59 protein-coding genes and 1 pseudogene (1 of these 60 running past the window's edge) are annotated in these 54,055 nt (G+C 63.7%); 29 read left to right on the top strand and 31 right to left on the bottom strand.

Annotated features, from left to right (window positions below; genetic code table 11):
- Positions 1-46 precede the first annotated feature (46 nt).
- Entirely contained in the window at positions 47-853 is an 807-nt protein-coding gene (locus AC07UC_RS04525; protein ID WP_056573971.1) for an undecaprenyl-diphosphate phosphatase, read from the top strand.
- 101 nt (positions 854-954) lie between these two features.
- On the opposite strand, the gene AC07UC_RS04530 is transcribed toward AC07UC_RS04525, so the two are convergent.
- Together AC07UC_RS04530 and rsmI are read right to left on the bottom strand one after the other, a co-directional pair.
- Entirely contained in the window at positions 955-1,332 is a 378-nt protein-coding gene (locus AC07UC_RS04530) for a YraN family protein (protein ID WP_172347700.1), read from the bottom strand.
- On the bottom strand, positions 1,325-2,227 hold the full coding sequence (gene rsmI / locus AC07UC_RS04535; protein WP_494904320.1) for a 16S rRNA (cytidine(1402)-2'-O)-methyltransferase: 903 nt from the start codon (positions 2,225-2,227) through the stop codon (positions 1,325-1,327). The genes AC07UC_RS04530 and rsmI overlap by 8 nt, the downstream gene beginning before the upstream one ends.
- 166 nt (positions 2,228-2,393) lie before the next feature.
- Between rsmI and AC07UC_RS04540 the strand changes: the two genes are divergently transcribed.
- Both AC07UC_RS04540 and AC07UC_RS04545 read left to right on the top strand, forming a co-directional pair.
- Complete coding sequence (locus AC07UC_RS04540; RefSeq protein WP_494904322.1) at positions 2,394-2,579, top strand: hypothetical protein; 186 nt, start codon at positions 2,394-2,396, stop codon at positions 2,577-2,579.
- A gap of 7 nt (positions 2,580-2,586) precedes the next feature.
- Entirely contained in the window at positions 2,587-2,775 is a 189-nt protein-coding gene (locus tag AC07UC_RS04545) for a hypothetical protein (protein ID WP_202325181.1), read from the top strand.
- Here AC07UC_RS04545 and AC07UC_RS04550 read toward each other — a convergent pair whose 3' ends face one another.
- The 6 genes from AC07UC_RS04550 to rph all read right to left on the bottom strand — a co-directional run bounded on the left by AC07UC_RS04550 (position 2,776) and on the right by rph (position 6,686).
- Positions 2,776-3,243, bottom strand: a complete 468-nt coding sequence (locus tag AC07UC_RS04550) for a hypothetical protein (protein WP_494904324.1) — start codon at positions 3,241-3,243, stop codon at positions 2,776-2,778.
- Complete coding sequence (locus tag AC07UC_RS04555; protein WP_494904326.1) at positions 3,222-3,641, bottom strand: HEPN domain-containing protein; 420 nt, start codon at positions 3,639-3,641, stop codon at positions 3,222-3,224. The genes AC07UC_RS04550 and AC07UC_RS04555 overlap by 22 nt, the downstream gene beginning before the upstream one ends.
- Before the next feature lie 65 nt (positions 3,642-3,706).
- Positions 3,707-4,885: a radical SAM family heme chaperone HemW gene (gene hemW, locus AC07UC_RS04560; protein WP_494904328.1), complete on the bottom strand. Its 1,179-nt coding sequence runs from the start codon at positions 4,883-4,885 to the stop codon at positions 3,707-3,709.
- Positions 4,882-5,544, bottom strand: coding sequence for an RdgB/HAM1 family non-canonical purine NTP pyrophosphatase (gene rdgB, locus AC07UC_RS04565; RefSeq protein ID WP_494904330.1), 663 nt, complete (start codon positions 5,542-5,544; stop codon positions 4,882-4,884). Before rdgB ends, hemW begins: the two co-directional genes overlap by 4 nt.
- Entirely contained in the window at positions 5,544-5,954 is a 411-nt protein-coding gene (locus AC07UC_RS04570; RefSeq protein WP_494904332.1) for a VOC family protein, read from the bottom strand. The genes rdgB and AC07UC_RS04570 overlap by 1 nt, the downstream gene beginning before the upstream one ends.
- Before the next feature lie 15 nt (positions 5,955-5,969).
- Entirely contained in the window at positions 5,970-6,686 is a 717-nt protein-coding gene (rph, locus tag AC07UC_RS04575; RefSeq protein ID WP_140770998.1) for a ribonuclease PH, read from the bottom strand.
- A gap of 179 nt (positions 6,687-6,865) precedes the next feature.
- Here rph and hrcA point away from each other — a divergent pair, with 179 nt between their 5' ends.
- The 6 genes and pseudogenes from hrcA to AC07UC_RS04605 all read left to right on the top strand — a co-directional run bounded on the left by hrcA (position 6,866) and on the right by AC07UC_RS04605 (position 12,358).
- Positions 6,866-7,948 (top strand): heat-inducible transcriptional repressor HrcA, encoded by a 1,083-nt coding sequence (gene hrcA / locus AC07UC_RS04580; protein ID WP_140770999.1) that lies wholly within the window; start codon positions 6,866-6,868, stop codon positions 7,946-7,948.
- 39 nt (positions 7,949-7,987) lie between these two features.
- Positions 7,988-8,185, top strand: a complete 198-nt coding sequence (locus AC07UC_RS04585) for a hypothetical protein (protein ID WP_013892036.1) — start codon at positions 7,988-7,990, stop codon at positions 8,183-8,185.
- Positions 8,186-8,283: 98 nt separating this feature from the next.
- A complete protein-coding gene (locus AC07UC_RS04590; protein WP_202325186.1) occupies positions 8,284-9,651 on the top strand; it encodes a PQQ-dependent sugar dehydrogenase in 1,368 nt (455 codons plus the stop codon).
- 135 nt (positions 9,652-9,786) lie between these two features.
- Positions 9,787-10,404: a LysE family translocator gene (locus AC07UC_RS04595; protein ID WP_494904336.1), complete on the top strand. Its 618-nt coding sequence runs from the start codon at positions 9,787-9,789 to the stop codon at positions 10,402-10,404.
- 179 nt (positions 10,405-10,583) lie between these two features.
- Positions 10,584-11,564: a cysteine synthase A gene (cysK, locus tag AC07UC_RS04600; RefSeq protein ID WP_140771005.1), complete on the top strand. Its 981-nt coding sequence runs from the start codon at positions 10,584-10,586 to the stop codon at positions 11,562-11,564.
- 169 nt (positions 11,565-11,733) lie between these two features.
- Positions 11,734-12,358 (top strand): annotated as a pseudogene (locus AC07UC_RS04605) (glutathione S-transferase family protein).
- 104 nt (positions 12,359-12,462) lie between these two features.
- Here the strand turns inward: AC07UC_RS04605 and AC07UC_RS04610 are convergent.
- From AC07UC_RS04610 to AC07UC_RS04630, 5 genes are all read right to left on the bottom strand, one after another.
- A complete protein-coding gene (locus AC07UC_RS04610) occupies positions 12,463-13,707 on the bottom strand; it encodes an RNA polymerase sigma factor (protein WP_202325189.1) in 1,245 nt (414 codons plus the stop codon).
- A gap of 7 nt (positions 13,708-13,714) precedes the next feature.
- Positions 13,715-14,083 (bottom strand): YciI family protein, encoded by a 369-nt coding sequence (locus tag AC07UC_RS04615; protein WP_140771022.1) that lies wholly within the window; start codon positions 14,081-14,083, stop codon positions 13,715-13,717.
- A 347-nt stretch (positions 14,084-14,430) separates the two neighbouring features.
- Entirely contained in the window at positions 14,431-16,143 is a 1,713-nt protein-coding gene (locus AC07UC_RS04620; RefSeq protein ID WP_494904339.1) for a saccharopine dehydrogenase family protein, read from the bottom strand.
- A gap of 80 nt (positions 16,144-16,223) precedes the next feature.
- Positions 16,224-16,667: a thiol-disulfide oxidoreductase DCC family protein gene (locus AC07UC_RS04625; RefSeq protein WP_494908893.1), complete on the bottom strand. Its 444-nt coding sequence runs from the start codon at positions 16,665-16,667 to the stop codon at positions 16,224-16,226.
- A 209-nt stretch (positions 16,668-16,876) separates the two neighbouring features.
- Positions 16,877-17,017, bottom strand: a complete 141-nt coding sequence (locus AC07UC_RS04630) for a hypothetical protein (protein ID WP_013892047.1) — start codon at positions 17,015-17,017, stop codon at positions 16,877-16,879.
- Positions 17,018-17,375: 358 nt separating this feature from the next.
- On the opposite strand from AC07UC_RS04630, the gene ku reads away from it, so the two are divergent.
- The gene (ku, locus tag AC07UC_RS04635; RefSeq protein WP_494904342.1) at positions 17,376-18,245 is read left to right on the top strand and encodes a non-homologous end joining protein Ku; all 870 of its coding nucleotides are present in this window, start codon (positions 17,376-17,378) and stop codon (positions 18,243-18,245) included.
- Positions 18,246-18,253: 8 nt separating this feature from the next.
- Positions 18,254-20,752 carry a DNA ligase D gene (gene ligD, locus AC07UC_RS04640; RefSeq protein WP_494904344.1) on the top strand — a complete coding sequence of 833 codons (2,499 nt, stop codon included), beginning with the start codon at positions 18,254-18,256 and terminating at the stop codon, positions 20,750-20,752.
- Positions 20,753-20,762: 10 nt separating this feature from the next.
- Here ligD and AC07UC_RS04645 read toward each other — a convergent pair whose 3' ends face one another.
- Positions 20,763-21,437, bottom strand: a complete 675-nt coding sequence (locus tag AC07UC_RS04645; RefSeq protein WP_494904346.1) for an ArsR/SmtB family transcription factor — start codon at positions 21,435-21,437, stop codon at positions 20,763-20,765.
- A gap of 172 nt (positions 21,438-21,609) precedes the next feature.
- On the opposite strand from AC07UC_RS04645, the gene AC07UC_RS04650 reads away from it, so the two are divergent.
- Together AC07UC_RS04650 and AC07UC_RS04655 are read left to right on the top strand one after the other, a co-directional pair.
- Positions 21,610-21,942, top strand: coding sequence for an NIPSNAP family protein (locus AC07UC_RS04650; RefSeq protein ID WP_140771034.1), 333 nt, complete (start codon positions 21,610-21,612; stop codon positions 21,940-21,942).
- Positions 21,939-22,283 (top strand): antibiotic biosynthesis monooxygenase family protein, encoded by a 345-nt coding sequence (locus tag AC07UC_RS04655; protein ID WP_056574020.1) that lies wholly within the window; start codon positions 21,939-21,941, stop codon positions 22,281-22,283. Before AC07UC_RS04650 ends, AC07UC_RS04655 begins: the two co-directional genes overlap by 4 nt.
- A gap of 20 nt (positions 22,284-22,303) precedes the next feature.
- Here the strand turns inward: AC07UC_RS04655 and mbfA are convergent, their stop codons facing one another.
- Positions 22,304-23,287: an iron exporter MbfA gene (gene mbfA / locus AC07UC_RS04660; RefSeq protein ID WP_140771036.1), complete on the bottom strand. Its 984-nt coding sequence runs from the start codon at positions 23,285-23,287 to the stop codon at positions 22,304-22,306.
- A gap of 176 nt (positions 23,288-23,463) precedes the next feature.
- Here mbfA and AC07UC_RS04665 point away from each other — a divergent pair, with 176 nt between their 5' ends.
- Both AC07UC_RS04665 and AC07UC_RS04670 read left to right on the top strand, forming a co-directional pair.
- Positions 23,464-23,784 carry a hypothetical protein gene (locus tag AC07UC_RS04665; protein ID WP_056576330.1) on the top strand — a complete coding sequence of 107 codons (321 nt, stop codon included), beginning with the start codon at positions 23,464-23,466 and terminating at the stop codon, positions 23,782-23,784.
- A 310-nt stretch (positions 23,785-24,094) separates the two neighbouring features.
- Positions 24,095-25,072: a threonine/serine dehydratase family protein gene (locus AC07UC_RS04670; RefSeq protein ID WP_494904350.1), complete on the top strand. Its 978-nt coding sequence runs from the start codon at positions 24,095-24,097 to the stop codon at positions 25,070-25,072.
- 421 nt (positions 25,073-25,493) lie between these two features.
- On the opposite strand, the gene AC07UC_RS04675 is transcribed toward AC07UC_RS04670, so the two are convergent.
- Genes AC07UC_RS04675 through AC07UC_RS04690 form a run of 4 tightly spaced genes read right to left on the bottom strand, consistent with a single transcriptional unit; the run spans position 25,494 to position 29,207 of the window.
- Positions 25,494-26,630: an ABC transporter permease gene (locus AC07UC_RS04675; RefSeq protein ID WP_140771042.1), complete on the bottom strand. Its 1,137-nt coding sequence runs from the start codon at positions 26,628-26,630 to the stop codon at positions 25,494-25,496.
- Positions 26,627-27,547: an ABC transporter ATP-binding protein gene (locus AC07UC_RS04680; RefSeq protein WP_494904352.1), complete on the bottom strand. Its 921-nt coding sequence runs from the start codon at positions 27,545-27,547 to the stop codon at positions 26,627-26,629. Before AC07UC_RS04680 ends, AC07UC_RS04675 begins: the two co-directional genes overlap by 4 nt.
- The gene (locus AC07UC_RS04685; protein WP_202325198.1) at positions 27,544-28,497 is read right to left on the bottom strand and encodes an HlyD family secretion protein; all 954 of its coding nucleotides are present in this window, start codon (positions 28,495-28,497) and stop codon (positions 27,544-27,546) included. The genes AC07UC_RS04680 and AC07UC_RS04685 overlap by 4 nt, the downstream gene beginning before the upstream one ends.
- Entirely contained in the window at positions 28,494-29,207 is a 714-nt protein-coding gene (locus tag AC07UC_RS04690; RefSeq protein WP_494904354.1) for a DUF1956 domain-containing protein, read from the bottom strand. Before AC07UC_RS04690 ends, AC07UC_RS04685 begins: the two co-directional genes overlap by 4 nt.
- 90 nt (positions 29,208-29,297) lie before the next feature.
- On the opposite strand from AC07UC_RS04690, the gene AC07UC_RS04695 reads away from it, so the two are divergent.
- Genes AC07UC_RS04695 through AC07UC_RS04705 form a run of 3 tightly spaced genes read left to right on the top strand, consistent with a single transcriptional unit; the run spans position 29,298 to position 31,574 of the window.
- Positions 29,298-29,771 (top strand): CYTH domain-containing protein, encoded by a 474-nt coding sequence (locus AC07UC_RS04695; RefSeq protein WP_494904356.1) that lies wholly within the window; start codon positions 29,298-29,300, stop codon positions 29,769-29,771.
- Positions 29,768-30,712, top strand: coding sequence for a CHAD domain-containing protein (locus AC07UC_RS04700; protein ID WP_494904358.1), 945 nt, complete (start codon positions 29,768-29,770; stop codon positions 30,710-30,712). Before AC07UC_RS04695 ends, AC07UC_RS04700 begins: the two co-directional genes overlap by 4 nt.
- Positions 30,713-30,767: 55 nt before the next feature.
- Positions 30,768-31,574, top strand: a complete 807-nt coding sequence (locus tag AC07UC_RS04705; protein WP_494904360.1) for a C40 family peptidase — start codon at positions 30,768-30,770, stop codon at positions 31,572-31,574.
- A 19-nt stretch (positions 31,575-31,593) separates the two neighbouring features.
- On the opposite strand, the gene AC07UC_RS04710 is transcribed toward AC07UC_RS04705, so the two are convergent.
- Positions 31,594-32,394: a helix-turn-helix domain-containing protein gene (locus tag AC07UC_RS04710; RefSeq protein ID WP_494904362.1), complete on the bottom strand. Its 801-nt coding sequence runs from the start codon at positions 32,392-32,394 to the stop codon at positions 31,594-31,596.
- A gap of 114 nt (positions 32,395-32,508) precedes the next feature.
- Here AC07UC_RS04710 and AC07UC_RS04715 point away from each other — a divergent pair, with 114 nt between their 5' ends.
- The 4 genes from AC07UC_RS04715 (at position 32,509) to AC07UC_RS04730 (ending at position 36,904) form a co-directional block, all read left to right on the top strand.
- Positions 32,509-33,384 carry an SMP-30/gluconolactonase/LRE family protein gene (locus tag AC07UC_RS04715; RefSeq protein ID WP_494904363.1) on the top strand — a complete coding sequence of 292 codons (876 nt, stop codon included), beginning with the start codon at positions 32,509-32,511 and terminating at the stop codon, positions 33,382-33,384.
- Positions 33,385-33,619: 235 nt separating this feature from the next.
- Positions 33,620-35,689 (top strand): caspase family protein, encoded by a 2,070-nt coding sequence (locus AC07UC_RS04720; protein WP_494904364.1) that lies wholly within the window; start codon positions 33,620-33,622, stop codon positions 35,687-35,689.
- Positions 35,690-35,918: 229 nt separating this feature from the next.
- Positions 35,919-36,299, top strand: a complete 381-nt coding sequence (locus tag AC07UC_RS04725) for a nuclear transport factor 2 family protein (RefSeq protein ID WP_494904365.1) — start codon at positions 35,919-35,921, stop codon at positions 36,297-36,299.
- A complete protein-coding gene (locus AC07UC_RS04730; RefSeq protein WP_494904367.1) occupies positions 36,278-36,904 on the top strand; it encodes a DNA-3-methyladenine glycosylase in 627 nt (208 codons plus the stop codon). Before AC07UC_RS04725 ends, AC07UC_RS04730 begins: the two co-directional genes overlap by 22 nt.
- 108 nt (positions 36,905-37,012) lie before the next feature.
- Here the strand turns inward: AC07UC_RS04730 and AC07UC_RS04735 are convergent, their stop codons facing one another.
- The 3 genes from AC07UC_RS04735 to AC07UC_RS04745 all read right to left on the bottom strand — a co-directional run bounded on the left by AC07UC_RS04735 (position 37,013) and on the right by AC07UC_RS04745 (position 38,646).
- A complete protein-coding gene (locus AC07UC_RS04735; protein ID WP_202325205.1) occupies positions 37,013-37,288 on the bottom strand; it encodes a helix-turn-helix domain-containing protein in 276 nt (91 codons plus the stop codon).
- A gap of 290 nt (positions 37,289-37,578) precedes the next feature.
- Positions 37,579-38,280 (bottom strand): phosphatase PAP2 family protein, encoded by a 702-nt coding sequence (locus tag AC07UC_RS04740; RefSeq protein WP_494904368.1) that lies wholly within the window; start codon positions 38,278-38,280, stop codon positions 37,579-37,581.
- A gap of 27 nt (positions 38,281-38,307) precedes the next feature.
- A complete protein-coding gene (locus tag AC07UC_RS04745; protein ID WP_140771065.1) occupies positions 38,308-38,646 on the bottom strand; it encodes a hypothetical protein in 339 nt (112 codons plus the stop codon).
- Between the two features lie 171 nt (positions 38,647-38,817).
- Between AC07UC_RS04745 and AC07UC_RS04750 the strand changes: the two genes are divergently transcribed.
- Positions 38,818-40,209, top strand: coding sequence for a sensor histidine kinase (locus AC07UC_RS04750; protein ID WP_494904370.1), 1,392 nt, complete (start codon positions 38,818-38,820; stop codon positions 40,207-40,209).
- On the top strand, positions 40,206-40,868 hold the full coding sequence (locus AC07UC_RS04755) for a response regulator (RefSeq protein ID WP_140771069.1): 663 nt from the start codon (positions 40,206-40,208) through the stop codon (positions 40,866-40,868). The genes AC07UC_RS04750 and AC07UC_RS04755 overlap by 4 nt, the downstream gene beginning before the upstream one ends.
- A gap of 186 nt (positions 40,869-41,054) precedes the next feature.
- On the opposite strand, the gene AC07UC_RS04760 is transcribed toward AC07UC_RS04755, so the two are convergent.
- On the bottom strand, positions 41,055-41,711 hold the full coding sequence (locus tag AC07UC_RS04760) for a hypothetical protein (RefSeq protein WP_202325208.1): 657 nt from the start codon (positions 41,709-41,711) through the stop codon (positions 41,055-41,057).
- 271 nt (positions 41,712-41,982) lie between these two features.
- On the opposite strand from AC07UC_RS04760, the gene AC07UC_RS04765 reads away from it, so the two are divergent.
- Positions 41,983-43,986: a PhoX family protein gene (locus AC07UC_RS04765; RefSeq protein ID WP_202325209.1), complete on the top strand. Its 2,004-nt coding sequence runs from the start codon at positions 41,983-41,985 to the stop codon at positions 43,984-43,986.
- 68 nt (positions 43,987-44,054) lie between these two features.
- Here AC07UC_RS04765 and AC07UC_RS04770 read toward each other — a convergent pair whose 3' ends face one another.
- Complete coding sequence (locus AC07UC_RS04770; protein ID WP_494904372.1) at positions 44,055-44,996, bottom strand: IS110 family RNA-guided transposase; 942 nt, start codon at positions 44,994-44,996, stop codon at positions 44,055-44,057.
- 362 nt (positions 44,997-45,358) lie between these two features.
- Between AC07UC_RS04770 and AC07UC_RS04775 the strand changes: the two genes are divergently transcribed.
- Positions 45,359-45,583, top strand: a complete 225-nt coding sequence (locus AC07UC_RS04775; RefSeq protein ID WP_172347739.1) for a hypothetical protein — start codon at positions 45,359-45,361, stop codon at positions 45,581-45,583.
- A gap of 21 nt (positions 45,584-45,604) precedes the next feature.
- Here AC07UC_RS04775 and AC07UC_RS04780 read toward each other — a convergent pair whose 3' ends face one another.
- From AC07UC_RS04780 to AC07UC_RS04790, 3 genes are all read right to left on the bottom strand, one after another.
- A complete protein-coding gene (locus tag AC07UC_RS04780) occupies positions 45,605-46,285 on the bottom strand; it encodes a GNAT family N-acetyltransferase (protein WP_202325210.1) in 681 nt (226 codons plus the stop codon).
- Positions 46,282-46,770 carry a MarR family winged helix-turn-helix transcriptional regulator gene (locus tag AC07UC_RS04785; RefSeq protein WP_140771079.1) on the bottom strand — a complete coding sequence of 163 codons (489 nt, stop codon included), beginning with the start codon at positions 46,768-46,770 and terminating at the stop codon, positions 46,282-46,284. The genes AC07UC_RS04780 and AC07UC_RS04785 overlap by 4 nt, the downstream gene beginning before the upstream one ends.
- Before the next feature lie 88 nt (positions 46,771-46,858).
- Positions 46,859-48,046: a flavin-containing monooxygenase gene (locus AC07UC_RS04790; RefSeq protein WP_202325212.1), complete on the bottom strand. Its 1,188-nt coding sequence runs from the start codon at positions 48,044-48,046 to the stop codon at positions 46,859-46,861.
- Between the two features lie 434 nt (positions 48,047-48,480).
- Here AC07UC_RS04790 and AC07UC_RS04795 point away from each other — a divergent pair, with 434 nt between their 5' ends.
- Positions 48,481-49,518, top strand: a complete 1,038-nt coding sequence (locus tag AC07UC_RS04795) for a phosphatidylglycerol lysyltransferase domain-containing protein (RefSeq protein ID WP_494904375.1) — start codon at positions 48,481-48,483, stop codon at positions 49,516-49,518.
- A gap of 122 nt (positions 49,519-49,640) precedes the next feature.
- Here the strand turns inward: AC07UC_RS04795 and AC07UC_RS04800 are convergent, their stop codons facing one another.
- From AC07UC_RS04800 to AC07UC_RS04810, 3 genes are all read right to left on the bottom strand, one after another.
- Complete coding sequence (locus tag AC07UC_RS04800) at positions 49,641-50,420, bottom strand: ABC transporter permease (RefSeq protein ID WP_140771084.1); 780 nt, start codon at positions 50,418-50,420, stop codon at positions 49,641-49,643.
- Positions 50,417-51,343, bottom strand: coding sequence for an ABC transporter ATP-binding protein (locus AC07UC_RS04805; RefSeq protein ID WP_140771086.1), 927 nt, complete (start codon positions 51,341-51,343; stop codon positions 50,417-50,419). The genes AC07UC_RS04800 and AC07UC_RS04805 overlap by 4 nt, the downstream gene beginning before the upstream one ends.
- Positions 51,344-51,515: 172 nt before the next feature.
- Positions 51,516-52,472, bottom strand: a complete 957-nt coding sequence (locus AC07UC_RS04810; protein ID WP_494904377.1) for a quinone oxidoreductase family protein — start codon at positions 52,470-52,472, stop codon at positions 51,516-51,518.
- A 60-nt stretch (positions 52,473-52,532) separates the two neighbouring features.
- Here AC07UC_RS04810 and AC07UC_RS04815 point away from each other — a divergent pair, with 60 nt between their 5' ends.
- Together AC07UC_RS04815 and AC07UC_RS04820 are read left to right on the top strand one after the other, a co-directional pair.
- A complete protein-coding gene (locus AC07UC_RS04815; RefSeq protein ID WP_494904379.1) occupies positions 52,533-53,021 on the top strand; it encodes a MarR family winged helix-turn-helix transcriptional regulator in 489 nt (162 codons plus the stop codon).
- 116 nt (positions 53,022-53,137) lie between these two features.
- Positions 53,138-54,055, top strand: partial view of a cytochrome ubiquinol oxidase subunit I gene (locus AC07UC_RS04820; RefSeq protein WP_140771092.1) — the 5' portion only. The gene runs 444 nt beyond the window's last position; the window shows 918 of its 1,362 coding nt (coding positions 1-918); it begins with the start codon at positions 53,138-53,140; its stop codon lies beyond the right edge, outside the window.

Below are 54,055 nucleotides of genomic sequence, written 5' to 3' on the forward strand. Positions count from 1 at the left end.
ACAAGCAAGCCGTTCTGTTAGCCGTCGCGCAAAAGCCGAGGTAGCCATGGAAAGCCAGACCTTCGTCGAAGCCCTGCTGCTCGGCCTGCTGGAGGGGCTGACCGAGTTCATACCGGTCTCCTCGACCGGCCATATCCTGCTCGCCGGCCATTTCCTGGGCTTCCATTCGACCGGCAAGGCCTTCGAGATCCTGATCCAGCTCGGTGCGATCCTGGCGATCCTCAGCGTCTACTTCCGCCGCCTGTGGCAGATGCTGCTCGACCTGCCGCATGACAGGCTGACGAGGCATTTCGTCATCGGCATCCTGATCGCCTTCCTGCCGGCGGCGATCATCGGCGCGCTGGCGCACGACTTCATCAAGACGGTGCTGTTCGAATCGCCGAGGCTGATCTGCATCATGCTGATCATCGGCGGCGTCATCCTGCTGGTGGTGGACCGCATGAACCTGAAGCCGGTCTATCGCGACGTCGAGCGGTTCCCGACCAGGCTTTACCTGCAGATCGGGCTTTTTCAGTGCCTGTCGCTGATCCCCGGCACCTCGCGCTCGGGCTCTACCATCGTCGGCGCGTTGCTTCTGGGCGTGGACAAGCGGGCGGCGGCGGAGTTTTCCTTCTTCCTCGCCATTCCGACCATGGTCGGCGCCTTCGCCTTCGACCTGTTCAAGAACCGCAACGTGCTGACCTCGGCCGACCTGCCGATCATCGCCATCGGTTTCGTCGCCGCCTTCGTCACCGCACTGTTCGTGGTGCGCTTCCTGCTCGATTACGTCTCGCGCAACGGCTATTCGCTGTTTGGCTGGTGGCGGCTGGTGGTGGGGATTGTCGGGTTGCTGGCATTGATGGTTTGGGGGTGAGGAGTGTTCCGCGCAGCGGACGGAAAGCCAATTTGCTTGGCTTTCCGAACGACGAACGCCCTGAGCCAGCGAAGGGCGAGCAACGCCGGTCAAGTGCTCCCCTAACTCCGCCCATAAAACGCGTTCTCGACATGCACCGGCCAGTGCCATGGCAGCACCGCGACCATGTCGAAGCGCATCGACAGCCTGCCGTAATCCGCCTGGCGCGACAGCCAGATGTCGGCGGCCGCCTCGATGCGGCGTTCCGACTCGTGGCTGATCGCCTCCATGGCTTCCATCAGCGTGCGCCGCGCCTTGACCTCGACGAACAGCACCAGGTCGCCGCGCCGCGCGATCAGGTCGATCTCGCCGAAACGGGTGCGGTGGCGGCGCGCGAGAATCCGGTAGCCCTTCAGCATCAGCGCGGCCGCCGCCAGCCATTCGCCGCGATGGCCGCGCCGATAGGCCTTTTGGCGGCTGGCGCTCGGCCGCTCAGCCACCGTCGCCTTCCCTGAGCTCCAGCAGCCGACGGTAGAGGGCCTGCTTCTGGCCTCCGGTCATCTTCGCGGCTTCCGCCGCCGCCTTGGAAGCCGGCATTTCGGCGGCAAGCGACAACAGCAGGCGGTCGATATCCGCCGGCTCGTCCGCCTTGGCCTCGGCGGGACCGACGCAGACGACGACCTCGCCCTTCGGCGTGTCGGCCGCGGCATAGTGGTCGGCCAGCACCCGCAGCGTGCCGATACGCATTTCCTCGAAGGTCTTGGTCAATTCCCTGCCAATGGCAGCCTTTCGCTCGCCGCCCAACGCCTCGACCATGGCGCCCAGCGACTCGGCCAGCCGGCGTGGCGATTCAAAGAAGATCAGCGTTGCCGGTACGGCCTTCAGCGCTTCCAGCCGCGCCAGCCGCTGGCCTGATTTCACGGGCAGAAATCCGGCGAACAGGAAGGCGTCCGACGGCAGGCCGGACGCTGTCAGCGCGGCAAGCGGTGCCGACGGACCAGGGATCGGTACGACACGAATGCCGTGGTCGATTGCCTCGCCGACCAGCCGGTAGCCGGGATCGGAGACGAGCGGCGTGCCGGCATCGGAAATCAGCGCCACGCTCTGGCCGGCCTGAAGGGCCGCGATCAGCTTCGGCCCGGCCTCGCCGGCATTGTGCTCATGATAGGCCGTGGTGCGGCGGCGGATGCCGTAGCGGTCGAGCAATACGCGCGACACCCGCGTGTCCTCGCAGGCGACGATGTCGGCGGCGGCCAGCGTCTCCAGCGCGCGCAGCGTGATGTCGGCGAGATTGCCGATCGGCGTCGCCACCAGATAGAGCGCCGGCTCGAGCGGACGGGCCACGATCTCGGTCTGCCCGACCACATAGCTGCGTTTGCCCGTCTCGTCAGTCACCGATGCCGTCTCCGTTCAGCCCTGTTTGGCTGCCAATCCTGTTTGGCACGGGTGGTGCCGGCTTGCAAAACTCACGCCGATGTAAGGTAACCGCCATTCCTTCGCCACAGTAGGGAACGAAACCGGGTTTGGCAGATTTAGGCCCTGATTCCCAAGGGAGGACAGGATGGACAGCCTGAAGATACAGGACGCGTTCGCGCCCTACTATGCCGGCCGCAACATCGCCTCCCTGCCCAGGGACAAGCGCCTGCCTGCCGAGAACGACGCCAGCCTGACCAAGCGGGCAGCCAAGGCCTTGCCCACCAATGTCAGGCTTTCCGACAACAAACCAGACAGCACGACGGAGCACTGACCGAACGATGCCCAATCGCTTCGATATCTTCATCACCCGTCTTGAAACGAAAAGCGCCAGGGAAGGCGTGCCCCCGCATCCGATGAACGACCAGCACAGCGTTCGCCGGCAAAAGGCTGACGCCAAACCGGCCCGCAACGGAGAGGCGCATGCCGAGAAGGATCGCGGCAAGCGCCGTTTCAAGCACGACGCATAGCTATGCGGCAAGCGCCTTAGCTCTACGAATGGCTTCTGCATTTGGCTGGGGAGGAGCTTTGGAAGGTTTGACTTCCCTGTCGACCTTGTAGATGAAGCCATCCTCAACGTCTACGTCGCCAAGATGTACACTTCTTAGGCGGATCGGTGGCACATATTTACTTGTGGTCGACTTTGGATATGTGAATACGTATATCCTATTGATAAAGTGGTTTGTTGTATTTGCAGCTGTTATCTGGTCAAGCGAGATCGAAGATTTAATTGCAGAGCTGATTCTATCAACAAACTTGTTCACCGCGGCTGGACCATAGGTCTGAACATCTGGAGATGCTACAAATAGCTGCCAATCAGCTGAATCTCCTAAGTGAAGCCAAGCAGCAATTGAAATCGGAAGCCCGGCGCTTTCCAGGGCCTCTGTCAATTCCCTACCGCCGTCGATATCGGGGGCTACCAATGACGTTTTAACCATGAGAGTACTCCCGTACTTCTTCGGGCCACGGCGTGTACCATGTCCGTGGCCTCGACTTGTGACCAGGCTTTATACCTCGAATTGATATTCCACGCTCTTACAGTCGCCCAATTCGTCCGAAACGCCGGATGTGCCTGCTCTTGGGCTACAAGCTGAGCATCAAGTTGAGCAAGCCTCACCAATCTGATTAGGTCATGGCCATCCCTGTAAAAATCTTCGACGAACTTCTTTTCGGGAACGTCGTTTGCGCGAAAAAGAGTCGATATCTTCGCCTTCAAAGCGCATTCAACCGCGATTCCTGCAACATGGTAGGCCACATCATAGTGACCGTTCACGAGCAGGGTCGAGGCGCTACGTTCAAACTCTCGCGATCGTGTTTTCCACTCGTCTCGTGTCATTTCGGTGCCCCCAATGGGAGCTTAGTAAGGAATCAAATCTTTTCAATCATTGATGTCGAATGTATCTACCGCGCAAGATCCGCCACCACGGCGTCGAGCACGATCATGCCGGCCGGCGTGGCGCGCAGGCGCGCATTGCCGATCGGCGCCACCAGCCCCTCGCCCTGCAGCATGGACAGCCGCGCGCTCGACAGGCCGCGCCCGGAAAACGCCTCGTAGCGCGAGAGATCGATGCCTTCGGCGAGTCTCAGCCCCATCAGCAGGAATTCGTCGGCCTCTTCCGAGCGGGTCAGGATCTCGCCGCCGGTAACGCCATGGCCCTTGGCCTCGACAAGATTGGCCCAGGTTTCCGGCATCCGCTCGGCTATGGTCACCGTGCGGCGGCCATTCTCGACGAAGCGGCCATGCGCGCCGGGACCGACCCCGACATATTCGCCATAGCGCCAGTAGGTCAGGTTGTGCCGGCTCTCGGCGCCCGGCCTGGCATGGTTGGAAATCTCGTAGGCCGGCAGGCCATGCGCGGACGTAATCTCCTGCGTCAGCGCATAGAGGTCGGCGGCGTGGTCATTGTCGGGAATGACGAATTTCTTCGCCGCATGCAGCGCATGGAAGGGCGTGCCTTCCTCGATGGTCAGCTGGTAGAGCGACAGATGGTCGGCGGCATGGCCGATCGCCTGTTCGAGCTCGGATGCCCAGGCCTCCGGCGTCTGGCCGGGCCGGGCGTAGATCAGGTCGAAGGACAGCCTTGGGAATATTTCCCGCGCGAGGCCGATGGCGTGCAGCGCTTCATCGACATTGTGCAGCCGGCCGAGGAAGCGCAGATCCTTGTCGTTCAGCGCCTGCACGCCGAGCGAGACGCGGTTGACGCCCGCCGACCGATAGCCGCGAAAACGTTCGGCTTCGACGGAGGATGGGTTGGCCTCCAGCGTCACCTCGATGCCATCAGGCACCGTCCAGTTCTTGGCCACGGCGTCCAGAACCCTGGCCACCGTTTCCGGCTTCATCAGCGACGGCGTGCCGCCGCCGAGAAAGATGCTGGTCACCTCGCGCGGCCCGGTGCGCTGGCGCATCGTCGCCAGTTCCGCCTCGAAGGCGGCGGCAAAGCGCTCCTGGTCGACCGGCTGGTGGCGGACATGGCTGTTGAAGTCGCAATAGGGGCATTTGGCCGCGCAGAACGGCCAATGGATGTAGACGCCGAAGCCAGGCGCCCGGTCGAGCGGCATGGTCATGCCGGATCCAGTCATGCCGAGCCCAATCCCGGCAAATTCAATCGCGCCTGGGCGAATTTCTGGAAAGCGCGGGCACGGTGCGACAGCGCCGTCGCCTGGCCCGGCTTCCAACCGTGTTTTTCCTCGGCGCTCATCTCGCCGAAGGTTTTTTCGAAGCCATCGGGCAAGAACACCGGATCATAGCCGAAGCCAAGCTCGCCGCGTGGCGGCCAGACCAGCGTGCCTTCGGCCTCGCCGCGGTAATATTCGGCCTCGCCATCGGGAAAGGCGAGGCAAATGACGGCGACAAAGCGGCCCTTGCGCTGTTCCGGCAGGGCAGCGCCGACTTCCTGCAGCGCCACTTCGGTGCGCTGCATGGCCATGGCGAAATCGCGCGAACCGTCGGGGGTTTCGGCCCAGTTGGCGGTGTAGACGCCGGGCGCGCCGTCGAGCGCGTCGACGCAGAGGCCCGAATCGTCCGACAGCGCCGGCAGGCCGGTCGCCTCCGCGGCGGCCAGCGCCTTGATGTAGGCATTCTCCTCGAAAGTGGTGCCGGTCTCGTCCGGCTCCGGCAGGCCATAGTCCTTCGCCGACTTCGCTTCGAAGCCGAACGGCCCCATCAGATCGGCGAATTCGCGCAGCTTGCCGGCATTGTGGCTGGCGACGACGATCTTCTTTCCATCAAGAGAATGCATCAAAGGCCCCAGATTCTTGGCTCGGCAAACTCGATCGAATTGCCCGAGGGGTCGCGTATATAGAGCGAACGGCCGCCTTGCGGCCATTCGAATTCGCTTTCGATGGCAATTCTTTTTGCCTCCAGATGGGCTTTCCAGGCCACGATCTCCGCAGCGGTCGCCGCGAAGCAGAGATGACCTTCGCCGACCGCGCCATGCGGCGGCACTTTCAGCCGGGCGTCCGGCGCCGGAGGTATTCTGGTCGCCTCGGCGTTGAAGACCAGCAGCACGCCCGGCCCGCAGCGGAAGAAAAGATGTCTGCCGTCCACCTTGCCGAGCAGGTCGAGGCCGAGCACGCCGACATAGAATTCTTCCGCCGCCGCCAGATCGGTGACGTACAGGGCTGATTCAAGGATGGCGGAAGGGGTCACCAGAAAATCGATGGCTTACGCCACCGCCATCTGCTGCAGGCTGACCAGGCGCTGGATGCCTTTCTTGGCCAGGCCCATCAATTCCGCGAACTGCCCTTCCGAGAAAGGCTCGCCCTCGGCGGTGCCCTGGATCTCGACAATGCCGCCCTTGCCGGTCATGACGAAGTTGGCGTCGGTGCCGGCCGAGGAATCCTCGAGATAGTCAAGATCGATGACCGGCTGGCCGTCATGGATGCCGCAGGAAATTGCCGCGACATGGTCCTTCAACACCTTGGCGACGCTGGCCATCTGCCGGGCCTCCATCCAGCGCAGGCAATCATGGAGCGCCACCCAGCCGCCGGTGATCGAGGCGGTGCGGGTGCCGCCATCGGCCTGGATGACGTCGCAGTCGACGGTGATCTGCTGTTCGCCCAGCGCCTGCAAATCGACCACGGCGCGCAGCGAACGGCCGATGAGGCGCTGGATTTCCAGCGTGCGGCCGCCCTGCTTGCCGGCCGAAGCCTCGCGGCGCATGCGCTCGCCGGTCGAGCGCGGCAGCATGCCGTATTCGGCCGTCACCCAGCCCTTGCCGGAATTGCGCATCCAGCCCGGCACCTTCTCCTCGAGGCTCGCCGTGCACAGGACATGGGTGTCGCCGAACTTCACCAGGCACGAGCCTTCGGCGTGCTTGGAGACGCCGCGCTCGAAGGAGATGGCGCGCATTTCGTCGAATTGGCGTTTGGAGGGGCGCATTCGGGCTTCTTTCCAGTCATTTTTCGGAATCGTGGCCGGCTTTTAGACGCATGGGGGGCAGCGCGCAAAGGAAAACGGACCGGTGATCTGATCCAGACACCCGGGATGATCCGACACAGACACCGGGTTGCGCCCACCGTGCCGAAGTCTATATCCTGAACAAGGAGGTTTTTGGCCGAATGACCAAGGCAATCGATCCGGGTTCGCAACCGCTTGCACTGCAATCACTCGACATGCGCTCACGAGACATCTTCCGGCGCATTGTCGATTCCTATCTCAGGGATGGCGAGCCGGTGGGCTCGCGCAGCCTGTCGCGCATCCTGCCCTCCTCGCTGTCGCCGGCCACCATCCGCAATGTGATGAGCGACCTCGAGCACCTCGGGCTGATCTATGCGCCGCACATCTCGGCCGGCCGGCTGCCGACGCAGGCCGGACTGCGTTTCTTCGTCGACGCCTTCATGGAGCTTGGCGACCTTTCCGACGAGGAGCGCCGCACCATCGAGGCACAGGTGCGAGCCTCCGGCTCGGGCGCGACGCTGGAGCACATGCTGACCGAGGCCAGCCAGATGCTGTCGGGCATGTCGCGCGGCGCCGGCCTGGTGCTCGCCGCCAAGAACGAGGTGGCGCTGAAGCATATCGAATTCATTCAGCTGGAACCGACCAAGGCGCTTGCCGTGCTGGTGTCGCAGAATGGCGATGTCGAGAACCGCGTCGTCGAGCTGCCCGCCGGCATCACCCTCTCGCAGCTGCACGAGGCCTCGAATTTCCTCAACGCGCATATCCGCGGCCGCACGCTGGCCGAGGCGCGGACCGAGATCGCCCGCATCAAGGAAGAGACGCGAGCCGCGCTCGACACGCTGTCGCAGGACCTTGTCGAGAAGGGGCTTGCGGTGTGGGCAGGCGCCGAAAGCGGCCTGCCGGCGCGGCTGATCGTGCGCGGCCGCGCCAACCTGCTCGAAAACGTCACCGCCCAGGCCGATATCGAGCTGCTGCGGCATCTGTTCGAGGACATGGAGACGCAGGACGGGCTGATCCAGCTGCTCGATCTCGCCGAACAGGGATCGGGCGTGCGCATCTTCATCGGCTCGGAAAACAAGCTGTTCTCGCTGTCCGGCTCGTCGCTGGTGGTCGCGCCCTATCGCGACAAGGATGCCCGCGTCGTCGGCGCGCTCGGCGTCATCGGCCCGACCCGGCTGAATTACGCCCGCATCGTGCCGATGGTCGATTATACCGCGCAGCTGATATCGCGCATGTTAAGGTAGCGCCCCGGACAGAAGAGACGGGCAGCAAGGAGAAAAAGAATGGCGCTCGAAGAATTCAAGGCCCGGATCAGCCTGCTGCTCGAGGAGATGGTCAATCAGCCGGAAGACCAGCACGAAATCCAGGAACAGCTGCGCGAAAAACTGCGCGAGATGCGCGCCATGGGCCTGCCGCTGCCGGCGGATCTCGTCGCGCTGGAAAAACGCCTCGACGACGATTTTTACGCTGCCGGGACATAGACCGGAAACCGGTCTTTCGCTTCCTCGACGCATCGTATGAGGCGGAACCTCTGGACAGACCTACCGTTGGTTTCCTTCGCGACCAGATGGAGGACAAGATGATCCGATCGGCCGGCCTGGTGCTTCCAGCGCTCTTTCTCGCAACAGCAGCATTCGCGCAGCAGGCGGACCAACCGGTGCTGAAAGGCCCAGCCGCCTTCGGCGACTGGCGCGCCGACAAGCCAGGCGTGCGTCGCCTGATCAAGCCGGAAGACCTGCCGAAGCCCTATGTCACCAAATCCGCCTCGAACAGCGCCGGGCTCGCCGACATGCCGGCAGGCGCGAAGCCGCAACTGCCGCCGGGGTTCTCGGCCGAGCTGATCGCGTCCGGCATCGACAATCCGCGCGTCGTGCGCATCGCGCCGAACGGCGACCTGTTCGTCGCCGACAGCGAAGCCAACCAGATCCGTGTCTACCGCCTGTCCAAGGACAGTGCCAAGCCCGTCGAGGACGCCATCTTTGCCCGCAATCTCAACCAGCCCTATGGCATCGCCTTCTATCCGCCGGGCAATGACCCGCAATGGGTCTATGTCGCCAACAGCGACAGGATCGTGCGCTTTGCCTACCGCAATGGCGAGCTGAAGGCCGCCGGCGAGCCGCAAACCATCGTCGACAGGATTCCCTCCAACCATCACTGGACGCGCGACATCGTCTTTTCGCCTGACGGCAAGGCGCTCTATCTGTCGGTCGGCTCGGGTTCGAACATCGCCGAGGACATGGGCAAGGCGCCGGATGGCGGCCTCGAAGCGTGGGTGACGTCGAAGCCACTTGGCGCGACATGGGGTTCCGAGGACGGCCGCGCCGACGTGCTGGCCTTCGACCCGGACGGCAAGAACGGCCGCATCGTCGCCACCGGCCTGCGCAACTGTTCGGGCATGACCGTGCAGCCGGCGACCGGGGCGCTGTGGTGCGTCGTCAACGAGCGCGATGCGCTCGGCGACAATGTGCCGTTCGAGTACGCAACATCCGTCAAGGACGGCGCCTTCTACGGCTGGCCCTGGTACTATATCGGCGACAATGAGGATCCGCGCCACAAGGGAGCGCGGCCCGATCTCGCCGGCAAGGCCACAATTCCCGATGTGCTGATGCAGGCGCATTCGGCGCCGCTCAACATCGCTTTCTACGACCGCCAGGATCTTCCGGCCGGCACCGGTTTTCCCCAGGACTACAGGGGCGACGCCTTCGTGGCCCTGCACGGGTCGTGGAACCGCGGCAACAGGACCGGCTACAAGGTCGTGCGATTGCTGTTCGAGGACGGCAAGCCGACCGGCGAATACGAGGATTTCATGACCGGCTTCGTGGTCTCCAATGGCGAGGTGTGGGGCCGGCCGGTGGGCGTGGCGGTGGCGAGCGACGGTGCACTGATCGTCACCGAGGACGGCAACGGCACCATCTGGCGCGTGACCTATGGCGGTGCCCGCTCCTGAGGGATTTTGCCCGGCTGGCGCAGGCCCCCTCGCAGGGTGAAGGCCGCGATGTCTGGTGCAATGGATTCCGACCCCCAGGGAATTCAACCGTGGCCCGCGCCATGCGATAAGGCTCTCCGATCCGAGACCGAAACCATGACCCTCACCGGCTTCCTCACCTACAGCGCCGCCCTTGGCATCGCCGCCGCCATCCCCGGCCCCGGCATCACCGCGCTTGTCGCGCGTGCGCTCGGCTCCGGCTTCCGCTCGTCGCTGGCGATGTTCTTCGGCCTGATGGTTGGCGACCTGACCTATCTTACCGCAGTGGTGCTTGGCCTCGCCTTTGTCGCGCAGACCTTCGGCATGGTGTTCCTGGCGATCAAATGGGCCGGCGTCGCCTATCTGGCGTTTCTGGGCTGGCGCTTCTGGACCGCCGGCATCACGCCCGAAACGGTTGAGGCCAGGAAGGGCAAGGGCGGACTGGTTTCGAGCTTTATCGCCGGCCTCACCGTCACGCTCGGCAATCCCAAGACGATGATCTTCTACCTCGCCATCACGCCGACCATCGTCGACCTGAAGACCATCACATTGGCGGACTACGGCATTCTCGCCGCGCTGACGGTCATCGTCCTGTTCGTCGTGCTGGTCCCTTACCTGGCGCTCGCCGCCAAGGCGCGCTGGTTCCTGAAATCGCCGCGCGCCCTGAAGGTGCTGAACCGTACCGCCGCCGGCTTCATGGTCGGCGCCGCGGCAGCGATCGCCGCCCGCCAGTAGCACCCTTTCAGCCAAAACATTCCGGTGTCAGGCTTTTCCGCGAAATGCTTTTCCGGGACGACGGCGTTTTAGACACAGGCCCCACTCGGATATTTCCGGCCGACAGCTTATGTTGCGCGGCTGAAAGCCCTATCTTGCCGGCTGCAATGCCACTTGCCTGAAATCCTGGGAGCGAAACCATGAACAAGCCCGTCACCTCCGCCCGCGCCCCCGGCCGCGGCCGCATCTACAGTTCCATCACCGACACGATCGGCGACACGCCCCTGGTACGGCTCGACAAGTTCGCCAAGGAGAAGGGGATCGTCGCGAACCTCGTGGCCAAGCTCGAATTCTTCAACCCGATCGCCTCGGTCAAGGACCGCATCGGCGTGGCGATGATCGAGGCGCTGGAGGCGGCAGGCAAGATTTCACCCGGCAAGACGACGCTGATCGAACCAACGTCGGGCAACACCGGCATCGCACTCGCTTTCGCCGCCGCCGCCAAGGGCTACAAGCTGATCCTGACCATGCCGGAGACAATGTCGATCGAGCGCCGCAAGATGCTGGCGCTGCTCGGCGCCGAACTGGTGCTGACCGAAGGCCCGAAAGGCATGAAGGGCGCCATCGCCAAGGCCGACGAGCTGGCCGCGACGATCCCCAACGCCGTCATTCCGCAGCAGTTCGAAAATCCCGCCAATCCGGAAATCCACCGCAAGACGACCGCCCAGGAAATCTGGAACGACACCCAGGGCGAGGTCGACATCTTCGTCGCCGGCATCGGCACCGGCGGTACCATCACCGGCGTCGGCCAGGTGCTGAAGAAGCACAAACCTTCGCTGCATGTCGTTGCCGTCGAGCCGGAAGCCTCGCCGGTGCTGTCGGGCGGCCAGCCAGGCCCGCACAAGATCCAGGGTATCGGCGCCGGCTTCGCGCCAAAAATACTCGACACCACGATCTATGACGAGATCGTCAAGGTTTCCAATGAGGATTCCGTCGCCAATGCGCGCCTCGTCGCCCGCCTTGAAGGCGTGCCGGTCGGCATTTCGTCGGGTGCTGCCCTGCAAGCGGCAATCGTCGTCGGCTCACGGCCGGAGAACAAGGGCAAGACCCTGGTCGTGGTCATTCCCGACTTCGCCGAACGCTATCTGTCGACGATCCTGTTCGAAGGGCTGGGGGCTTAGGCGTTCGTACCTCGAAGATTGGCCTCAGCGGCCCTCGAAGTCGGTAGCGTCTTTTCCTCGCTGGCCCGCTGAAAAATCCTTCCGTGGCGCCCGTGACCCGGCTTGAGCGGAACCCTGCTTCCGGTTCATATCGCCCGGGCCTGCGTTGCGCAGGTCGGGGAGGATTTTCATGTACAAGCTTTATACCCGTCCGGGCAGCGGCGGCTTCGTCGTCGAGGCCGCGCTGGCGCTGGCGAACGCGCCGTTCGAGCAGATCGACGTGCCGAAGACCGACCGGCCCGATCCGGCCTTCCTAGACATCAGCCCGCTGAACCAGGTGCCGGTGCTGACCTTGCCGGACGGGCGCTCGATGACCGAATCGGCGGCGATCTGCATTCTGCTTGCGGAGCGCCATCCCGAGGCCAGCCTGGCGCCGGCGATCGACGCGCCGGCCCGCGTCGAGTTCCTGCGCTGGATGGCGTTCATGTCGTCGGTGCTCTACCCGGCGATCCTGCGGCTGTATTACGCCTATCGCTACACGGCCGACGCCGACGGCACGAAAGCCGTCAAGCAGGCGGCCATCGCCGAGATGGACCGCGGCTTCGCCGTTCTCGATGCCGCTTTGCGCGGCCGTGACTGGCTGGTGGGTGAGGCGGTCGCTGGCCGACATCTATCTCGTCATGCTCATGGCCTGGCATCCCGATATCGAAACCGCGCGGACGGCATGGCCTGATATCGAACGCTTGTGGGCGAAGCTGCGCGAGCATCCACTGCTGAAGACGCTCAACACGTCGCACGAGATGTGGCCGGGCTAGAGCAGTTCACCGTTTCATGGAAACGGCGAACTACCCTAACTCTTTGTTTTGACGCAATTCCGGACGGAAAACCGTTCACACTTTTCCTGGAATTGTTCTTAGGGTCAGTTTCGCAGCGCTGCGCGTTTGCCTTGCAGGAACCGGCGCAGCGCCGGATCGCGTTCCAGGCCGATCGCCCTGTCATAGGCTTCGGTTGCCTGCGGCACCTGGCCAAGCCTGGCCAGGAGACCCGCCCGCGCCGCCCAGTAAGGCTGATACTCATTCAGCCGCTTGTCGTCACCCAGCACGTAGAGGGCCGCCAGCCCCGCCATGGCGCCCTCAGCCTCGGCGAGCGCCACCGCGCGATTGATCGCCACCACCGGCGATCCGGCGATCGAAAGCAACGCGTCGTAAAGTTCACGGATCGCCACCCAGTCGGTACGGCCGGTCAGCCGTCGCGCCGCGTGGGCGGACTGTACGGCGGCCTCAAGCTGGTAGCGGCCGACGACGCCGCTCGTCGCGGCGTGGGACAGAAGCGCCTCCGCCTCATCGATGAGGGCGCGGTCCCACAGGTCGCAATCCTGTTCGGCCAGCGGCACGAAGTCGCCTTCGGCGCTACGCCGGGCGGCACGGCGGGCCTCGGCAAACAGCATCAGTGCAAGCAGGCCAAGCGCTTCCGGCTCTTCCGGCATCAGCGTGGCGACCAGGCGGCCGAGCCAGATGCCTTCGGTGGCGAGGTTGCGGCGCCGCGTCTCGGTGCCGGCCGGATCGGACCAGCCTTCGGCGAAGGCGGCGTAGATCGCCTCCAGCACGGCGTCCAGCCGCTCGCCGAGTTCGGCCCGCTCCGGAACCCGCAACGGAATGCCGGTTTCGCGGATGCGCGTCTTGGCGCGCACCAGGCGCTGGCCCATCGTTGCCGGCGAGACCAGGAAGGCGGAAGCGATCGTCGCGGCATCGAAGCCGAGGATGGTCTGCAGGATCAGCGGTGCCCGCACGCCCGGTTCGATCGCCGGATGCGCGCAGGCAAACATCAGCCGCAGCCGTTCGTCGGGCAGATCTTCGTCGGTCATGCGCGCCTCCATCTCCTCGGCGATCAGCTTCAGATGATCGCGGGCGGCCTCCCGGGTGAGCCGCCGCCGCACCGCATCGACACGACGCCGACGCGCCACGGCCAGCAGCCAGGCTTCCGGCTTTTCGGGCACGCCCGACTTCGGCCAGCGTTCGAGCGCCGCGGCAAAGGCATCGGCCAGCGCGTCCTCAGCCGCGGCCACGTCGCGCGTGCGCGCCGCGAGCCAGGCAACCAGCTTGCCATAACTCTGCCGGGCGGCGGCCTCGGCGGCCGCCCGGGCGATCTCCGGGCGACTGTCCATTACATCGTCATTTCTGGGGCATGTAGTCGGCCAATTCCCAGATCGGACGCAGTTCGACCGTGCCGGTGCTGGCCGCCGGACAGCGCGCCGCCCATTCGATGGCGGTGTCGATGTCAGCCGCCTCGATCATATAGAAGCCGGCAAGCTGCTCCTTGGTGTCGGCATAGGGGCCGTCGATCACATGGGTCTTGCCGTCGGCGATCCGCACCGAGGTGGTCGCCTGAGTCGGGCGCAGTCGCTCGCCGGCCAGCCATACGCCGGATTTCTTCAACGCTTCGGTATAGGTGGCGTAGGCCGCGCTCATCTGCTGGAGCTGCTCGACCGGCGTTTTCGCCAGCGCGGCTTCGTCGCCATTGATCAAAAGTATGTATCGCATGGGTGTTCTCCCGTGGTTTTGGACGGCCGCGTCCTTGCGGGGCCAGACGTATGTCGCGCGGCAGCGACCGGTTTCGACAGGGCGCAGGAAAAATCTTTCGGCTCTGATCGGGCGCGGTGCAAGCCTTTCGTCATACCAGGGCGGAGCAGCCGCGAAGCGGCGTCGCGGAGACCCTGGTATCCATGCCATGGCGGGAGGTGGCGTGCGCGGCGGAGCCGAATTCTGCACCGCTGTGATGGTGTCGATGTCGCGGCATGGATCCCGGGGTCTGCGCCGCGTCGCTTCGCTCCTTGCTCCCCTAGGACGACGAAATGACAAGCGTTTCCGCCAATCGCCGAGCCCTGCGGCTAGTTGGCAACGGCATCAGGCGACATCTTCGCGGCGTGAGAGTCCACCGGCTCGAGCCAGCCGCGATAGCGCACGATCAATCCGGTGAACGGATGCGAAATCTCGACATGGAAGCGGAAGCGGCCATTCTCGACGGTTTCGTAAGATGTGGACCGCGGGCAAAGCCACATCGGCAAAGGCAGGCCAAGAACGCTCCAGCCGCGCAGGACGAGCGACACCTTGGCCTCCTCGGCCACCAGCGCCATGGCGAAGGTCAGCGGACCGAAGCGCTCGCACAGCAGGCGTTGCCAGCGCCTTCGCCCCGCGAACTGGCGGCTGGAGAAGCTGTGCGTGCCGAATGTCCGCGTCCAGGTCTCTTCCTCCCCGTCGACGTCGAAGCGGACACGAACCGGGATGTCTTCGCTCGCCTTGGGAAACCCGACCAGCCATGCCGTCATCAGGCCAAGGATGTTTCGCCCGCGTTTGACGCTGGCACGGCCTTCTGCCATTTTCGTTTGGCCGTGCACCGCTCGGATCTCATCGGGCAAGCCTTGCCAGGCATCGCCAAGCAGCTTCGCATAGAGCGGTTTGTCCGGACTGGCGGCGGTGTCGTCGCGAAAGCCGGGATAGATCGTCCGGCCCGCGAACAGGGCTTCGTAATCGGCAAGCTCGAGATCGTTCACGGCGGCGCGGGCACCTGCCGCCGGCACACGGCCGTCGAGCGCCTTGCGGACCAGCGCCTCGACCGCCATGGACGGGATCAATGGCCCGTCATCGCCTTCCGCCAGAAGATGCCATGAGCGCTTGACCGGCGTGCCGGCCCTGTCGGCACCCTCGGCCAGGACGAACATGCCGCCGCGATGTTCGCCCCAGCGCAGCCGGTTGGTCGCCCAATGCATCAACGGGGCAAGCGGCGACAGCGAGCCAACCAGCCCGATGCGCACCAGCCAGGCAAGGCCGATCAGGGCGCGGTGCAGGATTTCGGGAACCGGCCCGGCGCCCATCCAGATGGTTTTCGCCTGTGGCCACAACTCACCCAGCGCGCGCAGGTCCGGCACGTCGACCAGCGAAAACAGCGTGTTCTTCAGCGGCACCCGGCCAGGCGGCGCGATGGTGTAGCGCCTCTGTTCGGTCAGCGGATAGCCTTGCGCCTTGCCGCCGTCGCGCACCAGCGCGACCGGCTGGCCGGCATAGCCCGCGATCGCCCGGATGACATTTTCGCCGACGCCGGCATAGGGCGAAGGCGCGATACCGCCCTTGATCGTGTCGATGCGTGCCATGTCGCAGGACAGCCGGCGCACCACTGCCGCCGTCAGCACGGGAAAGCTGGAGACGCCGGACAGCACGAACAGCGCAGCCCGCCTGGCGGCCTCATCGAAGGCCGGCACGCCGGCAACGAAATCCGATCCGTCGGCGAGATCGAGATAGTTGACGCGGCCGGCGATGCAGGCCTCGATCAGGCGATAGCGGCCCTCGCCATAGGCTTGGAACGGGCCGCTGGCGTCGACCAGCGTATCAGGACGCAGCGACGCCAACTGCGCGGCGAGATCGCCGTCCCGGTCGAACGCGGCCGGCATCAGCCGGGCGGCGACCGCGCCACGGCTTGCGCACCAGGCCTCGGCCTTGGCCAGGGAGCGGCCGGCGACGATCACGGCCAGGCGCGGCTCGCTCTCCAGCAATTGGATGATGCGTCCGCCAAAGGTGCCATAGCCGCCGACGATGAGAAGTTTCATGCACGGCTCCCCCCAGAGCCACGGTTGAGTTCATGCATGTCGTTGTCCCAAAACCGCCAAGCACTTCTGGGCGACATGCATCAGCCAATCAGGCGACCGCGCAGTTCGGCCGACGGGACGTCACACCTGTCCCTCCTGCCGAACAGGGCGTAGCGATTCTTGGCGACGCGATCATACAGCCAGTCGCGCAGCGGCCTCGGCAGCAGCAACAGCACCTTGGCCGCCCGCCACGGCCAGCCTAGTTCCGACATCACCGCGACAAAGCTGTCCAGCCGCGTGAAGGCCGCGCCATCGACAAGGACGAGATTGGTTTCATAAGTGTCCGTGCGCAGCCCATATTGCCGGAACAGCGCTTCGCCGAAGGGCGATTGAGCGGTGGCGAAGCGGAAGCGGTCCTGGCGATCGAGCCTGACCACCATGCGCACGAAGCCGGAGCACAGCACGCACACGCCGTCGAAGACGATCAGTGGATGGTTTGTATCGAAGGGTTCAGAGGGACGGCTTGGGTTGGGCCGAATGGACAGGGACGGACTTGACTGGGAAAGGTCGGTCACGCTGGCCTCGGCTGCTCGTGTCCGGAGACACTAAGCCAGCCGGAGGCGGCATCAAAGACGCGGCGTTGTCGCACGCCGCTCATCGGCGAAAACCGAACGCTCGGCGCGATAGGTGGTGGCGCGGGAGTTGGCACTTGGCCGGCAGATCCGGCTGTTGTGGCGGCTCTCGAACGTCATGATCAGTGCGCGCCCAACGAGGTGCCGCGACGGGCGCAAGCCGGACCCGGGCCGCGCATGTAGTAGCGCTCTGGCCGATAGGTCGGCGCGACGAATTCGCGAATGGCGGCGGCGTAGCCGATGAGGTGCGTTAGGAAGTTCATTTTACCCGTCCCTGTCCCGATTTTCGGATGTCCCTTCCGAATTGCGTAAATGATAGCATCGAGGCGTGAATAGTCGGTGAACGTGATGTTAATTTCTGGTCGAAAACCCGTTGCTTCGTGGCCGGAATGCGGCTGATTCGGGGTGTTTCCATGCCTTTTGTCGCCATTCCGCCGAGTGTGACTTTTGCATCACATATGTTTCGTTTGAATGTCGCCTGCGCGCGGTTCTGTTTCAACTTCCAGCCAACGCGGGAAATTTTCGTGCGCGGAGCCCCGGGGTGATGGCTTGCGCATCAGCGTGCGGTTGGAACTGGAATGGAACTTGCCCGTTCTCGACCTGTCACCACGGGAGTTCGTCATGGCACCACGTCCAGCCTGGAAGGGCTATCTGAAGCTTTCGCTGGTCACTTGTGCCGTTGAACTGACCAATGTCGTCACCCATACGGAGCGGGTCTCGTTCCGGATTCTCAACCGCAAGACCGGCAACACGGTGAAGCGCATCTATGTCGATGCGCAAACCGGCAAGCCGCTTGCCGATGGCGACGAAATCAAAGGCTATGAATTGGACGATGGCGATTTCGTCCATATCGAGGAGGACGAGATCGAGGCGGTGCAGATTGAATCGTCCCACACTATGAGCCTGGACGGTTTCGTCGACAAAGCCTCGATCCAGCAGATCTATCTCGATACGCCCTATTATGTGGCACCGGCCGACAAGGTGTCGGAGGAGGCTTTCGCCGTGATCCGCGATGCCATGGCAGGCAAGAAGATGGCCGGGCTGGCGCGCATCGTGCTCTATAGCCGGGAACGCCCCGTGGTCATCGAGCCGCTCGGCAAGGGCATGGTGCTGACGACGCTGCGCTACGACAACACGGTGCGTCAGCCGGACAGCGTGTTCGGCGAGATCAAGGCGGTGAAGACCGACCAGGAGATGACCGATCTGGCCGAACTGATCATCGACAAGAAGAAGGCGAAGTTCGATCCATCGAAATTCGACGATAAATATGAGGACGCACTGCTCGAACTGATCCGCGCCAAGAAGGCCGGCAAGAAAGCGCCCAAGGCCCAGGCGGCGCCCAAACCCTCGAACGTCGTCAACCTGTTCGATGCGCTGAAGAAGAGCCTTTCGTCGGATTCAGGCTCCACGAAAGCGTCGTCCGCGAAAACCAAACCGGCGGCCAAGCGCGCCAAGCCGAAAGCGGCCGCGCCCAAGCGCAAACCGGCCTGAGGGACCAAATGGCCGGCCTCGAGCAATATAACGCCAAGCGCGATTTCAAGAAGACCTCGGAACCGGCCGGCAAGATCGCGCGGATCGGGAGAAGCGAGGGCGGCATCTTCGTCGTCCACAAGCACGCGGCGACCAGGCTTCATTACGACCTTCGGCTTGAACATGACGGCGTGCTGTGGAGCTGGGCGGTGACACGTGGCCCAAGCCTGGACCCGCATGAGAAGCGGCTGGCCGTCCATGTCGAGGACCACCCGATCGACTATGCACCGTTCGAGGGCACGATCCCCAAAGGCGAATATGGCGGCGGCTCGGTCATCGTCTGGGACGAAGGGACATGGGTCCCCGAGACCGACCCGGCCAAGGCGATGAAGAAAGGCCATATCAGCTTCGAGCTCAAGGGCCACAAGCTGCATGGGCTGTGGCATCTGGTCAGGCTGAAACCGCGTCCGGGCGAAAAGCGCGACAACTGGCTGCTGATCAAGTCGGACGACGCCGCGGCGCGCCCGGGCGAGGATATACTGAGGGAGGCGCCGCAATCGGTGAAGTCCGGCCTGACGATCGAGGAGATCGGCGAAGGCAAGACGGCGAAAGGCCGAAAGCCCGACGTCTGGCATTCGAACAAGCCGGCGGCCGGCAACGCGAAGGCGGCTGGCCGGAAACTCGACTTCATCGAACCGCAGCTGGCGACACTCGAAAGAGATGCGCCGCCGGGCAAGGACTGGCTGCACGAAGTCAAATTCGACGGCTATCGCATGCAGGCGCAGATCGCCGGAACGGATGTGCGGCTCCTGACCCGCACCGGGCTCGACTGGACGGAGAAATTCGGCGGCGAAATCGTCACCGAACTCGCCGGCTTGAAATGCAGGGATGCCATCATCGACGGCGAGATCGTCGTGCTGGCCGACAGCGGCGTCTCTTCCTTCGCGCTGCTGCAGCAGGATTTGTCGGCAAAGCGGACAAATCGCTTCATCTACTATGTGTTCGACCTGATGCGCCTCGACGGCAAGGATTTGCGCGCCGAGCCGCTCATCGAGCGCAAGCAGGCCTTGCAGGAGCTGCTCGGCAAGCAGTCCGAGAACCCGGCGGTGCGTTTCTCCGACCACTTTTCCGAGCCCGGCAAGATCATGCTGGAGCATGCCTGCCGCATGGGGCTGGAAGGCGTCGTCTCGAAGCGAGCCGATGCGCCCTATCGCAGCGGGCGCGGCCCGACATGGGTGAAGTCGAAATGCACGGCGCGGCAGGAATTCGTCATTGGCGGCTATCTGCCGTCGGACAAGACCGGGCGCGGGCTGCGCTCGCTGCTGGTCGGCTATTACGAGGCCGGCAAACTACACTATGCCGGGCGCGTCGGCACCGGCTTCTCCGCCAAGGGTGCGACGGAGCTGAAGACAAAACTCGATGCGCTGAAGGCCAAGGCTTCGCCTTTCGACAAGGCCGTGCCGAAGGGCAAGGGTCTGGTCTGGGTCAAGCCGCAGCTTGTCGGCGAAGTGGAGTTTCGCAGCTGGACCTCGGACCGTATAATACGCCATGCCTCGTTCCAGGGGCTGCGCGAGGACAAGCCGGCGGAGGACGTTGTGCAGGAAAAGCCCAAGGCAGCGACAGGCAAGGCCAAGCCGTCGTCAAGCGGCGCCGGCAAATCCGCCGGGGCGGTGACGACCACCGTCAAGCTCTCCCACCCCGACAAGCTGCTGTGGCCCGACGAAAAAATCTCCAAGCAAGGTCTGCTCGACCATTACGCGGAGGTCTGGCCGCGCATGGAGCAGTTCGTCGTCAACCGTCCGCTCAGCCTGGTGCGGGCGCCGGACGGCGTCGGCGGCCCACGCTTCTTCCAGAAACACGCCTCGGCCGGGATGAGCGAAAAGATCGCCCGGATGAAAGACCCGACCGACGGCGAGGAAATCCTGTTCGTCCGGGATTTCGATGGCGTCGCGGCGCTCGTCCAGTACGGCGTGGTCGAGATCCACATCTGGGGCTGCACGATCGACAAGCTCGAACAGCCGGACCAGATCATCTTCGATCTCGACCCCGATGAAGGCGTCGACGTGAAAGCGGTGCGCGAGGCAGCGCTCGACATCAGGGGCAAGCTCGACGAGCTGTCGCTGCCGAATTTCGTCAAGACATCGGGCGGCAAGGGCTATCACGTGCTGGTGCCGCTGAAGCCCTCGGCGGATTGGGATGCGGTAAAAACCTTCGCCCATGATTTCGCCAAGGCGCTCGAACAGGGCGCCCCCGACCGCTACACGGCGACGCTGTCGAAAAAGGCGCGCACCGGGAAAATCTTCGTCGACTATCTGCGCAACGGCCGCGGCTCGACAACGGTCGCACCCTATTCGTCGAGGGCCAAGAAGGGGGCTACCGTGTCGATGCCGGTGACCTGGGCCGAGATCGAGGCCGGGCTGGCGCCGAACGCGTTCCAGATCGGCGATAAGACGACGCTGAAACAGTTGGCGCAAGCCGATCCGTGGAAGGGGTTTTTCGAGCAGGGGAAGGCATTGAAGCGAGGGTGAGCGCGGCAAACTACGCCAAAAACAGCCTCTCAAACGCCTGCTTGCCCGGCGGCGAGAAAATCACCGCGCGGCTGTCCTTTTCGCGGCGTGCCCATTTTTCCAGAAGGATCTTGTCGAGAATGGCCGCGCCCAGCGTGCCGGCGAGGTGCGAGCGGCGCACGCTCCAGTCGAGGCAGGCGCGGCAGACCGGCCGGCGCGGCCTGGGACCAACATCGATGCCGATGGCGGAAAAATGCGATGCCGCCGACGGGCCGAGCCTGATCTCCCTGTCGTCGCGCAGCAGGATGTCTTTCTCGACAAGGCGGTCGAGCATCGCCACCGCCTGCTCGCCGGCGAGGTGGTCATAGCAGACCCGGGCGACGCGCATCGCCGCGTCACGCGGGCCCGGCCGCACGCGCTTGGGGCCAACGGCTTCCGCCACACCGGTGATGGCTTCGATCATGCCCGCGACCTGCGGACCGGCGAGGCCGTAATAGCGATGCCTGCCCTGGCTGGCCAAGGTCAGCAGCCCACCCTCCATCAATTTCGACAAATGCGAGCTGGCGGTCGGCAAGGAGACGCCGGCCTCCAGCGCCAGTTCGCTCGCCGTCAGCGCCGTGCCGCCCATAAGCGCGCTGAGCATGTTGGCGCGGGCCGGATCGCCGACCAGGCTGGCGATGCGCGCGATATCGGGTCCTTCACGCATAGTTTGATCCTTGTCGAAGCATTCTTGTGAGATAACCACTAATCTGGCTTCAGCTCAAGGAGCCGGCGACGCAAGCGACGATGGCTCCTGACACCAAACTGCCTAGCACATCGATCAACATGACGTTTCGACCGCGCTCGAAGCGTCGATGCAAGACCCCAGGGAGCCGACCATGACCATCACCTGCTTTATCCGCTATGAGATCGACCCGTTCGGCAAGGCCGCCTTTGAGGAATATGCCCGCAACTGGGGCCAGGCCATCCCGCGCTGCGGCGCCGATCTCATCGGCTATTACGCCCCGCATGAGGGTTCGGCGACGACGGCCTACGCCGCCTACAATATTGAAAGCCTGGCCGCCTACGAAGCCTATCGGGCCCGCCTTGCCGCCGATCCGGCCGGCAAGGCAAACTATGAGTTCGCCCGCCGCGAAAGATTCATCCTCAAGGAGGACCGCATGTTCCTGAAACACGTCTCCGGGCCCCACGCCAAGCTGGTGCTGCCGTGATCGCCGTCATCTTCGAGGTGCAGCCAGCAGAGGGACGGCGCGATGCCTATCTCGGGATCGCCGCCAAGCTGCGCCCCTTGCTCGACGGCATTGACGGCTTCATCTCGATCGAGCGCTTTCAGAGTCTCGCAGACCCGAACCGCATCCTGTCGCTGTCGTTCTGGCGCGACGAGGACGCGGTGAAGGCCTGGCGCAACACCGAAGAGCACCGCCAGGCGCAGCAGGCGGGCCGGGGCGGTATCTTTGCCGGCTACCGTCTGCGCATCGCGCATGTCGTTCGCGATTACGGGCTGACCGAAAGGGACGAGGCGCCAGCGGACAGCCGGGCGGTGAATGGATGAGTGGCTTGGCGCGGCAGCGCTCAAGCATTCCCGATCAGCACCCCCGCCGCGAACACCAGCGCGCCGCCCAGCACCACCTGGAAGGCGGCGCGCAGGAAGGGCGTCTGCATGTAGCGGTTCTGGACGAAGGCGATGGCCCACAATTCGAAGAACACCACCACTGCGGCAACCGCCGTCGCCGTCCAGAAATGCGGAATGAGATAGGGCAATGCGTGGCCAAGACCGCCGGCTGATGTCATGACGCCGGTGGTGATGCCGCGTTTTATCGGCGAGCCGCGGCCCGAGAGCTTGCCGTCGTCGGAAGCGACCTCGGTGAACCCCATGGAGATGCCGGCGCCGATCGATGCGGCAAGCCCGACCAGGAAGGTCTGCCAGGTGTCATGCGTGGCAAAGGCAGCGGCGAAGATCGGCGCCAGCGTCGACACCGAACCGTCCATCAGGCCGGCAAGGCCGGGCTGCACATAAGTCAGGATGAACTGGCGCTGCTCGGCGGCGGCCTCCTCATCCTTCACATCGCCGGGCACATGCTTCTGCTCCAGCCGCTGCGCCAGTGTCTCGTGACCCTGTTCGGCTATGGCGAGATCGTCGAGAAGTTTTCGCGTCGAAGCATCGGTGGTGTGCTTTGCCGCCTCGACGTAGAACAGGTAGGCCTGCTGCTCCATCGCCTCGGCCTGGCGGCGCACATGCTCGATGCCGAGCGGCCTCACCAGCCAGTCGGGCTTGCGCTCGAAATAGCCTTTCACATGTTCGCGCCGGATCAGCGGAATGCGCTCGCCGAAACGCTTGCGGAAGAGTTCGATCAGGGCGTCGCGATGGCCGTCCTCCTCCTCGGCCATCTCCTCGAACACCTTTGCCGATTGCGGGAAGCTTTCCGCCAGCCCGTCGGCATAGGCCCGATAAATGCGGCCGTCATCTTCCTCGGATGAAATGGCCAGCGCCAGGATTTCCTGTTCGGAGAGCGATTCGAAGGGGCGGCGGCCGAAGCCGAAAACACGGGAAAGCATGAGGAAAGGACCCTAGTTTAGAATAGTTCTAAACTAGGGTTTGCCACGCTCCGGGTCAATCGCGCCGAGGTCACGGGTTCAAGAATTGTTGAAGCGCTCGAGCGGCCTCGATCCTTCTTTATTGACGAAGATTCACCTATATAGCTGAACCTAAGACAAGAATAAGGAGCATGCGCATGACGAAGCCGCATCCGCAGCATTTCGACCCGAAACCCGTTCTCGATCTCATCGCCGGCATCGAGGCCGATCTGCAGCGCCTGAAGGGTCTGGTCGAGCAGCAGATCGAAAAGTTCGACCCCGCCAACCCTCACAACAAGGCCCCCGACGGCAAGCTGACCGAGGAAGGGGTCGAGTGCTGCTACCGCATGTTCGACGAAGGCAAGTCGCGCTATTCGGTCGCCCAGCAGATGAAGATCTCCTTTGCCGCCGCTACCCATCGCTTCAACAACTGGCGCAAGCTCGGCGGAACCAAGAGGCAGCGGACGTTGCTTGGGTGAAACTGGCGAGATGTCGGCGGGACAGCGCCCCCCTCTGGCCTGCCGGCCATCTCCCCCACAAGGGGGGAGATTAACAGCGTCACCGTCCCGCCCTTCTTCCTCCGCTGAAAAGTGGTGAAAGCGCCAATGACTGCCGATCTCCCCCCTAGTGGGGGAGATGTCCGGCAGGACAGGGGGGCGCGCAGCCGAGGCCGGGGTGATCTCGCATTTCACGCATGACTCCTAACTTTGTATCGGTCACATCTTTTCGGTGGCACCGCGCCGCCCTTTGCGTGCACCATGGCCGGATCACATCGCTACAGGATCCGCCATGACCACCCTTCCCGGCATCGCCGACATCCACGCCGCCGCGGCCCGCCTCTCCGGCCTGATCGTCGAAACCCCCTTGATCGAATCGCAGGAGCTGAACAAGCGCTTCGGCGGCCGCGTCCTGTTCAAACCGGAGACGCTGCAGCGCACCGGCTCGTTCAAGTTCCGCGGCGCCTACAACAAGCTGTCGTCGCTGAGCGAGGCGGAACGCAGCCGGGGCGTCGTCGCCTTCTCCTCGGGCAATCATGCGCAAGGGGTCGCCGCTTCGGCCGCCATGTTCGGCGTCAAGGCGGTCATCGCCATGCCGGCGGACGCGCCGGCGATGAAGATCGGCAATGTCCGCAAGATGGGCGCGGAGGTGGTGCCCTTCGACCGCTTTCGCGATGACCGCATGACCGTGGTTCGCCCCTATATCGACAAGGGCATGGTGCTGGTGCCGCCCTTCGACGATCCTGCCATCATTGCCGGGCAAGGCACGATCGGCCTTGAACTCATGCGGCAGGCCAAGGCGCTCGGCGTCAGCCTCGACGCCGTCTTGATCCCCTGCGGCGGCGGCGGCCTGTCGAGCGGCATTTCGGTGGCGGTGAAGGACGCCTCGCCAGGCACAGCGGTCTGGGCGGTCGAGCCCGAGCATTTCGACGATACGCGCCGCTCGCTCGCCGCCGACGCCCGGGTTTCCAACGAAGCGGGCTACAGCTCGATCTGCGACGCGATCCTGACGGCCGAGCCGGGGGTGATCACGTTCGAGATCAACCGCAAGAACCTCGCCGGCGCCATCGCCGTCTCCGACAAAGCGACGGCACAGGCGATGCGCGATGCCATGGCCTATCTGAAGCTGGTGGTCGAGCCGGGCGGCTGCGTCGCGCTGGCGGCGCTGTTATCGGGCGAGATCGAACTGTCGGGCAAGAATGTCGCCGTGGTGCTGTCCGGCGGCAATGTCGATTTCGGCACCTATGCCGGGATCATGGCGGCCGCCTGAGCGCTTGTCCTCCGCGCCATGCCCGTTATCGGCGCATCTGCCATGCGGGAGATGCGGGCGCTCGGACGCCGTTTTACGATCCGGTCGTCGTCATTGGCGATCATGGTTTGTTGGGACAGGTGACAGGATGAAAAAGACCTACGAAAAGCCACGGCTGATGAAGCGCGAGAAGCTCTCGGTCGTGACCGCGGTCACGTGCACGATCTCCCATCCGTGCCCGTAGAGCGGTTTAGCGTTTCACGGAATCGCAGAACCGCTCTAACTATTTGTTTTTACACAATTCCCAAGGGCAAGCGCTACGCGCTTGTCCCGGGAAAACCGTTACACACTTCCTCGAATTTGCTCTAAACGGCCCGCCCGCGTAACCCAGGTTGCGCGGCGGTGCCGCCAAGTTTTCCGGCGGGCTTCGTGCGAGCGCCGGTCAGTCCAGCGTGCGCCTGAAGCGCAAAAGCGCGGTGCCCGCGAAGACCAGCACGAACACGGCCAGCCAGCCGATCTCGGTGGCGATGGCGTGGAAATCGGCGCCCTTCAGCATCACCGCGCGGGTGATGCGCAGGAAATGCGTCAGCGGGAAGATTTCGCCCAGCGCCTGGGCCCAGCCCGGCATGCCGCGATAGGGGAACATGAAGCCGGACAGGAGCAGCGACGGCAGGAAGAAAAAGAAGGTCAGCTGCATCGCCTGCATCTGCGAGCGGGCCATGGTCGAGATGGTATAGCCGAGCAGCACCAGCGACAGCACGAAGACAAGCACCGACGACAACAGCAGCGTCAGGCTGCCGACGAATGGGATATCGAACAGAAGCTTGGCCGCCACCAGCACCACCGCGACCTGCACTGCACCGACGACGAGGAAGGGCAGCACCTTGCCCAGCATGATCTCGGCCGGGCTGGACGGCATGGCGAGCAGGTTTTCCATCGTGCCGCGCTCGGTTTCGCGGGTCAGCGCCATGGCCGTCATCATCACCATGGTCATCTGCAGGATGACGCCGAGCAGGCCGGGCACGATGTTGTATTGCGAAATGCCTTCGGGATTGTAGCGCTGGTGCACCACCACCTGCAGCTGCTGCCTGGCATTCTCGGCGGCGGCCGCCTGCATGCCCTGGGCGCGCAGCAGCGCCTGGCTCGCCACCGTGCTCAGCGTGGAAATGGCGCCGCTCGCCGCCGACGGATCGGTCGCGTCCGCCTCGATCAGGATCTGCGGATTATCGCCGCGCTCGACACGTTTGGCGAAGTCGGCCGGGATGGTGACGACGAAGGAAACGTCGCCGCGCGCCATCAGGAATTCCGCCTCCTCGGCGCTCTGGGTGACATGGTCGAAACGATAGTAGCCCGTCACCTGCAGCGCCGAGACCATGGCGCGCGTGTACTGGTCGTTGCTCATCGCCACCAGCGCCGTCGGCAAGCCCTTCGGATCGTTGTTGATGGCAAAGCCGAACAGCACCAGCTGCAGCAGCGGCACGCCGAGCATCATGGCGAAGGTGATGCGGTCGCGCCGCATCTGGATGAATTCCTTGATCAGCAGCGCGCCAAGCCTGGCGAAGGAAAAGACGCTGTTCATGCCATGTTGTCCTTCGACCCCGACATGAACTGGATGAAGACGTCCTCCAGGCTGGTTTCGCCCGGCGCGACCGTCACGCCCTCGTGCTCCTTCTCGACATCGGCAAGCGCTGCTTCGAGCTTCTTCCTGTCGGAACCGACGATATGCAGCGTCGCGCCGAAAGGCGCCACCTGGTCGACGCCGGGGCGGCCCTGCAGCTCTTCAGCCACCTTGGCCAGCCGCGGCCCCTGGACCACGAATGTCGTCAGCCCGGCATTCCTGACCACTTCGGCGACGGTGCCGGTGGCCAGCATCTTGCCGTAGGAGATGTAGCTGATGCGATGGCAGCGCTCGGCTTCGTCCATATAATGGGTGGAGACCAGCACGGTGAGCCCGCCGCTGGCGAGACGGTGGATCTCGTCCCAGAATTCGCGCCGCGCCTTCGGGTCGACACCGGCCGTCGGCTCGTCGAGCAACAACAGCTTCGGCTTGTGCATGATGCAGGCGGCGAGCGCCAGCCGCTGCTTCCAGCCGCCGGACAGCGTGCCGGCCAGCTGGTTGCGGCGCGAGGTCAGGCCGAGTTCCTCCAGTGTCCTGGCGACATATTCCTCGACCGGTTTCAGCCGGTAGAGCCGCGCCACGAATTCGAGGTTCTCGCCGATCGTCAGATCCTCGTAGAACGAGAATTTCTGCGTCATGTAGCCGACTTCGCGCTTGATCCTGAGCGACTCCGTGCGGATGTTGAAACCCAGCACCGTGCCTTCGCCTTCGTCCGGCGTCAGCAGGCCGCACATGATGCGGATGGTGGTGGTCTTGCCCGAACCATTGGGGCCGAGGAAGCCGACGATCTCGCCTTCGGCGACCGACATCGTCACATGGTCGACGACGGTCTTGTCGCCGAAGCGCTTGACCAGGCCATGAACGTCGATGGCGTTCATCTTGCCGTTTCCGCAAGATCGACGTCGACGATCTGGCCGGGTTGCAGCGGGCCGGCATCGCCCTCCGGGCGAGCCTCGACAAGATAGACCAGCTTCTGCCGGTTCTCGAGCGAGTAGATCACCGGTGGGGTGAATTCGGGATCGGGCGAGACATAGCTGACGCGCGCCTTCACGCCCGCGCCGCAGCCGTCGCAATGAACGTTGAGCAGGCTGCCGATCCTGACCGAGGAGAAGGCGGCCTCCGGTATGTAGACGCTGAGCTTCACCGCGCCGTCGGGCAGCATCGAGATGACCGGCGCGGTCGGGCCGGCCGTGTCGCCGGGATTGCGGATGACGTCGTTGACGCGGCCGGGCGAGGGCGCGGCCAGCGTGCGCTTGGACAGCCGCCACCGAGCCTGCTCCAACGCTGCCTGCGCCTGCTTGACCTGATTGTCGGCGGCCTTGATCGTCTCGGGCCGCGCCGGCAGGCCACCGACGGCGAGGTTGGCCTCGGCCTGGCCGACCTGGGCATTGGCGGTCTCCAGCGTCGCCGAGGCGGTGTCGTAATCGGCCTGGGTGCCGGTGCCGCGCTTGAACAGATCGGCGGCGCGGTCGTATTTGCGCTTCGCATCGTCGGCCTGCGCCTTGGCCATGTCGACCTGTGCCTTGAGTGCGGCGATTTCTTCCGGCCGCTTGCCGACCTGCAAATCGGCGAGCTGCGCCTGTGCCTGGGCGAGGCTTGCCTCGGCCTGCGCCACCGCGATCTTGGCGTCGGCGCTTTCCAGCGTCACCACCGTCGTGCCCGGCGTGACGCGATCGCCGCGCTTCACGGCGACGGCCTCGACCTGCGCCACCTCGATCGGCGCCAGGAGCACATAGTCGCCCTCGACATAGCCCACGGCCAGGGGGGCGGCAGGGGCACAGGCCCCGAAAAGCTGCGCGGCGAGCGGCAGCGAACACAGAAAGCTCATGGTCTTTGCCCCTTCATCCTTGCCGCTTCCTCGATCTTTCGGGCGGCCAGTATGGCGCTTAGGTTGTCCGTCGTGACCGCCACGACCTTGGCTGCCTCGGCCGCGCCGATATCGTGCCAGCCCATGCGGCGCATCACCGCTTCGCGGCCGATGCGGAAATAGATGACCTGGCCGATCAGCGTGAACACGGTGAGCCGGGTCCGCTCGCTTTCGGCCGGCTCTCCGGTCGCCTGCTCCCAGATCAGACACAGCCGGCGATGCGTCGGCTCGAACACGCCGTCATAGATGCGGTCGAGGGCTGCTGTCGGATGCGACAGTTCGCGCAGGACGAATTGAACGATCTCGCCGGCCTGCGGCTGCGCCACGATGAAGCCGACCATCCGCTCCAGCGCCCCGAAGAGCAGCAAACGCGCAGCCTCCGGATCGTTTGCTGCCGCGGCCTGGGCGCTGCCCAGTGCCTGGCCGGCAACCGTCTGGATGGTTTCGACGATATAGTCGGCGGCGGCGGCGCGAAGGCCTTCCTTGCCGCCGAAATGATAGGCGATCGACCCTATATTGGCCTGCGCCTCCGCCGCGATCTCACGGGTCGAGGTACCGTCGAAACCCTGCCGGCCGAAGAGTTTCAGCGCCGCCCGCACAAGTGCGGTGCGCGTCAGATCCGCCGGAGAGGTTTCGCGGCGCGGATTTTTGGCGTCGGGGGTTTTGATCATGGCAGAACTTTAATCAATCGATTGATTAAAGTCAACTTGTGTTCGGAGTTGTCTTGCCATCGCCCGCGGCAAACGCTTAAGTGCGCGGCCATGGGCAAGGAAGTCGAGCGCAAGTTCCTGGTCTCCAGCATCGCATGGCGGGAGTTGGTCGAGGCGGATATCCGCATTCTCCAGTTCTATCTCGCCACGGCGCCTGGGCGGACCGTGCGCATTCGCATCAGCGACGGCGCTTCCGCCAAGCTGACGCTCAAATTCGGCAGCGGCGCGCGCGAGCGCGACGAGTTCGAATATCCAATCCCGCTCGCCGATGCCGTGGAGATGCTGGACTTCGCCATCGGACGTGTCATCGAGAAGACACGTCACTATGTTAGGCACCGCGGCTATCTCTATGAAGTCGACGTCTTTGGCGGTGCACTCGCGGGACTTGTGGTGGCCGAACTCGAGACGCCGGAAGACGTACCGGACGAAATGCTGCCTGACTGGCTCGGCCGTGAAGTCACCGGCGAGCAGAAATTCTACAACGCGTCGCTCGCCCTCGGGGGGATACCGGAGATCGCCGCATGAGCTTTCGTATCGACCCACGCCTACCGCTGACCGGCGAGGTCAGACGCATCCTCGCCGAGGAGATTGGCAAGGCGCTCCTGCATCTGGATACGGCGCGCAGCCGGCCTGAGCAGGGACTGCATAAATGCCGCAAGCGGCTTAAGAGCGCTCGTGCCTTGCTGCGCCTGATTCATTCCGGCGACGAAACATTCTGCACGACAGAGAACCAGTGCTATCGCAACGTCGCAGCGCTGCTTGCCGGCCCGCGCGAGGCGACGGCGCTGATCGAGACCATCGACCGGCTGGCGGCAGCTTTCCCGAAGGAGAGCGCCGATGGCGGGCTCGACGCCGTACGTGACCGGCTGATCGCCCGCCAGCACGATCTCCACGAAGGCGCCGGCCTCGAAGCTGCGATCGGCGCGGCGACCGCGGCCTGCCAAGACGGTATGAAGCGGATCGAAAGCCTCGACTTGCCCGACCAGCCGGAACAGGCGGCCGACGTGCTTGCCGAAGGCGCCCGGGTCACGCTGCGCCGTGCCAGGAAGGCGCTCGACAAGGCTGGCTCGCGCGGCGAGGCCGACGATTTCCACGATTTGCGCAAGGCGGCCAAGACGCATGGCATGCACCTCTCGCTGCTGGGCAGGCTCTGGCCGACGCCGATCAAGGCGCGGCGCAAGGCGGTCGATGCACTGGGCGAGCGGCTCGGCGAACTGCACGATCTGTTCGTCTTGCGCGCGCTGCTCGAGGCCGACGACGAGCCGCTTGGCCCGCCCGAGGACACGAAACTTCTTGGCAAGCTCATGAAGCGTTCGGAGAAGAGTCTGCGGAAATCCTGCCTTGCCGAGGCGGCCGAACTGTTCGGCGACAGCCCCAGGCATTCGACGAAGAAGCTGGCCCGCAAGGCGCGCGATGATCTGGCCAGTCCGGCGCAGCGCGACGAGACGAGCGCTTCGGCCGGCTGACGAAGAGCCGGCACGCTGGCACTTCCCCGCCGGCGTGTGCTAGTCACGCTGCATCATGACCGAGCCCGGCGACACGCTCCTGGACCGACTTGGCCGCTGGCTCGCCGGCCGGTTGCAGCAAGAGTCCTCCGGCTATGAACCCTACACGCCGTCGGACCCTGAAACACTGCGCCGCACGCTGGAACCCGGCGACATCCTGCTGATCGAGGGCAACCAGAAGATCTCGGCGGCGATCAAGTACCTCACCCAGTCGACATGGTCGCACGCGGCCTTCTATGTCGGCGACGCGCTGGCCGAACCGGAGGACGGAACAGAGCGGCGGCGGCTGATCGAGGTCACGCTCGGCGACGGCTGCGTGTCGGTACCCTTGTCGCGCTACCGCACCTACAACACCCGCATCTGCCGAGCGAGCGGGCTGACGCCGGAGGACCGCGAGACGGTCGTCGCCTTCATGATCGGCAAGCTTGGCCTGAAATACGACCTCAAGAACATTTTCGACATGCTGCGCTATTTCCTGCCGACGCCGCCGGTGCCGGTGCGCTGGCGCCGGCGCATGCTGGCCTTCGGCTCCGGTGACCCGACCCGGGCCATCTGCTCCTCGCTCATCGCCGAGGCCTATGGCCGGATCCACTACCCGATCCTGCCCGAGATCACCCGTGCGCCGGGCCGCGCCTCGGCGCAGTCGAGCTATATGCGCAAGGAAATCCTGCACATTCGCCACCACTCGCTCTACACGCCGCGCGACTTCGACCTGTCCCCGTTTTTCCGCATCGTCAAGCCGACGCTGGAATATGGTTTCGACTACCGGGAAATGGTCTGGGACGACAAGGCCGCCAGTGCGGAGACGAAAGCCGCCGAATAATGCATGTTTGGCAGTCCTTTCAAGCTGGAAGCGGGCGCCGTCCTTTTGCGGCGGGCTGCTCAGGCGTCCGCGCGCCGGCATCGCGCGGGTGCGGGCCGATCGGCATGATCGCGGGAAACGGCGTCGCTCCAAAGGCAAACGTCCATTTGTAGCCGGTGAGCCCGTCCTCGGGCGTCGTATGCTGGTCGTGGTGAGCCAGCAATTTGGCGCGCTCGGCAAGGTCCTCCGCTTCGCGCCGCACCATCTCGGCCGTCTCCGGCCGCATCCGCCTGGAGAAGCTGACGAAGGTCGCCTCCTTCTCGATATGGGTGATGGCCCAGCCGATGAAATTCTTGTTGGTCATCTCGAACAGCGGCCTGAGCGGCCCCTCGAAGTTCCACTGGATCGGCGTTTCGACCAGCAATCTCGCCGTGAGGCCCCGGCCGAGCGCGATCAGGCCGAGTTCTTCCAGGTCGCGCAGATAGAGGAACATCGAGGCCTCGCTCAGGCCTTGCGAGCGCATGATGCCCTCAGGCGTGAACTTTTCCGACAGCATGACGAAGACGAACAGCAGCGCCGGCCGCCCGGCGAGCCGGCGCTCGATCTCGGGCGCGATGTGGTTGACCGGGCCCGGCCCCCGGTTCATCGAGCCAAGCACGTTTTCCAGCTCGACGCCGGCTGCGGCGCAGATCTCGACCAGCCGGTCGAGCTTGCAGTTGCGCTCGTGGAAGATGCGCTTCACCGTCGGCTCGGAAACGCCCATGCGTTCGGCCAGCTCGCGATAGGTGACGCCCTTCGCCTTCAGTGTCCGCTTCAGCGCCTCGAAGATCAGACCGTTCATGGGATGCACCTCTTGCCGGCAATTTCGTATCGACTTTCGATACTAACGGTAATCAGGCTTTTCGAAAAGTATCGGAAATCCTAGCTCACTGCCTGTCAGCACAGGAGAACAGCCATGAAACACTTCATCATCTCAGCCTTGGTCGCCACCATCGGCATCGCGGCCGCACCAGCGGTCCAGGCCGGCGAACTCTGGCGCGCAACGGGCCTCGAACAACCGGAATCGGCACTGTTCGACGCCGCCAACAACCGCATCATCGTCTCCAATATCGTGGGTAACCCGGGCGATGCCGACGGCAACGGCTATCTCAGCGTGCTGTCCCTGGACGGCAAGATCGTCACCCAGCACTGGACCGAAGGCATGGACGCGCCCAAGGGTATGGCGATATCGGGCGGCAAGCTCTATGTCGCCGACATCACCAAGGTCCGCGTCGTCGATCTCGCCAGCGGCAGGCTGATCGCCAGCATTGTGGTGCCGAATGCCGTCTTCCTCAACGACATGACGGCGGACCATACAGGCAAGGTCTATGTCAGCGACATGCTGGCCGACACGATCTACCGCATCGACGGCGACAGGCCGGAGCTGTTCGTCAGGGACGCGTTGCTGGCTTCGCCCAATGGCGTCTTCGCCGATGGCGACCGGCTGATGGTTGCCTCCTGGGGCAAGGGCATCAAGCCCGACTTCAGCACGGCGGAGCCGGGCGGGCTGCTGTCGGTCGACCTCGCCAGCAAGGTGGTTTCGCCGCTGCCCGGCGCGCAGAAATTCGCCAACCTCGACGGCGTCATCACCATTGGCGACACCATCTACGCCACCGCCTACATGACCGGCACGCTTTACCGCTACAAGGCCGGCGGAACTCCGGAAGCGGTGGCGCACTTCAAGCCGGGCAGCGCCGACATCGGCACCGACGGCAAGTCGGTCCTCTATGTGCCGCTGATGAACGAGGGCGAGGTGGCGGCGCTGAAGGTCCGTGCCGAAACGTCAGACTGATACGGTCAGCGACCAGCAGCCGTTTTTGAGACAGTGCAGCTTCGATCTGACGAGCTGTACTGTTTCCGCTCACGACTTGCCGGGGTTGCGAACAACTCCGAGGCCGAGATCCGTCCTATGCATGGTTGTGGCGGCCCGCGAGGCCGATCGCTGGCCGGTCATCGCGGCCGTGTACGTGCCTTGAATTGGCACCAAATCTGCTTGATGGTGGTGTTGGGTGGGTTGGGTTTACAGTATGCGGTTCCTGAACTTCATTTTAGGCGGCCTCTGTCTGCTTGTTTGCAGCGCCCCGGTATCTGCTCAACAGTGGTGTTCCAACGCGAAGAAACCTGACGAAATAACGATTTGCAGTGACAGCGGGCTCGGGCAACTTGATCAGCAACTTAGTTTGGATTTTGCTGCCTTGAGAGACGGTGTGCCAAACCGACAGCCAGTCATCGACCAGCAGCGGAATTTCCTGAAGCGTAGGGCGCTTTGCGGAGCCGATAACGCGTGCATACGCGCTGAACACCAAAAGCAGATCGCCCTATATTCGGCGGTGGCCGCCAAACTCGGCATTTCACTTCCGCTTGTGTCATCGGCTATCGCGGCCGTTCCGCCCGGCACGACAGAAGGAAGCAGCCAGAAAGTTCAAATCAACTCAATATTTATCGACTATGGGCCACTCGGGGCGGCAGGGAACGCGATGGATGCGCTTGTCGTCGCAAATTGGGACTATGCCGAACTCGACACCCTTAAAACACCTAACGCGGATGCGGTGCTTGTTTCGTCGGCCTTGGCGACGCGTGGTATCGCCGCCAGGATCGAGCGAAACGCAGGGCGTCAGACTTTGCTGGATGCACTTGCCAAGTTCGCTGACAGTCCGCATAAAGATGTCTTTATATTCTACTACGCAGGCCACGCCGCGAACATTAACGGAAACTCGTCGCTGCTTCTGCCTTCGTTCAGAATCACGGGCGGTGCCTCAAATGGCGAGTATATACCCATATCAGTCATCACGAAGACAATCTCGAAACTGGGCTATAAAAAGGCGCTGATTATATTTGATGCTTGCCGGAACATCATAGACGTTAACGACCCTCAAGTCGTCGCGACCGTAGCAGCAGAATACCAGAACACTCGGAGTGTCAAAGCTCTGACGTCCCGTTCCGTGGAATTAGCCGCCTTAGAAGATATGGACTACGCCATTTCCTTCTCTTCGGCGGAGGGACAAACCGCTCTCGACACCGTGAATGGTCAAAACAGCCCTTTCGCTCAAGCGTTTGCCTCCAACTTGCGAGAAAAAGATACCTTCTTTGATGCAATCATTGAGACTCGCAGAGACGTCCGAAAAGTCACCAATGACCGCCAACGTCCCACGCTTGAGATGAGTTGGGATGAAGACCTTACGCTTTCGGGCAACCTTTTGAAGTCGGTTGAATACACTTTCAACGAAGGCGTCACGGCTAGAATCGATGGGCCATCGGAAGACATGAGACTTGTTCGAGACGCCCCCAACACTCGGTCTATCCACCACAAGATGACCGCTGACGATCCATGTCTCCGAGCCGCACCCATTCCTGGAGTGGCCAAATTCGACAGTAGTGTCTTCAATTGTGTGTCAGAGGCTTACCATCTGAAGGCCGCATCCAAGGGCACGACATCTGGCGGCATCAATTTCTTTCCGGAGCGATATGCAACCGACGGCCACATTCAGATCTGTGACAGTGCCAAGTTCGTTTTCGATTTGGACTTGGATGGACGACCAGAGATTGCGACCTTCTCGCACGATCGATACGGGGGCGTCCTGACATTCGAGAGAGACGGTCATATCGCAAACTACTACTCACGCCTCGGATGCAGTTTTTGGGACCTCACTGTTTATGACCTGGACAGGAACGGTGTTGGTGATCTGGTCATTTCTTATGCCTGCGAAGGCGAGCAAAACGATATGATCATTGAGACTTGCCTCGTCGTCCTAAGCGGCGAGCGCCTGATTTCAAATGTGGATGGAACATTTCAAGACTCTAATGAAGCAAATCTTGAGCTTTACTTTAAGAAATCTAGATACCTTGGGCTGTTGGGTGGACTCAATAGAGTTGCGTTGTTTTACGATGAGGGTATTCGGGATGTTTTACCGATTTCGCCAGTCGGCCTTGGGTACGTTGGATATTTTGACACATGGGAAATTGGCCGTGAAGACCGAATACCTAACAAGCTAGTAAGCATAGCTAAGGACGGGACGATAACGCTTCAGAGTGACGGCGATACTTACACAATGCCCAGTTTACAGTCAGACAAGTTTGTTCTGAAAAAAATCAACTAGGCGGCGTGACATGACGACACCATCTACGCCTCCGCCTACATGACCGGCACGCTTTACCGCTACAAGGCCGGCGGAACTCCGGAAGCGGTGCCGCTGATGAACGAGGGGGAGGTCGCAGCGCTGAAGCTCGATTGAGAAACCGTGCCTCGGGGCCGAACCGCGACCTTCGCTAACAGCCGTCGATGGACCCGTGGTAGGAAAGGTAAATCGACGGTGATGGAGGTTTGCCATGGAAGACGGGGACATCCGGGCGGCCCTGGATCGCCACTGGGCGGCTTCCGACGCAGGTGACTTCGAGGCGGAACACCGGATCTACCGGGAGGACGCGGTGCTCGACTATCCGCAATCGGGCGAGCGCATCCGCGGACGGCGCAACATCCAGTCCTCCCGCGCCGCGCAACCGAACCGCAAGCGCTTCACCGTGCGGCGGATCACCGGCAAGGATGACCTCTGGGTCACCGAATATGTCCTGACCTATGACGGGCGGCCATCCTACACCGTCAGCATCATGGAGTTCCTGGACGGCAAGGTGGCCCGCGAGACCCAGTATTTCAGCGATCCATTCGAACCGGGAGCCTCGCGGGCACAATGGGCCGAGCGGATATTGTGAGCCATGGGGAAAATCATCCGCCGATCGCCCGCGCGGAGCTGCCGAACGAGACCGTCGCTCTCGCCCGCTTCCTGATCGGCAAGCTGGTGATGCAGGCGTTGCCCGAAGGCATTGTCGGCGGCCGCATCGTCGAGACCGAGGCCTATGTCGTGGGCGACGCCGCCGGGCATGGTTTCAGGGGAATGACCCCGCGCAACCGTTCGCTGTTTCTCGAGCGAGGCCACGCCTACGTCTATCTCGCCTATGGCACCTCCATGATGCTGAACGTCTCGAGCGAGGGGCAGGGGATCGGCACCGGTGTCCTGATCCGGGCACTGGAACCACTCGAAGGCATCGCGATCATGCGGCGGAACCGTGGCGTGGAGCGCTTGCGTGACCTGGCGCGCGGGCCGGGAAGGCTGGCCTCGGCGCTGCGGATCGATCGTTCGCTCGACGGGCTCGACCTCTGCCAGAAAGGGCTTTTATGGCTCGCAGGCGATGCCCAGGACCCCGGCGAGATCGGGCAAGGCATCAGGATCGGCATTTCGAAGGATGCCGACCGACCGCTGCGATTCTATCTCAGGGGCAGCCCGTTCGTCAGCGGTCCGAGATCGCTCAACCGATGAGACGCCGGTCAGCCGCCCTCCTTCGTTGAAAGGAAGCTGGACGCGAAGGAGCCGCGCCTCACTTCCCCGCCAGTTGCGCCCGCGCGTCGCGGATCGAGGCGGCATAGGTCACCAGCGGCCGCTTGATGCAGGCGGTGCGGCGGGCTTGAGGCGCACGCCCCTGCCGCCGCGCTCGCTGGCCTGGTTCTCGCCGATCAGTTCCACCCCGGCCTCGTCGAGCGCCTGGATGACCTTCATCAGCGTATCGACCACGCCCCGGACCACGCCATCGCTCGCTTCCATGCGCTGGATGGTTGGAAGCGAAACGCCCGCGCGCTCGGCGAGCGTCTTCTGATCGATGCCGGCCAGGGCTCTTGCGGCACGCATCTGCGCGGCAGTGATCATCGGCCGCAACCCATGTCTGCGTCCGCGGAAATGACGCATGATGTTTCAAGCATCAGCATCAATCCTTGTGGCTTAAGCACCGTCGCCTGATTGTCCATTTTCGATACTTTCCGAGGATTGCAAGCTAGGATGTTGTCCATCTGAGGCAGGGGGTAACGCGGTTGAACATATTCAGGACTTTGGTGACATCGGCATGCTTGCTGTCAATGGCTCTGGCGCTGGCAGGATGTGGTGGACACCTGATCAACAGATTGATCTGAGGGCAAGCCCGAGCGGCGCGGCCAGGCGCATCAGGTATCGTCGCTCACCACCTTGCGCCGCTGCAGGATCCGCGCCACCAACCAGCATAGCATCGCCCAGGCGAAGCCCGCACACCAGCCTGCCAACACATCCGACGGCCAGTGGACGCCGAGATAGATGCGGCTGACGCCGACCAGCACCGTCGTCAGCACGGCGAGGGACAGGACGTATATCTTCGTCGCCCGGCCATGCAGGAAGCGCGCCGCGAGCGAACCGAGCGTGAGATAGGTCACCGCCGACAGCATGGCGTGGCCACTCGGGAAGGAAAGCGACGTCTCGCTGACCAGATGCGAGACGAGCTCGGGCCGCGGCCGATCGACGCCGACCTTCAGCAGGCTCGACAGAACCTGGCCACCCGCCACGGCGACAAAGATGAGAAGCGCGGTCCCAGGCCTGCGGATCAACAGCAGATAGATGATCGTTGCCGTCGTGATCAGCACCAGCACGCTGGCGCTGCCGAGGCTGGTGATGTCGCGCATCGCCCCCTCCAGCCATAGCGGGCCGATTGGGATACCGGGTTGGCCCGTCTGACGGAAGGCAAGCAGGATTTCGGTGTCGAAGGCGTGTGGCGTGGTGGCGCGCGCCACCTCCATCAACTCCTCGAAGCCCCAAAGCCCGCCGGCGATGACAAGGCCGGCCAGCAGGACCGGGAATTCGATCCGGTTAAGCAGGGTGCTTGCAGTGTCTTTCATCGGATTGGTACCGCAGCCTTCATTCGGTCATCGTCCCTGCAGATAGGGCCCGAGCGTGATCAGCGCCACGGCCGCGATCGCCAGCACGATGCCGGCGGCCTGCAGCGCGTTGACGCGCTCGCCGAAGAACACCAGCGCGACGACATTGACCGAGACCAGCTGAATGACGGCCGAGAGGCTGAAGGACACCGACATGCCGAACTCTCGGATCAGCCGCAGCATGATCAAATTGCCCAGCGAATAGAGTGCCAGCGTCAGCAGGATCTTGCCGAGGCTCGGCGCCAGTCCCCATTGCTTGGCGGCGGTCGCCGCCAGAAGGAAGATCACCGTTGAAAAGCCAAGCTGCAGCAGTCCCGAAAAACTCAACGTCCGTCCCCTTAGAAGCGGCTGCCGCCGCGTGTGCCGCGGACCTTGTTTCCCAAGCGCCCCGAGACGTCAAGCGACCTCGTTCCAACTAAGGTCTTGGCAAGGGCAAGACTGAGGCTCAATGTGCCAATGTCGCCCAGCTGTCGATGGGGAGGGGGCGGTCAGGGGCTTATGATTCGTATTCTGCAGAATTTGGCGCGGCGCTGGAGCGAGCTTTCGCTAGCCCTGCAATTCCTCGTTGCCGGCGGCTTTGGCCTCCTGGCCGTCATGCTCGTGGTCGGCACCTGGGTAACGACGCAGATCCGGGACGGCGTCATGCGCAATTCGGCCGCCACGACAGCGCTCTATGTCGACAGCGTGATCGCGCCGCTGCTGCCGGACCTGCGCAAGAGCGAAGAGCTCAGCGAGGCCGTCAAGCAGGCGCTCGACGAGACGCTCGGCCAGGGTGCGCTCGGCAAACGCCTGGTTTCGTTCAGGCTCTGGCGGCGCGACGGCACGGTGCTCTATGCGAAGGACGCGTCTTTGATCGGCCGCCGCTTCAATCTGACCGACAATCTGCTGTCCGCTTTCCAGGGCAACGTCACCGCCCAATTCGATACGTTCGACGAAGACGAAAGGAAGGAACAGGCTGTCGGCGTGCCCTTGCTGGAGATCTACAATCCCGTGCGCGAACCCTGGTCCGGCAATGTGGTGGCCGTCACCGAATTCTTCGAGGTCGCCAGCGATTTCAAGGCCACGCTGGCTTCCGCGCTGCTGTCGAGCTGGCTGGTCGTGGCCGGCACCACCTTGACCGCTTTTCTGCTGCTGTCGGGCATCGTCCTGCGGGCCAGCCGCACCATCGACGATCAGCGCGGCGCGCTGCGCCACCAGGTGTCGGAACTGCAGGACCTGGTGACGCAAAACAGCGCCTTGCGGCAGCGTGTGCAGCGGGCGTCCCGCCGCGCCACCGCACTCAACGAAAGATATCTGCGCCGGATCGGCGCCGACCTTCATGACGGACCGGCGCAACTCGTGGCGCTGGCGGCTTTGCGCATGGACAGCCCGGTATTTTCGGACGACGGCCATTCGACCGAGAGCCGTTCGACCGAGGTCGCGATGATCCGCAAGACGCTGGAGGATGCCATGCGCGAAATACGCGGTATCTGCACCGGCCTTGTGCTGCCGCAGATAGAGACGGCAGCCGCCAAGGAGATATTACGGCTGGCCGTCGACGAACATGAGCGCCGGACGGGAACCTCGGTGAGGCTTACCGTGCCCAAGCATTTGCCCGAACCCGGCGCCTCGGAGAAGATCAGCATCTATCGTTTCGTGCAGGAAGGGCTGAACAATGCGTATCGCCACGGGCGAGCCAAGGATCAGACAGTGCGTGCCGGGATGAAGAATGGCCGGCTTTTTGTTGAAGTGTCGGATAGCGGGCCGGGCTTCGACCCGGCGCGGGTCGAGGGGCTGGGGCTGGCCGGCCTGCGGGAGAGGGTCGAAAGCATTGGCGGCCAGTTCCAGACCTTGACCGGAGCACAAGGCACGCGATTGGTAATCAGTCTATCGGTTGAGGAGCAAGCATGATTGGCGCCATTCGAATCGCTATTGTCGATGATCATCCGCTGTTTCGCGAAGGCGTGACGCGCAGCCTGTCGGAGATCGGAGGCTTCGAGATCGTCGGCGAAGGTGCGACGGCGCAGGATGCCGAACGCATCGCCTCGACGGTCCAGCCCGACATATTGCTGCTCGACATCTCCATGCCGGGCGGCGGCCTGGCCGCGGTTACAAGCATCCTTGCCGACCACCCCGCCCAGAAGATCGTCATGCTGACCGTTTCGGAGGCCAATGCCGACGTCACCAAGGCCCTGAATGCGGGGGTGCACGGCTATATCCTCAAGGGTGTCGGATCGCGAGCACTCGCCGATATCCTGCGCAGCGTCACGGCCGGCGAGAGCTATCTTTCGCCGACGCTGTCGGCGCGGCTGCTGTCCGATCTCCAGTCCCCGCAGCCTGCCAATGGCGAGGCGGACCGGCTGCGGCAACTGACCGGGCGGCAGACGGAAATCCTGCGGTTGGTGGCGGAGGGGCTCAGCAACAAGGAGGTTGCCTTGCGCCTGGAGCTGCAGGAGAAGACGGTCAAGCACCACATGACCGGGGTGCTGTCGAAACTCAACGTGCGAAACCGCACCGAGGCGGCCCTCATGATGCGCGAGTTGCGCGACCGAGACAGGAACCGAGCGTAGGCCATCGCGGAACCGCTCTAACTATTTGTTTTTACGCAATTCCCAAGGGCAAGCGCTGCGCGCTTGTCCCGGGAAAACCGTTACACACTTTTCCTGGAATTGCTCTAAAGCCAGACAAAACGAGGTCACCTCCGCCGGGGGCGGCGGAGGTGACGTGTGAAGCTGGTCGTTGCCTGTTGACCGGCCTCACAAGGCCTTGAGACGCCTGACATCGGCGGGCGTGGCCCGACGGTCGATGATCGTGCGGCCGAGCGCGTCGCGCATCCTGAAACGACCGTTCTCGATCTTTTCCGTCATGCCGTTGGGGTGCTCGACCGAGATCTTGCTGCCGTCCACGCTGACCTTGTCGCCGGTCGTGGCGTTGACATGGCTGGTGCCCGTGCTGCTCTGGCTGGCGCCCGATCCCGAGTTGCCGCTACCGTCATCTGTTCCGGAATTGCCGCCGTTTCCATTTCCGTTGCCGTTATTGCCACCGCTGCTGTTGCCGCTGTTGCCGCCGTTTCCATTTCCGTTGCCGCTATTGCCGCCGCTGCTGTTGCCGCTGTTGCCGCCGTTTCCATTTCCGTTGCCGCTATTGCCACCGCTGCTGTTGCCACTGTTGCCGCCGTTTCCATTTCCGTTGCCGCTGTTGCCGCCACCGCTGTTGCCGTTGCTGCCACCGTTGCCGTTGCCGTTGCCGTTGTTGCCACCGCCATTGCCGCCCTTGGCGGCCTGTGCGGTGGCGGCATCGATTCCGGGGGCGGAGCCGTTCAGGGCGATTCGATAGGGAGCAATGGTCAACGGCAAAGCCGCCGCAGTGACGAGCGCCAGCCGGCAACAACGGGCCGTGATCGATCCGTTCATCCTGATCTCCGTCGATTGAGCCGGCGCGCCCACCCCAACGTTGCAACCAGCAACATCGCCGAAAGATGTATTGACCGGAAGCGACCTCCGACCGTTGCGTTTGTCCCCCAGGACCTTTGGAAGCGCAAGGTTGGACCAAAGTCCGAGGTCATGGATGACAACTGCCTCGCGCGGAGCGGTGGAACAGGTATGATGTCACGAAAATGTGATCAGCCGGCTGTAGGGGTCGAAAGCGACAAAAGCTCCAGCCACTCCAAAGCCAGAGGCCCTCATGACCGAACATCGCTCCCCCGACGCCAGATTCCGCACCAGCCTGCTCGAGGAAAACGAAGGACCGGCCATCAACCCGACCGACAACCGCACCATGGGCGAGATCATCGCCGCGCGGTTCTCGCGCCGGGGGTTCCTCAAGGGATCGCTCGCCGTCTCGGCGATCGCCGCCACGGTCGGCCCGCTGGCCATGATCGCCGCGGACGATGCCCGCGCCGCGGAAGGCTCGGCCTTCAAGTTCGACGAGCTCGAGGCCGGCATCGACGACAAGCATCATGTCGCGCCGGGCTATGACGCCGACGTGCTGTTGCGCTGGGGCGATCCGCTGTTTGCCGATTCGCCGGAATTCGACCCGACGAAGCAGTCGGCCGAGGCGCAGGCCAGACAGTTCGGCTACAACAACGACTATGTCGGCTATATCCCGATCGACGGCTCGGCCGAGCACGGCCTGCTGGTGGTCAACCACGAATACACCAACCCGCATCTGATGTTCCCGGGCATCGTTTCGATCGTCGAGAAGGACGGGAAGAAGAAGGCCGAGGTCGCTCCGCTCTCGAAAGAGCAGGTCGATGTCGAAATGGCGGCGCATGGCGGCACCATCGTCGAGATCCGCAAGGACGGCGGCAAATGGCAAGTGGTGCGCGACGGCAAGCTCAACCGCCGTATCACCTCCACCACAGAGATGGCGCTGTCCGGCCCGGTCGCCGGCCATGATCGCGTCAAGACCAATGCCGACGCATCCGGTACCAAGGTGTTCGGCACCATCAACAATTGCGCCGGCGGCGTCACGCCGTGGGGCACCTATGTGATGGCCGAGGAAAACATCCATGGCTATTTCTCCGGCGAACTGCCCGAGGGTCACAAGGAAGCCGCCAACTACAAGCGGCTCGGTATTCCCGAAGGCGCCTATGAATGGGGCGCGCATTACGACCGCTTCAACCTCGCCAAGGAGCCCAACGAACCCAATCGCTTCGGCTGGATCGTCGAGGTCGACGTCAACGACCCGACCTCGACCCCGCGGAAGCGCACCGCCATGGGCCGCTTCAAGCATGAGGGCGCCGAATCGATCGTTGCCAAGGACGGCCGCGTCGTCTTCTATCTCGGCGACGACGAGCGCTTCGACTATGTCTACAAGTTCGTCACCAAGGGCGCCTTCAACGCCAACGACCATGCCGCCAACAAGGACCTGCTCGACGACGGCACGCTGCATGTCGCCAAATTCGCCGAGGACGGCACGGTCGACTGGCTGCCGATCGTCTTTGGGCAGGGCCCGCTGACGGCCGAGAACGGCTTCGCCAGCCAGGCCGACGTGCTGATCGAGACACGGCGTGCCGCCGATCTGCTCGGCGCCACCAAGATGGACCGGCCCGAGGACATCCAGCCCAATGGCGTCAACGGCAAGGTCTATGTGATGCTGACCAACAATTCCAAGCGCAAGGCCGACCAGGTCGATGCCGCCAACCCGCGCGCCGAGAACGCCTTCGGCCACATCATCGAGATCACCGAGACCGACGGCGATTTCACGGCCGCCAAGGGCAAATGGGAAGTGCTGCTGAAATGCGGCGATCCCTCCGTCGCGGATGTCGGCGCCACCTTCTCGACGGCGACGACGGCCAATGGCTGGTTCGGCATGCCCGACAATTGCGCGGTCGATTCGGCCGGGCGCCTGTGGGTCGCCACCGACGGCCAGGGCCCGAAAGCCACCGGGCGCACCGACGGCCTGTGGGCGGTCGACACGGAAGGCGCCGCGCGGGCGACCTCGAAACTGTTCTTCCGCGTGCCGATCGGCGCCGAAATGTGCGGCCCGCTGTTTGCGCCCGACGACCAGACCGCCTTCGTCGCCGTCCAGCATCCGGGCGATGGCGGCGAGGATTGGGAAGGCTTTGGCCGCCCGTCCTACTACGAGGATCCGTCGACGCGCTGGCCCGACTTCAAGCCCGACATGCCGGTGCGGCCAGCGGTCGTCGCCATCACCAGGCAGGGTGGCGGCAAGATCGCGGTCTGATCTCGGGGCTCTGGTGGAGCAGGGATCTGCCGGTTGGCGTGGGTCATGGACGTCCGCGAGTGTCGTCATCAACTCTGAGGAATGGTGGCGTCTCTGAGCCTGGCGTTTAGGGTGACGACGATCTTTCGCATGACTGCAGCGATGGCCACCATTGGCTTTTTGCCGTTGGCGATGAGGCGTTTGTAGAAGGTTGCGAACTCGCCCCTTCCGGCAGCGGCGTGCAATGCGGGCATGTAGAGCATGCTCCTGATCTCCGGTCGTCCGCCACGGATTTTGCGGTAGCCTTGCTTTTGCCCGCTGTCGTTTGGATGAGGCGCGAGCCCTGCAAGCGCGGCAGCCTTTCGACGTGTCATGGTGCCGAGTTCGGGCAAGATGGCCAGCAGCTTGGCGGCCACGATTGGGCCGAGACTGTCCATGGCCGTGCAGATGGCGGCTCGATGCTTGAGGGCGCTGCTCTTGGCGATCAGCTCGTGCATGGCTGCATCGATCGCCTGGATCTGACGCTCGACGACTTTGATCACGGCCTCGAAGGAGGCGGCGAGGTCTCGAGCACCAGGTGCCTTGGCGCGGTTCTTCTCGGCGATCTTGATGGCGATGAGCTCCTGGCGGCGGCGCACCAAGGCGCGCAAGCGGGTCTCGTCGGGGTCCGGAGCCTGCCAAAGGGTCAGCTTTTCCCAGCGTTCGCGGCCGTAGGCCCTCAACATCGCGGCATCGATGGCATCGCTCTTCCCGTGGGTGCCGTAGGAGCGGATGAAGCTCTTGACCTTGAGCGTGTCGGCGCGATGGCAGGCGATGCCGGCACGCAGGCACTCTTCGAGCAGCAGGCCTTCATGGCCACCGGTCGGTTCACAGACCACAAGGTCTGCCTGCTTGTGGCTCTTGAGGAAGGCGCGGATCGTGCGTCGCTGGTTGTCGATGACATGGGTGGTGGTGCCATCGGCGGCGGTGATGGTGTCCTTGGCGATATCGAGGCCGAGGCACAGTTTCGGTTGTTGGTGCAAGAAGGCCATGCTGGTGGTATCCTTGTCAGGCTTCGGATTGTTTGCGGGCGTGGCGCGAGCCAGCGGCCAATCAACTCTCCAAGCGATGGCGGACAAAGACGGCAGGGACCATGATGACGTCGGGTGTTGCCCGATCCCAGGGACGGTCGCCTGTCGCCGGGACTGCCGGTTGTGATGGGCCGCAGTCCCGGCCGCCAGACTACCTGATCCTTCTCAAACAATCCCAGGGCGGAGCAGGAGCGAAGCTCCGTCGCGGAGACCGCGGGATGACGAAGCGATGGCTGTTTGTGCCAATCGCCAAGGCTCAAGCCTCGGGAAAGACTGGCAATTTAGGAATGGCGCCCTAACTCCTCTCCCAGGAGACCGCCGCCATGTCGAAGTCAGTCTATGATCGTGGCCTGCTCAAGCCTGGCGAAATCGCCAGGCTGCAGCGCGTCTTTGACGAAGCCTGCCTGCGGCGGGACGCGCAGCCCGACTCGCCGGAAGCGCGCGAAATCGCCCTGACGCTGCTTGCGCTCCACAATGCCGGCATGGTCGACGAAGAGATGTTGATGGAAGCCGTCGGTTTCCGCCGGCTCGAACCGAAATCGGCGTGATGTCCGCGGGCGCGTCCAGCCCTATGCAGCGCGCTGAACGACGGCGACATTGATCGGGGTCCTCAAGCTGAAGCCGATGGACTCGTACAGCCTTATCGCGCCGGCGTTTGTGGCAAAGGCGTGAAGGTACGGGATTTCGCCGCGTGCGAAAATCTGGTTGGCCACGAACACGGACAGCAGCCGGCCAAGGCCGGTGCCGCGAAACTCGGGGTGCGCGCACACGCCGCTGAGTTCGGTATAGCCGGGCTGCTTCATGCGCTCGCCGGCCATCGCCACCAGCCTGCCCTCGACCTTCACGCCCCAGAAGGCGCCAAGGCTCAAGGCGCCTGATGTGAACGGACCAGGCTTGGTGAGCGACGCCAGGGCCAACATTTCGACAGCGTCCTCTGGCGTCAGGGGCTGGACGCGTTCATCCGGCACGGCCGGCGACGGCGCCTCGGCAATCATCTGGACGGCGTCGGCGGTCGAAATCGCCGCGAGACCCGGCGGAAGGGCAATGGTGTCGGCTTGCGCCATGATGACGCTCTCATCCGGGCCAACAAGCTCGCCAAGTGCCTGCAGGCTTGCGGAATCATCCGCGGCGGTGGCGGCAAAGAGGGCGATTGACGGCGAATACCGCCTGGCGAGATCGCCGCCTTGCGCGAAGGCGCGATGCCGCGTCTCAAGCGCGCTCCAGACGGGCCGGTCGAGAACATGTTTCATTGCACGGCGCCCGTTTTGACACGACGGTCGAGCGGGGCCGTGGCCAGCCCATCCTCGATGGCGGCGAGTTGATCGAGAAGCGGTCCTGAAAGGTCCCGGCACAGATCCGCGACAGCGTTTTCGATGCGTGGCCACACATCCCGTTTCGCCACATCGACGAGCCGCTGGCCCTTGCCCGTCAGCGAGACCACCCGCCGCCGCTGGTCACCCCGTGACTGAATGGCTTCGACCAGCCCCAGTTCGGCCAGCAGCGACACGCTCCGTGTCACGCCCGGCTGTGTCAGCCCGAGCGATTGCGCCAGCTCGCCGATGGCCAGGGGCCCGAGCCTGTCAAGAGCGGCCAGCAGGGGGTACTGGCTCGACTGAAGCGGAACCTCCAGGCCGTCGAGCAGCTGTTGCGCATCGGCCTGCAACTGTTCGCCGATGCGCTTCAGCCGGCTGCCGAGGCAGAGATAGCCAAGCGATCGGATAACGTCTTCCATCATCATTTCCCGCGATATTTTGTAACATGTTATATAACATGGCATATAAAATGCTGGAGCGATATGCTTGTCGCCCGCCTCCGCGATCAAATCAGCGTGACGCGCCCGAGGGCCGGGAGGAGCCGGCGATGCGCCTGGCGATCGCCTTGCCCAATATGCTGGCATTGGCAAAGCAGCCGCGGATGCTCGGCCGCATGCCGGTGAACCACAGGCCTGGCAGTTTCGCATCGGCTTGCCCGCCGTTGAAGAGCGGGACGCCCTTGCCGTCGAGCACGCCGAGATTGCCGACCATGCGCTCCAGCCCGGTGCGATAGCCGGTCGCGGCAATGACGATATCGGGATCGACCAGGCTGCCATTGGCCAGGACCACGCCGTCGCGGGTGAACTCCCGTATCGCCGGCACGACGACGATCTTGCCCGATTTGATGGCGTCGACGGCACCATCATCCGCGGCGATCGCCGTGTAGTCCGAGGTCAGGCGGCTGGCGCCGCCCGACGGCGCGGGCGGCATGCCGAATTTGGTCAGATCGCCGAAAACCAGGCGCTGCGTCGCGGCGATCGCCGCATCGGCGACGCGCAGCGGCAAACGCGCCATGAGCGGCGAAAGCCGGTGCACGGCGATCTTGCCGATGCGCTTGGGCAGCAGCGCGGGCCCGTTGCGGGCCGACAGCCAAAGCGCCGCCGTATCCACGCCGGCCAGATGATTGAGGGCGTCGAAGCCCGAATTGCCGGCGCCGACGACCAGCACCTTCTTGCCGGCATAGGCCGAGGCGTCGCCAAAATCCGCCGAATGGATGATCCGGCCCGCGAAGGCCTGCATGCCCTTCCACTGCGGCGTGAAGGGCTCCCTGTCGCGGCCGGTGGCGACCACGACATGACGCGCCAGGCGCAAGCCGGCGCTGGTCCGCACGGCCCAGTGGTCGCCCCTGAACACGATGGCCTCGACGGCAACGCCGAACTCCACCGGCAGGCGGTTCGCCTCCCGGAAATCGTTCATATGGCGGATAACGACGTCCCTGTGCGGAAAGGCGGGAGTATCCCCGGGATAGGCAAGGCCGGGCAGCGCCGAGAGATCGCGATGGGTGTTGAGATGCAATTGCTGGTGCCGCCGGTGCCAGGGCTCGGCCAGCCGGCTCTCCTTTTCCAGGATCGCCGTCGGCACGCCGGCCTTGATCAGGGCATGCGCGACGGTCAGTCCGGCGGCGCCGGCGCCAATGACGATTGCAGGCTCGACCGCCACCAATTGCTCCACCATCGGTCTGGTTGTCGTATCAGCCATTCACTCTCTAGTCCCATTCAGCCGCCGCGCATTCCCGCAAGGCTCGCAGCAGGCTGTAACCGTTTGATCGCGCGCAGCCCCATATATGGGTGTCATCGCCGAGCCCTGCGCCGGGCCGCGGCCACGCTCCAGAACATTTCGTCGCCAAGCGGAAACGACTGGATCGCGGAAATGCGGCCAAAACAACAAGATGGAGCGGAATGCCCGCTTCTGTCCGAATACATCCAGCCCTATATGGCATATCGGCGGCATCGGCGATAATCAGGTCGCGGCAATGTGATTGATTCGAGTTCCGGGGGGCTGGCGGATCTCGTTACCGGCGCAGGAATTCGAAACCGCAAAGATTTCGGCTTCCCGCGAAAATCAAGACGCCGTGGCGCGTCTTGCGTGTCGACAGGCACGCCACGCCACAGACGGCACGCGGAATCTCGACCATGCCCTCCTTGCGGATCTATTTCGACAAAATCCTCGAGGGCGCCTCGCCCAAGGTCGAGCGCCAGGCATTGACGCATGTCGAACGTCTGGCCCTGGTCCGCCGCCATGGCGACTTCTCGCTCGCCTATTCCACTGCCGTGCAGGGCAAGCTTTCCTATTTTGGCGACGCCGACGGCTACATCGCCTTCGGCACCAAGATGAAGCATCATTTCGCGCTCGGCGACCCGGTGGCGGCGCCGGCGCGGCGGGCCGACTACATCAGGCGCTTTGTCGATACCGCCGGCGCCCCGTGGTTCGTGCAGATCGGCGCGGATACGGCACACGTGCTGGCCGGGCTCGGCTACAAGATCAACCGGCTGGGCATCGACACAAGCCTTGTCCTGCCCGAGCATGACTTTTCCGGCAAGCGCAACGAGACCGTGCGCTATTCCGAGCGCTGGCTGCTGAAAAAGGGGTTTTCGTTCGACGAGGACAAAAGAACCGTCTTCCTCGACGAGATCACGCGACTTTCCGACAATTGGCGCGGCGACCGCATCGTCAAGCGCTGGGAAATGGGCTTTCTGAACCGCCCCTTCTACGATCAACTCGGCACCGACATGCGCCGTTTCGTGCTGCATGGTCCTGACGGCGAGCTGGTCGCGCTGCTCGATTTCGATCCGCTGTTTCGCGACGGCAAGGTCATCGGCTATACCACCGCCTTCAAGCGCAAGCATATCGATGCCTCGCCGCATGCCGAGATCGGCCTGACCAAATTCGCGGTCGACCGGTTTCGCGAGGAAGACATATCGGTGGTCACGCTTGGCCTGTCGCCGCTCGTCGACGTGACCCCAAGCGGATTTGCCGAAAGCGACTTCTGGCGCAACGCCTTCCAGCGCGCCTACGCCTCGCCCTGGATCAACCGCCGCCGGTTCAACCTGCAGGGCCAGGCGGCATTCAAGCGCCGTTTCCACGGCGTGGAAGAGCCGGTCTACATCGCCTTCCGCGAGGGGACCTATATCGAGATGCTGGGGTTGCTGCGGCTGGTCAAGGCGATTTGAACTCTCCTCGCCCGGGCTAGGTGGCTCGGCGAAGCCGAGACGGAGTGGGGGTCGACCAGCGCATCATCAAGACAACGCATGCGCCAAGCTGCCATACACGCTATCGCCAAAGACCAGCCGCGTCAGTTGCGCAGCCGATACCCAGTCTTGAAGATCCAGGCGACGACCGCGATGCAGGCCGCCAGGAAGACCAGTGTCATGCCGAGGCTGATGCCGACCGAGACGTCGGCCTTGCCGAAGAAGCTCCAGCGGAAGCCGCTGATCAGGTAGACGACCGGGTTGAACAGCGTGATCGTCTTCCAGATGCCGGGCAGCATATGGATCGAATAGAAGCTGCCGCCAAGGAAGGTCAGCGGTGTGATGATGAGCAGCGGCACCAGCTGCAGCTGCTCGAAACTCTTCGCCCAGATGCCGATGATGAAGCCGAACAGGCTGAAGGTCACCGCCGTCAGCACCAGGAAGGCGATCATCCAGAACGGATGCTCGATCCTGAGCGGCACGAACAGCGAGGCGGTGGCCAGGATGATCAGGCCGAGGATGATCGACTTGGTGGCCGCCCCGCCGACATAGGCGATGACGATCTCCAGATAGGAGACCGGCGCCGACAGCAGCTCGTAGATGGAGCCGACGAATTTCGGGAAGTAGATGGCGAAGGAGGCGTTGGAGATCGACTGCGTCAGCAACGACAGCATGATCAGCCCCGGCACGATGAAGGCGCCGTAGGCGATGCCGTCGATCTCGGTGATGCGCGAGCCGATCGCCGAGCCGAAGACGACGAAATAGAGCGATGTCGAGATGACCGGCGAGATGATGCTTTGCAGCACGGTGCGGAACGCACGCGCCATCTCGACCCGGTAGATCGCCCATACTGCGCGAAAATTAGGGGCTGCGCGCAGGTTCATGGCTCTCTCCTCACCAGATTGACGAATATCTCCTCGAGCGAGCTGTTTTGCGTGTCGATGTCACGGAACTGGATGCCGCCGGCCTCGAGATCGCGGATCAGCGAGGCGACGCCTGGCCGTTCGGCCTGGTTGTCATAGGTGTAGGTCAGTTGCCCGCCATCAGGCGACAGCTCCAGCGCATAGCGCGAGAAGGCTTCCGGTATGGCCGTCAGCGCATTGCGCAGCTCCAGCACCAGCCGCTTGCGGCCGAGCTTGCGCATCAGTTCGGCCTTGTTCTCGACAAGGATGATCTCGCCGCGGTTGATGACGCCGACACGGTCGGCCATGGCCTCGGCTTCCTCGATATAGTGCGTGGTGAGGATGATGGTGACGCCATCCTCGCGCAGCCGGCGCACCATCTCCCACATGTCCTGACGCAGTTCGACATCGACGCCCGCCGTCGGCTCGTCGAGGAACAGGATGCGCGGCTCGTGCGACAGCGCCTTGGCGATCATCAGCCTGCGCTTCATGCCACCCGACAGCGTGATCGCCTTGGCGTCTTTCTTGTCCCACAGCGAGAGATCGCGCAGCACTTTTTCGACGAAGGCCGGGTTGGCCGGCTTGCCGAACAGGCCGCGGCTATAATTGACCGTCGCCCAGACGCTCTCGAAGGCGTCGATGGTCAGTTCCTGCGGCACCAGGCCGATCAGGCTGCGCGCCGCGCGGTAGTCCTTGCCGATGTCGTGACCGTCGACGGTGACGGTGCCGGTCGAGCGGTTGACGATGCCGCAGACGATCGAGATCAGCGTCGTCTTGCCGGCGCCATTGGGGCCAAGCAGCGCGAAGATCTCGCCGCGGTTGATGTCGAGATTGACTTCCTTGAGCGCGGTGAAGCCGGTGGCGTAGGTCTTGGAGACCCCGGAAATGGACAGAATGGAGGGCATGGGCTGAAAACTGCTGCCTGAAAGAGGTCCCCTGATATAGGCCGAATGTCGTTGTGTGCAACCGCAAGTCAAGGCGCTGCTGACAGTTCTGGACAGCGGTTGCGGGCGGCCAGAGCTCTTGCCCCGACGCAATCCCCGCTGGAAGCCGCTTCATGCTTTTCCTGGAATTGCCTCAGCCCAGGGTGAACACTGTACGCCTTGTGCTGTCGTCCCTGGCCCATGCCTGCTCGACATCGGCCAGGGGCACAGGCGTGGTGGCGATCTGAAGGCCGGCCGGGACCACGGCGCGCAGCAGATCGCCGGTGCAGGCGATGAAGCGGCCGAGCGGTACGCTGCCGATGCCGCTGCCCATCAAGGCAATCGCGGATGAACGGAGCACGGCACTCGGCAAGGTGATATCTGACCCGCTGACGGCGCCGACCTGGACGAAGCGGATCGGCACGGCGCCGGCTCCGGCCTTGGCGGCGGCGACCAGCAGACGCTCGGCGCTATTGCCCCAGAGATAGTCGATGACGACATCCACGCCCTCTCTGAACTGCCTGATGAAGCTTTCTTCAAGAGCCGCCCCGTCCTCGACGAGCGGGATGGTCACATCCGCCCCGAGCGCCGCGACCGCATCGAGCTCGGCTGCGTTGCGGGCAGCGGCGATGACTTTCTTCGCCCCGAGATGCCGGGCGATCTGAACGGCGAGACGGCCGGCCGTGCCGGTGGCGCCGTTGACCAGCACGGTTTCGCCCGGCTTGAGCTTCGCCCGCTCGGTAAAGGCCGCCCATGACGACATGCCGGGATTGGCGATGGCCGCGGCGGTGACGTCGTCCAACCCGTCGGGCAGCGCCACGCAATGCGCTTCGGGCACGACGGTCTGTTCGGCCATACTGCCATTGGGCGCCCTGGGCAGCGCGAAATAGACCTTGCTTCCGTCCTCGAGCCGGCCGACGCCGTCAATGCCGACGACGAAGGGGAACCGGCCCGAAGAGCTGTAATGCGAGCCAGAGGCGCGGCTCTTCACGACATGGCTGATGGCTGCGGCGATGACCGTGACACGGTTTTCGCCCGCCGCCGGGACCGGCTCGGGGAAGTCGCCATAGACAGGCGCTTGCCCAGCGCCTGGGACAATAGCGGCTTTCATGATGGTCTGCCTTTCTGGGATCCAATTTATGTGTATAATGCACATATAAGGAGATCCGGCATGTCGTCAACAAAAAACGTGCAAAATACACATATCGCGGATCAGCTGCGCCAGATTCACGGCGCTGTGCTCGATATTGTCGGCCTGATGAACCGGCCGCAACGCGACGAGTTGCTGATCAAGGCGGCCGGCATTCCGCTCGACCGGGCACTGTTCCCGCTGCTCGTCGGCATCGAGCGTTTCGGGCCGATCGGCGTCGTCGAGATGGCCGACCGTGTCGGGCGCGACTACACGACCGTCAGCCGCCAGGTCGCCAAGCTGGAGAGCCTCGACCTGGTGCGGCGCCGGCCGGGCAGCGCCGACCGGCGCGTGCGCGAAGCCGTGATCAGTCCGAAGGGCAAGGCGATGACCGACCTCGTCGACGCGGCGCGAGAGAAGATCGGCCACGCCATTTTCGAGACCTGGGAGGCACGCGACGTCGACGAGCTGGTGCGCCTGATGCGCAAGTTCGCGGACGCGCTTGGCGCGGTGCCTGAGACCAGTCCTTAACCGCATGAACCGGTAAAATTGTCCTGTGGCGTTCAGCCTCGCGGCAGGACGCCGCTTTGACCTGACCCTGCTTCGGGCCTATCCTTCATCAATACTTGCAGCAGCCGGAGCCCACCATGGACCCGCTCATACTGTCGCGCATCCAGTTCGGCGCGAATATTTCGTTTCATATTCTGTTTCCGACAATCACCATTGCACTTGGCTGGGTGCTGCTGTTCTTCAAGCTGCGCTACAACGCCACCAATGATTCCGCCTGGATGCGCGCCTATTTCACCTGGGTGAAGGTGTTCGCGCTGTCCTTCGCCATGGGCGTGGTCTCGGGCGTCACCATGAGCTTCCAGTTCGGCACCAACTGGCCGGGCTATATGGAAAAGGTCGGCAACATCGCCGGGCCGCTACTGGCCTACGAAATCCTCACCGCCTTCTTCCTTGAAGCGGCCTTCCTCGGCATCATGCTGTTCGGCTTCCGCCGCGTCTCCAACCGCGTCCACACGCTGGCGACGGTGCTGGTCGCCGGCGGCACCACCCTGTCGGCCTTCTGGATCATCGCGCTCAATTCCTGGATGCAGACGCCGGCCGGTTTCGAGATCCGCGACGGCGTGGCGCACGCCGTCGACTGGTGGGCTGTCGTCTTCAACCCGTCCATGCCTTACCGCCTGGTCCACATGCTGCTTGCATCGGGCCTGACCGTATCATTCCTGATATCGGGCCTGTCGGCTCTGCGTTATCTCCAGGGCGACCGCTCGGAATCGATGTGGAAGGCGCTGCGCACCGGCGTCTTCACCGCGGCGGTCCTGATCCCGATCCAGATCTTTGCCGGCGACCAGCACGGGCTGAACACGCTGGAACACCAGCCGCAGAAGATCGCCGCCATGGAGGCCAACTGGAACACCGGCCCCAACGTGCCGCTGGTGCTGTTCGCGCTGCCCGACGAGGCGGCGAGGGAGAACAGGTTCGAGATCGCCATTCCCGACGGCGCCAGCCTGGTGCTGCGGCACTCGACCAGCGGCGTGGTGCCGGGGTTGAACGACTTT

The sequence above is a fragment of the Mesorhizobium sp. GW821-FHT04C10 genome (assembly GCF_059420305.1).

Excerpts from the sequence above, each read along its gene's own strand:
- AC07UC_RS04525 (WP_056573971.1), top strand. The coding sequence starts at position 47 with ATGGAAAGCCAGACCTTCGTCGAAGCCCTGCTGCTCGGCCTGCTGGAG.
- AC07UC_RS04540 (WP_494904322.1), top strand. The coding sequence starts at position 2,394 with ATGGACAGCCTGAAGATACAGGACGCGTTCGCGCCCTACTATGCCGGC.
- AC07UC_RS04545 (WP_202325181.1), top strand. The coding sequence starts at position 2,587 with ATGCCCAATCGCTTCGATATCTTCATCACCCGTCTTGAAACGAAAAGC.
- AC07UC_RS04550 (WP_494904324.1), bottom strand. The coding sequence starts at position 3,243 with ATGGTTAAAACGTCATTGGTAGCCCCCGATATCGACGGCGGTAGGGAA.
- AC07UC_RS04555 (WP_494904326.1), bottom strand. The coding sequence starts at position 3,641 with ATGACACGAGACGAGTGGAAAACACGATCGCGAGAGTTTGAACGTAGC.
- hemW (WP_494904328.1), bottom strand. The coding sequence starts at position 4,885 with ATGACTGGATCCGGCATGACCATGCCGCTCGACCGGGCGCCTGGCTTC.
- rdgB (WP_494904330.1), bottom strand. The coding sequence starts at position 5,544 with ATGCATTCTCTTGATGGAAAGAAGATCGTCGTCGCCAGCCACAATGCC.
- rph (WP_140770998.1), bottom strand. The coding sequence starts at position 6,686 with ATGCGCCCCTCCAAACGCCAATTCGACGAAATGCGCGCCATCTCCTTC.
- hrcA (WP_140770999.1), top strand. The coding sequence starts at position 6,866 with ATGACCAAGGCAATCGATCCGGGTTCGCAACCGCTTGCACTGCAATCA.
- AC07UC_RS04585 (WP_013892036.1), top strand. The coding sequence starts at position 7,988 with ATGGCGCTCGAAGAATTCAAGGCCCGGATCAGCCTGCTGCTCGAGGAG.
- AC07UC_RS04590 (WP_202325186.1), top strand. The coding sequence starts at position 8,284 with ATGATCCGATCGGCCGGCCTGGTGCTTCCAGCGCTCTTTCTCGCAACA.
- AC07UC_RS04595 (WP_494904336.1), top strand. The coding sequence starts at position 9,787 with ATGACCCTCACCGGCTTCCTCACCTACAGCGCCGCCCTTGGCATCGCC.
- cysK (WP_140771005.1), top strand. The coding sequence starts at position 10,584 with ATGAACAAGCCCGTCACCTCCGCCCGCGCCCCCGGCCGCGGCCGCATC.
- AC07UC_RS04610 (WP_202325189.1), bottom strand. The coding sequence starts at position 13,707 with ATGGACAGTCGCCCGGAGATCGCCCGGGCGGCCGCCGAGGCCGCCGCC.
- AC07UC_RS04615 (WP_140771022.1), bottom strand. The coding sequence starts at position 14,083 with ATGCGATACATACTTTTGATCAATGGCGACGAAGCCGCGCTGGCGAAA.
- AC07UC_RS04620 (WP_494904339.1), bottom strand. The coding sequence starts at position 16,143 with ATGAAACTTCTCATCGTCGGCGGCTATGGCACCTTTGGCGGACGCATC.
- AC07UC_RS04630 (WP_013892047.1), bottom strand. The coding sequence starts at position 17,017 with ATGAACTTCCTAACGCACCTCATCGGCTACGCCGCCGCCATTCGCGAA.
- ku (WP_494904342.1), top strand. The coding sequence starts at position 17,376 with ATGGCACCACGTCCAGCCTGGAAGGGCTATCTGAAGCTTTCGCTGGTC.
- ligD (WP_494904344.1), top strand. The coding sequence starts at position 18,254 with ATGGCCGGCCTCGAGCAATATAACGCCAAGCGCGATTTCAAGAAGACC.
- AC07UC_RS04645 (WP_494904346.1), bottom strand. The coding sequence starts at position 21,437 with ATGCGTGAAGGACCCGATATCGCGCGCATCGCCAGCCTGGTCGGCGAT.
- AC07UC_RS04650 (WP_140771034.1), top strand. The coding sequence starts at position 21,610 with ATGACCATCACCTGCTTTATCCGCTATGAGATCGACCCGTTCGGCAAG.
- mbfA (WP_140771036.1), bottom strand. The coding sequence starts at position 23,287 with ATGCTTTCCCGTGTTTTCGGCTTCGGCCGCCGCCCCTTCGAATCGCTC.
- AC07UC_RS04665 (WP_056576330.1), top strand. The coding sequence starts at position 23,464 with ATGACGAAGCCGCATCCGCAGCATTTCGACCCGAAACCCGTTCTCGAT.
- AC07UC_RS04670 (WP_494904350.1), top strand. The coding sequence starts at position 24,095 with ATGACCACCCTTCCCGGCATCGCCGACATCCACGCCGCCGCGGCCCGC.
- AC07UC_RS04675 (WP_140771042.1), bottom strand. The coding sequence starts at position 26,630 with ATGAACAGCGTCTTTTCCTTCGCCAGGCTTGGCGCGCTGCTGATCAAG.
- AC07UC_RS04680 (WP_494904352.1), bottom strand. The coding sequence starts at position 27,547 with ATGAACGCCATCGACGTTCATGGCCTGGTCAAGCGCTTCGGCGACAAG.
- AC07UC_RS04685 (WP_202325198.1), bottom strand. The coding sequence starts at position 28,497 with ATGAGCTTTCTGTGTTCGCTGCCGCTCGCCGCGCAGCTTTTCGGGGCC.
- AC07UC_RS04690 (WP_494904354.1), bottom strand. The coding sequence starts at position 29,207 with ATGATCAAAACCCCCGACGCCAAAAATCCGCGCCGCGAAACCTCTCCG.
- AC07UC_RS04695 (WP_494904356.1), top strand. The coding sequence starts at position 29,298 with ATGGGCAAGGAAGTCGAGCGCAAGTTCCTGGTCTCCAGCATCGCATGG.
- AC07UC_RS04700 (WP_494904358.1), top strand. The coding sequence starts at position 29,768 with ATGAGCTTTCGTATCGACCCACGCCTACCGCTGACCGGCGAGGTCAGA.
- AC07UC_RS04705 (WP_494904360.1), top strand. The coding sequence starts at position 30,768 with ATGACCGAGCCCGGCGACACGCTCCTGGACCGACTTGGCCGCTGGCTC.
- AC07UC_RS04710 (WP_494904362.1), bottom strand. The coding sequence starts at position 32,394 with ATGAACGGTCTGATCTTCGAGGCGCTGAAGCGGACACTGAAGGCGAAG.
- AC07UC_RS04715 (WP_494904363.1), top strand. The coding sequence starts at position 32,509 with ATGAAACACTTCATCATCTCAGCCTTGGTCGCCACCATCGGCATCGCG.
- AC07UC_RS04720 (WP_494904364.1), top strand. The coding sequence starts at position 33,620 with ATGCGGTTCCTGAACTTCATTTTAGGCGGCCTCTGTCTGCTTGTTTGC.
- AC07UC_RS04725 (WP_494904365.1), top strand. The coding sequence starts at position 35,919 with ATGGAAGACGGGGACATCCGGGCGGCCCTGGATCGCCACTGGGCGGCT.
- AC07UC_RS04730 (WP_494904367.1), top strand. The coding sequence starts at position 36,278 with ATGGGCCGAGCGGATATTGTGAGCCATGGGGAAAATCATCCGCCGATC.
- AC07UC_RS04735 (WP_202325205.1), bottom strand. The coding sequence starts at position 37,288 with ATGATCACTGCCGCGCAGATGCGTGCCGCAAGAGCCCTGGCCGGCATC.
- AC07UC_RS04740 (WP_494904368.1), bottom strand. The coding sequence starts at position 38,280 with ATGAAAGACACTGCAAGCACCCTGCTTAACCGGATCGAATTCCCGGTC.
- AC07UC_RS04750 (WP_494904370.1), top strand. The coding sequence starts at position 38,818 with ATGATTCGTATTCTGCAGAATTTGGCGCGGCGCTGGAGCGAGCTTTCG.
- AC07UC_RS04755 (WP_140771069.1), top strand. The coding sequence starts at position 40,206 with ATGATTGGCGCCATTCGAATCGCTATTGTCGATGATCATCCGCTGTTT.
- AC07UC_RS04760 (WP_202325208.1), bottom strand. The coding sequence starts at position 41,711 with ATGAACGGATCGATCACGGCCCGTTGTTGCCGGCTGGCGCTCGTCACT.
- AC07UC_RS04765 (WP_202325209.1), top strand. The coding sequence starts at position 41,983 with ATGACCGAACATCGCTCCCCCGACGCCAGATTCCGCACCAGCCTGCTC.
- AC07UC_RS04770 (WP_494904372.1), bottom strand. The coding sequence starts at position 44,996 with ATGGCCTTCTTGCACCAACAACCGAAACTGTGCCTCGGCCTCGATATC.
- AC07UC_RS04775 (WP_172347739.1), top strand. The coding sequence starts at position 45,359 with ATGTCGAAGTCAGTCTATGATCGTGGCCTGCTCAAGCCTGGCGAAATC.
- AC07UC_RS04780 (WP_202325210.1), bottom strand. The coding sequence starts at position 46,285 with ATGAAACATGTTCTCGACCGGCCCGTCTGGAGCGCGCTTGAGACGCGG.
- AC07UC_RS04785 (WP_140771079.1), bottom strand. The coding sequence starts at position 46,770 with ATGATGGAAGACGTTATCCGATCGCTTGGCTATCTCTGCCTCGGCAGC.
- AC07UC_RS04790 (WP_202325212.1), bottom strand. The coding sequence starts at position 48,046 with ATGGCTGATACGACAACCAGACCGATGGTGGAGCAATTGGTGGCGGTC.
- AC07UC_RS04795 (WP_494904375.1), top strand. The coding sequence starts at position 48,481 with ATGCCCTCCTTGCGGATCTATTTCGACAAAATCCTCGAGGGCGCCTCG.
- AC07UC_RS04800 (WP_140771084.1), bottom strand. The coding sequence starts at position 50,420 with ATGAACCTGCGCGCAGCCCCTAATTTTCGCGCAGTATGGGCGATCTAC.
- AC07UC_RS04805 (WP_140771086.1), bottom strand. The coding sequence starts at position 51,343 with ATGCCCTCCATTCTGTCCATTTCCGGGGTCTCCAAGACCTACGCCACC.
- AC07UC_RS04810 (WP_494904377.1), bottom strand. The coding sequence starts at position 52,472 with ATGAAAGCCGCTATTGTCCCAGGCGCTGGGCAAGCGCCTGTCTATGGC.
- AC07UC_RS04815 (WP_494904379.1), top strand. The coding sequence starts at position 52,533 with ATGTCGTCAACAAAAAACGTGCAAAATACACATATCGCGGATCAGCTG.